Consider the following 46105-nt stretch of genomic DNA (forward strand, 5'->3'; position numbering starts at 1 on the left):
GCGCTGAGCGGCCTGGCCAAGGCGGTCGGCGAGGCCCTGCCGGCCGGGCCGGCGCCGGTCGCCGAGGCGCCGGCGGCGCCCGCCGAGATCGACATGCGCGCCGGCGACACGCGCTACAAGGGCCTGTTCGTGCGCGAGGCGGGCCAGGTGCTCAGCGGCACCGGCCGGGTCGAATGGAGCAACGGCGATGCCTATGTCGGCCAGCTGCTGCGCAGCAAGCGCCATGGCCAGGGCGAGTTCATCTGGGCCGGCGGCCAGCGCTACCAGGGCGAATGGCTGGACGACGAGCCGAGCGGCCGCGGCAACGTGCAGTTCGCCAACGGCAACCGCTGGGAGGGCCAGGTGCTGAAGGGCGTGCCCAACGGCGAGGGCCGCATGCGCTACGCCTCGGGCGACCAGTACCAGGGCGGCATGCGGGCCGGCATCGCGCATGGGCTGGGGCTGTACACCTGGGCCAGCGGCCAGCGCATCAACGGCAACTGGGTGGACGGCGAGGCGCGCGGCCGGGCGGTCATGCGCTTCAGCAATGGCAACGAATACGAGGGGCCGCTGCTGAACGGCGCGCCGGAGGGCGAGGGCCGCATGGTCTATGCCTCCGGCGATGTCTACCAGGGCGGCTTCGTGCAGGGCGTGCCGCATGGCCAGGGGGCCTACCAATGGAGCAACGGGCAGCGCTACGAGGGGCAGTGGCAGCAGGGCCGCAAGCAGGGCCAGGGCCTGTTCCGCTGGGCCAACGGCGACCGCTTCGAGGGCCCGTTCCAGGACGACCTGCCGGATCAGGAGCGCGGCAAGCTGACCCGCGCCGCGCCGTGAAGGCCGCCGGCTCCGCAGCAACAAGGCTGGATGACGACATGACGACGACCGATCGCCGCTCCCTCCCTGCGTCCCCCGATGCCGCGCGCGCGGCGCGGCGGCGCGGCCTGCGCTGGGCCTGTGCCTGCGCGAGCGGCTGGCTGCTCGGCGGCGCGGCCCTCGCGCAGCGTCCGCTGGAGCCGGCGCGCGGCAGCGGCCCGCGCGTCGACCCCTGGGAGCTGGTGCAGCCCCATATGTCGAAGGCGCGCGGCATGGCGAACGACGTCATCGGCACGCTGGACGGCCTGAGCCAGGCCACGGCGCGCGCGCTGGAGGCCACGGACAAGCTGAGCGAGAAGATGCGCGACCTGACGGCCGAGCTGTCCGACCTGCGGCGCAAGAAGGACGAGCTGCTGGACGAGTACCGGCGCGGCCTGTTCTGCAGCGGCTGCGGCAAGACCAAGTCGCAGATCCTGGCCCGCGGCGAGAACTTCCCCCATCCGGGCCAGACCATCATCCGTCCGACGCCGCAGCAGATCGCCGCCAAGGAGCGCGAGCTGCAGGCGCCGATCGACGCCACCGGCAAGAAGATCGACAGCACCGACGCCGAGCTGCAGGACAACCGCACCAAGATCGACCAGGGGCTCGAGCAGATCCGCCTGGGCATCAATCTCTGGCAGGCCGCGATCGGCTACTGGGGCAGCGCCCTGAGCCGCGGCGCGGTGGAGCTGAACGACAAGGCCAAGGCCGACAAGACCGAGCTGCAGGGCAAGCTGGACGGCGCCGAGCGGCTGGTGCGCCAGGCCAGGACGAAGAACGAGGCCGAGCTGGCCCAGTCCGAGGCCGGCAGCTGGCGCCGGCTGCTGGACCTGCAGCAGCGCCAGGCGGCCGAGCAGGGCGCCACGACCGCGCGCGCCAGCGGCGACTTCAACGAGCAGCGCAACACGCAGCGCGGCCGCATCAACGACTTCGTGACCCGCGGCAAGCTGTTCGCGCGCGTCGGCGGCACCTCCGGCGTGCCGCTGGGGCCCCATGAGGCACCCACCGTGCTGGGCTACCACTACCTGCTGGGCAAGGTGCCGGCGCGCGGCGCGCATGGCGAGACGCATCCGCGCGTGACCCAGTTCATCGCCGACTACAAGGCCGCCGGCTTTCAGATGAACGCCGTGCTGGCGGAGGCCGGCGTGGCGACCGGCGGTCCCGGCCAGCCGGCGGCCCCGCGCCCGCTGGCCCCGCCCGCCAAGGGCAACAACAAGCTGCTGGACGCGCTGCCCTGAGCGGCGCCGCCCTTTCGGCAAGACCTGACCCCAGCGCCGCCCAGGCGGCCCGAACCGAACGAGGACCTTTCCATGCCCCGCACCCATCTGTTGGCCGCCGCGCTGCTGTTCGCTGCCGCCGCCCCCGCGCCGGCCCAGCAGAAGGCGAACGCGCCCGCGCCGGCCCCGAAGGCCGTCGCCGCCAAGCCGGCCGCCGAGCGCTACGCCGGGCTGATCGAGAGCGTGCGCCAGGACCTGCAGGCCGGCCAGTTCACCCAGGCGCTGGCGAACGCCCAGCAGGCGGCGCGCGCCAACCCGAGCGACTACAAGGCGCCCTACTACATCGCCTATGCGCTGATGAGCCTGGGCGACTTCGAGGGCGCCGGCGAGGCCCAGCAGCGCAGCCTGGGGCTGGCCGGCGACCAGGCGCAGGCCATCGTCACCGAGCTGGGGCAGACCATCAAGGCGCGCCGCGAGGTCGGCGAGGCCGATGCGGCGCTGGCCGAGGGCCTGTTCGCCAAGGCGGCGCGCCTCTACATGGCGGCCTGGGATGCGGGCGTGCCCCAGGGCGAGGTGGCGTTGAAGGCGGCCCAGCTGCTGGAGCAGCGCCTGGGCGATGCCGGCACGGCCGGCCGGCTCTATCGCGAGCTCGTCACCCGCCTGCCCGGCACGCCGGCGGCCGACAAGGCCGCGACCGAGCTGCAGCGCCTCAAGCCCATGCTGGCCGGCCAGGGACGGGCCAAGCTGCTGGCCGCGCTGCAGCAGCCGGCGGGCCAGCGCCGCGCGGCGCTGGAGGCCGCGCTGGCCGCCGACCCCGACAGCCGCGAACTGCAGGTGCTGCTGGCCAACGAGGCCGCACGCGCGCGCGACTGGGGCGCGCTGCAGGCGCAGCTCAAGCGCCTGTCGCAGCGCGGCTGGGCCGAGGACGCGCTGCGCATGCGCCATGTCGACCTGGGCGGCTGGGAGGGCGACCTGCGCCTGCGCACCTTGCTGGAGGACACCTGGGGCCCCGAGCGGGGGCGCCAGCTGCTGCTGACGCGCGGCTTTCGCGACTGCGCCGAGGCCTATTGCCCCGACCTGGTCGGCATCCCGGCCGGCGCCTTTCTGATGGGTTCGCCGGCCGACGAGCCGGGCCGCAAGGCCGACGAGGGCCCGCAGCATCCGGTGGGCCTGGCCGGCTTCGCGATGAGCCGCACCGAGGTGACGCAGAAGCAATGGCGCGCGCTGATGGGCAGCAACCCCAGCGCCTTCCCCGGCTGCAGCGGCAACGGCGACGACTGTCCGGTCGAGCAGGTCAGCTGGACCGAGGCCCAGGCCTTCGTGCGCAAGCTGTCCGAGAGCACCGGCAAGACCTACCGCCTGCCCAGCGAGGCCGAATGGGAATACGCCGCGCGCGCCGGCAGCACCACGCCCTTCGTCAGCGGCACGAGCATCAGCGCGCTGCAGGCCAATTTCGACGATTCCGCCGTCACCCGCGAGGGCCAGCCCGGCAGGAAGCTGGAGCGCACCACCGCGGTGGCCAGCTACGGCGCCAACGGCTTCGGCCTGTTCGACATGGCCGGCAATGTCTGGGAATGGACCGAGGACTGCTGGCACCCGAACTACGAAGGCGCGCCGCAGGACGGCAGCGCCTGGACCAGCGGCGGCAACTGCGCGGCGCGGGTGGCGCGCGGCGGCGGCTGGCACAACGCCGGCGCCGGCCTGCGCAGCGCGCTGCGCAGCGAGACCAAGAGCGGCGAGAAGCTGCGCGCGGTGGGCTTCCGCGTGCTGCGGGTGCCGCAGCCCTGAGCGGGCGTCGGACCTCGTTGCGCTCCGGCGTGGCGTGCTCGTGGAACAGCACCGCCAGGTAATGCGCCAGCTCCTGCTCGGGGATGTCCGTGGGGATCACGAAGTCGGCGTCGCGGCGCTTGCCCTCGTTGCCGAGGTAGTACGGTTTCCACCCGTCATGGCGCCATTCGACGCCGACCAGGGTTCCGAAGACCTTGAAGCGGATCATCTGCACCGCCGGGCCGGGGATGGGCGGCCCAGTCTCGCAGCGCAGGCGGGTGCGGGCAAGCCGGTCCCCTGCGCTCAGCTCCTGCGCTGATCGTTGTCCTTGTGCCCGATCAGCCTTACCAGCGTCGCGCGCAGGCGCGGCGCGTCGATCGGCTTGGTGAGGAACTCGTTCATGCCGGCCGCCAGCGCCTCGTCGCGCTCCGACAGCAGGGCGGCGGCGGTCAGCGCGACGATCGGCAGCGCCTCGGCATTGAAGCGCCGGCGCACCTGGCGCGTCGCCTCGTGGCCGCTCATCACCGGCATCTGCACATCCATCAGCACCGCATCGAAGGGCTTGCCCATGCTGGCCTGGGCGTTGATGGCCTCGACCGCCTGGCTGCCGTCGCTGGCCTGCGAGACCTCCAGGCCCCATTGCTCCAGCAGCGCCACCGCGATCATCATGTTGACCGGGTTGTCCTCCACCATCAGCACGCGCAGGCCCTGCAGGTCCTGGTTGTCGCGCGCCTCGCGCAGATGGGTGCTGATCGGCGTGGGCGCACCGGTCAGCGGCAGCTCGGCCCAGAAGGTCGAGCCCCGGCCGGGTGCGCTGTTCACGCCCACCTGGCCGCCCATCAGGGTGGCCAGCTCGCGGCAGATCGACAGGCCAAGGCCGGTGCCGCCATAGCGTCGCGTGGTCGATTCGTCGGCCTGGGTGAAGGGCTGGAACAGGCGTTCGTGCAGCGCCGGCTCGATGCCTGGGCCGGTGTCGCTCACCTCGATGCGCAGACGCTCCGCGTCGAGCTTGAGCACGCGCACCGCCACCGAGCCGCTCTGCGTGAACTTCAGCGCATTGGTCAGGTAGTTCGACAGGATCTGACGCGTGCGCACCGGGTCGCCCACCACCCAGGCCGGCACGTCCTCGGCCACGTCGATCTGGAAGGCCAGGCCGCGCGCTTGCGCCAGGGTCAGGTAGGCCATGCGCATGGTGCCCAGCATGTCGCGCAGCGCGAAGGGCAGCGATTCCAGGGTCAGGCGACCGGCCTCGATCTTGGAGAGGTCGAGGATGTCGGAGATCAGGCCCGACAGGCTCTCGGCGCTGTCCAGCATCTGATCCAGGTACTGGCGGCGCGTGCCGTCCTCCAGATCGGGCTGCTGCAGCATGCGGGCCAGGCCCAGCAGGCCGTTGAGCGGGGTGCGGATCTCGTGGCTGGTATTGGCCAGGAAGGCGCTCTTGGCGCGGTTGGCGGCCTGGGCCTCGTCCTTGGCCTGGGCCAGCGCGGCCTCGACGCGGCGCTTCTCGGTCACGTCCTCCATGATCCAGATCGTGCCGCCCTGGCTCGGGTGGTGCGGGTCCACGGCCTTGGCCAGCAGGCGGCACAGGAAGGTGCTGCCGTCGCGGCGGCGCATCGGGCGCTCGATCTCGACCTGCTCGCCGGCGGCCAGGCGGCCGCCGATCTCGTCGCCGACGGCGACATAGGCTTCGGGCCCGGGCCAGACCACGCTGCCATGCTGGCCGATCAGGCCGCCGGGTGGCCAGCCGAACATCTCCTCGATCAGCGGATTGGCCTGCACGAAATGCTGGTCGCGCGTCAGCGTGATGCCGATCGAGGCGTTCTGCAGGATGGCGGCGTGCACGAGGCGGGTGCGCTCGCTCTCGGTGACGTCGCGTGCATTGATCACCAGATAGGCCTGGCCGTCCATATTGAAGGGTGCGGCCGACAGCACCATCGAGATCACCGCGCCGCTCTTGGAGACGAAGTCGACCGGCAGTTCGCTGACCCGGCCATGCTGACGCACGCCCTGCACCACCAGCTCGCGCTCGGTGCTGTTCCGCCAGATGCCGATCTCGTCGGAGGTGCGGCCCAGCACCTCCTCGGCGCTGTAGCCCGACAGGGTCTCGAAGGTCTTGTTGACCATCGCGTAGCGGCCCGAGCTCAGCTCGGTCAGCGTGATCACGTCGGGGCTGGTGGCCACCAGATGCGACAGCAGGCCCTCCGAGCGGCGCAGCGCGTCCTGCGCATGCGAGGCCTCGGTCTGGTCGATGAAGAAGGACAGGGTGGCCGGGCCGCTGGCGGCGTCCACGCGCACGCTGGTGGCCTGCACCAGGCGACGCCGGCGCGACAGGGTGCGCAGCCGGAACTCGGCCATCGGCAGCATGCCGCCCACCGGCATGGTCTCGATCTTGGCGGCGCGCTGGCGGGCGCGTTCGTCGTCGCCCGGCTCGTAATGGGCGAACAGGTCCTGGCCGATCATGCTGGCGCGTTGGGTATAGCCGAACATGGCCATCGCGGCCGGGTTGGCGTCCAGCACCCGGCCCCAGCGGTGCAGCACCAGGGGCGAGGGCGAGCGGCGGAACAGCTCGCGGTAGCGCGTCTCGGTGGCGGCCACGGCCTGCTCGGCCTGCACCTCGTGGGTCACGTCGCGGCCCACGCCCCAGTAGCCGCGAAAGCTGCCCTGGGCGTCGAAGCGCGGCTCGCCGCTGATCGAGACGAAGCGGGTGCTGCCGTCGGCGGCGCGACGCCGCGCCATCACGCCGTGGAAGGCGCGGTGCGATTCGAGGTCGGCGCGGTGCGCGTCCAGTTCCTCGTCCGACAGGCCCATGCCGTCGATCTCCCAGGGCGTCTTGCCGAGCCGGGTGTTCAGGTCCACGCCGGAGCTGCCGGGACGGTCCTCGGCCAGGTGGGTGAAGCGGAACTCGCGGTCCATCTCCCAGTACCAGTCGGCCGCCATCGACAGCAGATGGCGGAAGCGCGCGTTGCGCTCGCTGGCCTCCAGGATCGAGCGCTGCAGCATGCGCTGGCAGCTCAGGCCGATGATTAGGGCGGCGCTCAGCAGCAGCAGATGAGTCCAGACGCGGGCCGCCAGGCCGGCGCCGGCGGGGGCATTCCAGCCGCTCAGCTCGGCCCAGCCGAGGCCGACGATGCTCACGAGGCCCAGGCCGAAGATGAAGAGCCCGGAGCGCAGGCCCTGCAGGACGGTGGCCAGCACCAGCATCAGGCCCATCGCGCCCAGCGAGATGGTGGCCAGCCCGAGCTGACGCGACAGCGCCAGCGCCACCGGCAGCAGCATCACCAGGCTCATCATCAGCAGCGCAAAGGTGCCGTTGCGCCGCTGCGGCGGGCGCCAGAGGCCATAGGCGCCCAGCGCGGCCGTGCCCCAGCTCAGCAGGGGCGGCAGCAGGCCATCCCAGGGTTCCTGAGGGCGGCGGCCGAACCATTGCAGCAGGCCCGCCAGCAGGCACATGGCGGCGCAGGCGCCCAGCAGCAGGCGCAGCGAATGGCGCTGCACGCGCTGCTCCAGCCGGGTCTGGGGCGGGCCCGGGTCGGAGTCCTGCCCGACCAGGCTGCTCAAATCGTCCAGAGGATGCTTGCTCACGATGCCGGCCGTTCCATGGCGCTCAACGCTCCATCAATCTCGCTTGGAAGGGCCGGAGTCTCCGCTAGAAATGCAAGGTCGATGCGCGCAACAGCCCCCCCAAAGCCGGGGCAAATCGCAGCCGTTCGGCCGGTGTGAGCATTAGTTCTCGGCCGCTCAGGCCTTGGCGGCCGCCCGCCTCAGCTGGTCGCGGGTCTGCAGGGCTGCCCGGCGGGCGGCGGCAGCGAAATCGTCCAGGCCGGCGCCGGCATAGAGCACGGCACGCGAACTGTTGACGATGATGGGGCCGCCCTCGCGCCGGCCGGCCTTCACGGTGGCGTCGGCATCGCCGCCCTGGGCGCCGACGCCGGGGATCAGCAGCGGCAGGCTGGGTGCGAGCTCGCGCACGCGGGCGATCTCCTGCGGGTAGGTGGCGCCCACCACCAGGCCCAGCTGGCCGTTCTTGTTCCAGTCCGTCTGCGCCAGATGGGCCAGATGCTCGAACAGGCGCGGCTGGCCCGGCACGTCGGCCAGGCGCTGCATCTGCCAGTCGTTGCCGCCGGCGTTGGAGGTGCGGCACAACACGATCACGCCCTTGTCCGGGTAGCGCAGATAGGGTTCGATGGAGTCGAAGCCCATGAAGGGCGAGACGGTCACGGCGTCGGCCTGGTAGCGCTCGAAGGCCTCCTTGGCGTACTGCTCGGCGGTGGAGCCGATGTCGCCGCGCTTGGCGTCCAGGATCACCGGCACGGCCGGGGCCACGCGCTTGATATGGGCCATCAGGCGCTCCAGCTGGTCCTCGGCGCGGTGCGCGGCGAAGTAGGCGATCTGGGGCTTGAAGGCGCTGACCAGGTCCTTGGTGGCGTCGACGATGGCCGAGCAGAAGTCGTAGATGCGCGCGGCATCGCCCTTCCAGGCGCCGGGAAACTTGCCCGGCTCAGGATCCAGCCCCACGCAAAGCATCGAGTCGTTCAGCTGTTCGGCTTGGCGGAGTTGCTGGATGAAATTCATGAGCGGGTGCTGACCGAAGTCAGGGCGGGTTGAGGTGGCGTATTGTCCCGCTTTTAACGCGGGAGACTTCATTCATGCGGGTGCTGCAGACCGAGCGGCTGAACGTTCGCCATTTCGAGCGCCGCGATGCGGCCTTCATCCTGGAGCTGCTCAACGAGCCCTCCTGGATCGCCAATATCGGCGAACGCGGCGTGCGCGACCTGGCCCAGGCCGAGGCCTGGATCGAGGACAAGCTGATCGCCACCTATGCCCGTCTGGGCTTCGGCTTCTGGGCCGTGGAGCGGCGCGAAGACGGGGCCCTGCTGGGCATGTGCGGCCTGGTCAGGCGCGACAGCCTGCCCGAGGTGGACCTGGGCTACGCCTTCGTGCCGCGCGCCTGGGGGCAGGGCTATGCGCGCGAGGCGGCGGCGGCCTGCCTGCGCCATGCCCACGAGGCGCTGGGGATGGACCGCCTGCTGGCGATCACCGGGCCGGACAACCTGGCCTCGCAGCGCGTGCTGGCCGACCTGGGCTTTGCGCTCCAGGAGACCCGCGTGCTGGCGGGCGAGACGCGCCAGACCCAGGTCTGGCGCTGGCCCGCGCCCTGATCCGGGCGCTCAGATCTTGCGGGCCAGCTCGGCGGCCTTGCCGGTGTAGTTGCCGGGCGTCAGCGCCAGCAGGCGCTGCTTCTCGGCCTCGGGCAGCTCCAGCGTGTGGATGAAGGCCTGGATCGACTCGCGCGTGATCGCCTTGCCGCGGGTCAGCTCCTTCAGGCGCTCGTAGGGGTTGGGCAGGGCGTAGCGGCGCATCACGGTCTGGATCGGCTCGGCCAGCACCTCCCAGGCGCTGTCCAGGTCGGCGGCCAGCGCGGTCTCGCTGACCTCCAGCTTGTCCAGACCCTTCAGCAGGGACTCGTAGCCCAGCACCGCATAGCCCAGGGCCACGCCCATATTGCGCAGCACCGTGGAGTCGGTCAGGTCGCGCTGCCAGCGGCTGATCGGCAGCTTCTGGCTGAGGTGGGTCAGGAGGGCGCTGGCCAGGCCGAAATTGCCCTCGGCGTTCTCGAAGTCGATCGGGTTGACCTTGTGCGGCATGGTCGAGGAACCGATCTCGCCGGCCACCGTGCGCTGCTTGAAATAGCCCACCGAGATGTAGCCCCAGACATCGCGCGACCAGTCGATCAGGATGGTGTTGACCCGGGTCACCGCGTCGAACAGCTCGGCCATGTAGTCGTGCGGCTCGATCTGGATCGTGTAGGGGTTGAAGGTCAGGCCCAGTTGATCCTCGATCACGCGCTGGCTGAAGTTTTCCCAGTCATGCGCGGGCCAGGCGCTCAGATGCGCGTTGTAGTTGCCCACCGCGCCGTTCATCTTGGCCAGCAGCTTGACGTCGGCGATGCGCGCACGGGCATTGCGCAGGCGCGCCACCACGTTGGCGATCTCCTTGCCCACGGTGGTCGGGCTGGCGGTCTGGCCATGGGTGCGGCTGAGCATCGGCGTGGCGGCCAGCGCATGCGCCATCCCGGTCAGCTTGGCAATGATGCGGTCGACGGTGGGCAGCAGCACCTCGGCGCGCGCGGCCTTCAGCATCAGGCCATGGCTGGTGTTGTTGATGTCCTCGCTGGTGCAGGCGAAGTGCACGAACTCGCCGGCCGCCTTCAGTTCGGCGTTCGACTCGAAGCGCGACTTCAGCCAGTACTCCACCGCCTTGACGTCGTGGTTGGTGGTCTTCTCGATGTCCTTGATGGCCTGGGCGTCGGCCTCGGAGAAGCGCGCCACCAGGCTGCGCAGCAGGCCGCGCGCGGCCTCGCTCAGCGGTTTGAATTCCTCGAAGCCGGCGTCCGACAGCGCGATGAACCATTCCACCTCGACCTGCACGCGGCGGTGCATCAGGCCGAACTCGGACAGCAGCGGACGCAGCGCGGCCACGCGCGAGGCGTAGCGGCCGTCCAGGGGCGAGAGGGCGCTGATACTGGAAAAGGCGGAGAGGTTCATGGCGGGGGCACGGCGCGGGCCGCGAGAGCTGAGGGCAAACCCTGGGATTTTATCCGGCCCGGCTCTTGCTTAATCGACGCAGCCTCCGGACGCCCCGCGCACCCGCTTGGGCCGTATGGCCGCCGGCCCGCGCTAGAGTTCCCCACCCATCCTCAAAGGAGCCCCTCCATGCGTCCTGCAGCCCCGACCTCCGCCCTGCGCCGGCTCGCCCTCGGCCTGGCCGCCGCCAGTCTGGCCGCCCTGACCCTGCCCGGGGTGTCCGTGGCGCAGGCCCAGGCCAAGCTCAAGGTGGCCGGCATCTACACGGTGCCGGTCGAGCAGCAATGGGTCAGCCGCATCAACAAGGCGCTGAAGGCCGCCGAGGCACGCGGCGAGATCGAGTACGCCTTCTCCGAGAACGTCACGAATGCCGACTACGAACGCGTGATGCGCCAGTACGCCGAGAAGGGCTTTGGCCTCGTGGTCGGCGAGGCCTTCGCGGTGGAGGCGGCGGCGCGCAAGGTGGCCAAGGACTATCCGAAGACCGCCTTCCTGATGGGCAGCAGCGGCAAGCCGCAGGCGCCCAACTTCGCGGTGTTCGACAACTACATCCAGGAGCCGGCCTATCTCACCGGCATGATCGCCGGCGGCATCAGCAAGAGCGGCAGGATCGGCCTGGTCGGCGGCTTCCCGATTCCCGAGGTGAACCGCCTGATGAACGCCTTCATGGCGGGCGCCAAGGAGGTCAACCCGAAGGCCGAGTTCACGGTCAGCTTCATCAACAGCTGGTTCGACCCGCCCAAGGCCAAGGAGGCCGCCTTCGCGATGATCGACAAGGGCGCCGACGTGATGTACGCGGAGCGCTTCGGCGTCAGCGACGCGGCCAAGGAGCGCAAGGTGCTGGCGATCGGCAATGTGATCGACACCCAGGCCCAGTACCCCGACACGGTGGTGGCCTCGGCCCTGTGGCATATGGAGCCCAGCATCGACGCCGCGATCAAGGCGGTCAAGGCCAATGCCTTCAAGGCCGAGGACTACGGCCCCTATTCGACGATGAAGCACAAGGGCGGTTCGCTCAGCGCCCTGGGTACGTTCGCGGCTAAGGTGCCGGCCGATCTGCAGGCCAAGGTCAAGGCCAGGGAGAAGGCCATCCTTGACGGCAGCTTCGCCGTCAAGGTGGACGACGGCCAGCCCAGGTCCAGCGCCAAGTAAATAAGTGACGGCAAGCGGCAAGACGTGACCCTGGCGCTGGAACTGAAGGGCATCAGCAAGCGCTTCGGCGCGTTGCTGGCCAACGATGCCATCTCGCTGCGGCTGGAGCGGGGCCAGGTGCTGGCCCTCTTGGGCGAGAACGGCGCGGGCAAGAGCACCCTGGTCTCGATCCTGTTCGGCCATTACGTCGCCGACGCGGGCGAGATCACGGTGTTCGGCCAAGCGCTGCCGCCGGGCCAGCCCAGGGCGGCCCTGGCCGCCGGCATCGGCATGGTGCACCAGCATTTCGCCCTGGCCGAGCGCCTCTCGGTGCTGGACAACGTGATGCTGGGCCTGGAGCCGCTGTGGCAGCCCTTTGCGCGCCGGCGCGCGCAGCGCGCGCTGCTCGTCGAGACCGCGCAGCGCTTCGGCCTGCAGGTCGATCCCGAGGCCCTGGTGGCCGAGCTGTCGGTGGGCGAGCGCCAGCGCGTCGAAATCCTGAAGGCCCTGGTGCGCGGCGCCCGCATCCTGATCCTGGACGAGCCCACCGCGGTGCTGACGCCGCAGGAAAGCGAGTCGCTGTTCGCCTCGCTGAAGGCCCTGGTCGCCACCGGGCTGTCCATCATCTTCATCAGCCACAAGCTCGACGAGGTGCTGGCCGTCTCGGACCGCATCGCGGTGCTGCGCGCCGGCAGGCTGGTGGCCGAGCTGCCTAATGTTCCTGGGGAGCCGGGCCTCTCGAAGGCCGACCTGGCCGAGGCCATGGTCGGCCGCGCGGTGCAGCCGCCGCGGCGCAGCGGGGCCTCGGCGCCGGGCGAGCCGGTCTGCACCCTGCGCGGCGCGGTCGTCGCCGGCAAGCCGGGGCTGCGCGGCGTCGATCTGGCGCTGCATGCCGGCGAGGTGCTGGCGGTGGCCGGCGTGGCCGGCAATGGCCAGCAGGCGCTGGCCGAGCTGCTGCATGGCCTGCATGGGCTGCAGGCGGGGCAGCTGCGGGTGCTGGGGCAAGACCTGCCCCCCCGGCCCCGGGCCTGGCTGCAGGCCGGCGTGGCGCGCATCCCCGAGGACCGCCACGCGGCGGGCGTGGTGGGCGACCTGCCGCTGTGGGAGAACGCCCTGCTGGAGCAGTACCGCAGCAGGACCTTCGCGCGCTGGGGGCTGCTCAGGCGTGCCCGCGCGCGCGCCCATGCCCAGGATCTGGTGCAGCGCTTCGATGTGCGCGGCCTCGAGGACCGGGGCCTGGACACCGTGACCCGCAGCCTGTCGGGCGGCAATATGCAGAAACTGATACTGGGCCGCGCCCTCACCGGCGACCCCGAGGCCGCCGGCGGGCCGCGGCTGATCGTCGCCAACCAGCCCACCTGGGGCCTGGACGTGGGCGCGGTGGCCTATGTGCACCAGCAGCTGCTGGACGCCTGCGCGGCCGGCGCGGCGGTGCTGCTGATCTCCGAGGACCTGGACGAGATCTTCGCGATCGCCGACCGCATCGCGGTGATGCACGCCGGGCGTCTGAGCGAGGCCCGGCCGCGCGCCGAATGGACCCTGGCCAGCATCGGCCTGGCGATGGCGGGCAGCGACGAGGCGGCTCATCATGCGGCTTGAGAAACGCGCCAGCCCCTCGCAGGCCTGGCGCCTGGCCGCGCCGCTGCTGGCGCTGGGCATCACCTTGATCGTCGGCTCGCTGCTGGTGGCCTGGGCCGGCGCGCCGGTCGGCCGGGCCTATGCGCTGCTGCTGGAGGGCGGCTTCGGCTCGCGCTTCGCCTGGAGCGAGACCCTGACCCGCGCCACGCCGCTGATCCTGACCGGGCTGGCCGCGGCGGTGGCGTTCAAGGCGCGGCTCTACAACATCGGGGCCGAGGGCCAGCTCTATCTGGGCGCGCTCGCGGCGGTGGCGGTGGGCGGCCTGCACGGTGGCACGGGTTTCGAGTTCTCGCCCTGGCTGCTGTTCCCGCTGATGATGGCGGCGGCCGCGCTGGCCGGGGCCCTGCTGCTCCTGGCGCCGGCGCTGCTGAAGAGCCGCCTGGGCGTGGACGAGGTGGTGACCACCCTGCTCTTGAACTTCATCGTGCTGCTGTTCGTCTCCTGGATGCTGGACGGGCCGATGAAGGATCCGCTGGCCATGGGCTGGCCGCAGAGCGTGGGCCTGCAGGACATGCTTTCCCTCAGCAAGCTGGTCGAGCGCAGCCGCGTGCACATGGGCCTGGTCTGGGCGATCGGCGCGGCCCTGCTGCTGTGGGCCCTGTTCAAGTACAGCGCCACCGGCTTCGAGATCCGCGCGGTGGGCGCCAGCGCCACAGCCGCCGCCTTTGCCGGCATGCCGGTGGCCCGGGTGACGGTCAAGGTGGCGCTGCTGTCGGGCGCGCTGGCCGGCCTGGCCGGCGCGATCGAGGTGGCCGGCCGCACCGGCTATGTCACCCTGGACATGAGCCCGGGCTACGGCTACAGCGGCATCGTGATCGCGATGCTGGCCGGCCTGCACCCGCTCTCCGTGCTGGCCTCGGCGGTGTTCGTCGCCGGCCTCTTGGTCGGCGCCGACAGCATGAGCCGCGCGGTGGGCGTGCCGACCTATATCGCCGACGTGATCGTCGCCACCGCGCTGATCGCGATGCTCGTCAGCAGCCTGCTGGTCAACTACCGGATCCGCTGGAGGGTGCGTCGCGATGGGCGCTGAATTCCTGGACCTGCTGTCGGGCAGCGCCTTCTGGATCGCGGTGCTGCGCATCGCGACGCCGTTGATCCTCGGCACGCTGGGCGTGCTGTTGTGCGAGCGCGCCGGCGTCCTGAACCTGGGCATCGAGGGCATCATGGTGGCGGGCGCCTTCGCCGGCTGGCTGACCGTCTACCAGGGCGGCGGGCTGTGGACCGGCGTGCTGGTGGCGGCGCTGGCCGGCGCGGCCTTGGGGCTCTTGCACGGTTGGCTGACCGTCGGCCTGAGCCTGTCCCAGCATGTGTCGGGGCTGGGCATCACCCTGCTCGCGACCAGCCTGGCCAGCTATGCCTACCGCGTCAGCTTCCCCAAGGTCGAGAGCCCGCCGACCATCCAGCCCTTCGCGGCGATGGACTGGCTGCCCCTGCCCGTCCTCAACGCCCAGACCCCGCTGACCCTGCTGGCCCTGCTGCTGGTGCCGCTGCTGGCCTATGGCCTGAACCGCACGCCGCTGGGGCTGGCCGTGCGCATGGTGGGCGAGAGCCCGGCGGCGGCCGAGGGGCAGGGCCTGTCGGTCCTCGGGCTGCGGCTCGGCGCCATCATGGCCGGCTCGGCCCTGATGGGCGTGGCCGGCGCCTTCCTGACCCTGGCGGCCTTCAACGCCTTCTACTTCAACATGGTCAACGGGCGCGGCTGGGTCTGCGTCGCGCTGGTCGTGTTCGCCTCCTGGCGGCCCGGCAAGGCGCTGCTGGGCGCGCTGCTGTTCGCCTTCTTCGACGCCCTGCAGCTGCGCCTGCAGCAGGCCGGCGGCGGCGCAGCGCTGCCCTACCAGGTCTATCTGATGCTGCCCTACCTGCTGTCGATCGCGGCCCTGATCGTGATGGCGCGCAAGGCCGCCTATCCGCAGGCGCTGATGAAGCCCTACCGCAAGGGCGAGCGCTGAGGAGCAAGGGGCGCGGCTGCCGCCTTGCCACCCAGTAGACCGCACCGGCCGGCCCGTAGCGCTCGGCGTGCGGCACGCCGATCTAGCGGAATCCCGCTGCCGGGCCCGGCCTGTCGGCGCAGCCCGACAGGCCGGCGCGCGCTTGTCCGACGCCGGACGCCGCCGCCGAAGCGGAGGATGGCGACTGACAAGCCCTGGAGAACCGCCATGCCGACACCGCGCCCCCCACGCCGCCCGCCCGACGACCCGGTAGAGGATGTATCGCCGGACTTCGACATCGACGCACCGGCCCTGCCCGACGACGGCGTCGTGCCGCCGCGCATCGACGACGACCCCGAGCAGGAACGGGTGCTGGAGCCCGATAGCTGAGCGCCGCCGCGCGGGGTCGCGATGAACGCCTCGATCGCCCGGCGCCGCGGCGCAGCCGTTCACGACCGGCGGCGGCCGAGCGCGGTGGTAGGCTGAGGCCGAAACCACGCCTGCCTGTCGCCCATGCTGATCCGCAACATCTCCCTTCCCGACGGACGCCGAGGCCAGGACCTGCTGGTGCGGGACGGCCGCATCGCCGCCATCGGCCCGAGCCTGCCGGCGCCCGCGGGCGTCGAAACCATCGATGGCCAGGGCTGGCTGCTGAGCCCGCCCTTCGTCGACGCCCATTTCCACATGGACGCGACGCTCAGCTACGGCATGCCGCGGGTCAATGCCAGCGGCACCCTGCTGGAGGGCATCGCGCTGTGGGGCGAACTGAAGCCGCAGCTGACCCAGGAGGCCCTGGTCGAGCGCGCGCTGGCCTATTGCGACTGGGCGGTGGCCAAGGGCCTGCTGGCGATCCGCTCGCATGTGGATGTCTGCGATCCGCGCCTGCTGGCGGTCGAGGCGCTGCTGCATGTGCGCGAGCGCGTGAAACCCTATCTGGACCTGCAGCTGGTGGCCTTTCCGCAGGACGGCGTGCTGCGCGCGCCCGGCGCCTTCGAGAACCTGAAGCGCGCGCTGGACATGGGCGTCGACGTGGTCGGCGGCATCCCGCATTTCGAGCGGACTTCCGAGCAGGGCGCGGCCAGCGTGAAGCTCTTGTGCGAGCTGGCCGCCGAGCGCGGCCTGATGGTGGACCTGCATTGCGACGAGAGCGACGACCCGCTGTCGCGCCATGTCGAGACCCTGGCGTTCGAGACCCAGCGCCTCGGGCTGCAGGGCCGCGTCACCGGCTCGCACCTGACGTCCATGCATTCGATGGACAACTACTACGTCTCCAAGCTGATCCCGCTGATGGCCGAGGCCCGGCTCAATGCGGTGGCGAATCCGCTGATCAACATCACCCTGCAGGGGCGCCACGACAGCTACCCGAAGCGCCGCGGCATGACCCGCGTGCCCGAGCTGCTGGCGGCCGGCGTCAATGTGGGCTTCGGCCATGACTGCGTGATGGACCCCTGGTACTCGCTGGGCAGCGGCGACATGCTGGAAGTGGCGGGCATGGGCCTGCATGTGGCGCAGATGACGTCGCAGGCCGGCATGCGCGCCTGTTTCGAGGCGGTGACCGTCAACAGTGCGCGCATCCTGGGCCTGCCGGACTACGGGCTGGAGGTCGGCAGGCGCGCCGACTTCGTGCTGCTGCAGGCGCAGGATCCCATCGAGGCGATCCGGCTGCGCGCCCAGCGCCTCATGGTGGTGCGCGAGGGGCGGGTGCTGAGCCGCGGCGCCCCGGCCGTCGCCGCGCTGAGCCTGCCGGGCCGGCCGGCGAGCGTGGACTGGACCTGGCGCCCACCCAAGAGCTAGGGGTGGCGGGGGCGGGGCAGCGGAGTAAAACCCGACGCATCACAGGCGCCAGCGCCGTTGGCGCCTCTCGCAGGAGGTCCCTTATGCGCATCCAAGCCGCCCTCGCCGCCGCCCTCATGGCCGCGCCGTTCCTGACCCATGCCGTGGTCCACCAGTTCAACGCCTCGCTCAACAGTGCCAACGAGGTCAACAGCACGTCCGCCGAGACCGCCACCGGCATCGCCTCGCTGTCCTATGACGACAAGGGCACGCTGTCGTTCGCGGACGACACCTACGGCTTCACGATGTTCGTCGCCGGCCTGAGCGGTAACGCCACCGCCTTCCATATCCATGGGGCGGCGACCACCGCCGAGAATGCGCCGGTGCGCGTCAGCCTCGACGCCGCTCCCTTCCTGTCGCTGAACAGCGGCGGCAATCTGCTGGTCGGCGGCAGCGGCATCGCCGCGCCGTCGATTGCCGCGACCGCGCCCAGCGGGACGAATGCCGGCCATCCGGCCATGTCCTTCCTGGACCTGCTGCAGGGCGGGCTGGCCTATGTGAACGTGCACACCGCGCTCAATCCCGGCGGCGCGGTGCGCGGCCAGCTGATGGAGGTGGCGGTGGTGCCGGAACCCGCCAGCGCCGCGCTGCTGCTGGTCGGCATCGGGGCGGTCGGCCTGATCGTGCGGCGCCGTCGGCATTGAGTGGCGCTGCCGGCCGATGCCAGCAAGCCCGCCGCGCGCGGGCTTTTTCTTGCCCCTCTCGCCGGGCGTGTGGCCGGCAGCGGCGCCCAAGAGGGATGCTCCGCACCCGGGCCGCCTGCCTGAGCGTCGGCCATTTGTCCAGGTCCACGCGCCACAAGTGCTTCGCTAGAATCTTTCGCAACAGGACAGTCCGTCCATCACAAGTCCGACATGAAACTCATCGGTTCACTCTCCAGCCCCTATGTCCGCAAGGTCCGCGTCGTGATGGCGGAGAAGAAGCTCGACTACCAGTTCGTGCTGGAAGACGTCTGGGGCAACGAAAACATCCTGAAGATGAATCCGCTGGGCAAGGTGCCCTGCCTGGTGATGGAGGGCCAGGACTCCATCTCCGGTGCGGTGTTCGATTCGCGCGTGATCTGCGAATACGTGGACACGCTCTCGCCGGTGGGCAAGCTGATTCCCGAACGCGGCCGCGAGCGCACCGAGGTGCGCACCTGGGAAGCGCTGGGCGACGGCCTGATGGATGCCGCGATTGCCGTGCGCCTGGAGCAGACCTGGGCCGGCCGCAGCGCCGAGCAGCGCAGCCCCGCCTGGGTCGAGCGCCAGATGGGCAAGGTGCATGCGGCGCTGCAGGCCATGAGCCAGGGCCTGGGCGAGAAGCCCTGGTGCTCGGGCAACCATTTCACGCTGGCCGACATCGCGGTCGGCTGCTCGCTGGCCTATCTGGACTTCCGCTTCCCGGCCATCGACTGGCGCACGACCTACCCGAACCTGGGCCGCCTGCTGGAGAAGCTGGCCGGCCGTCAGAGCTTCATCGACACGGCGCCGCCCAGCGCCTGAGCCATGTTCAGGGCCGCGTAGACCGTGGCCAGGCGCCGGCCGATCTCGTCGGCGCCCATCTGCCAGCAATGCGCGATCTCGCCTTCCAGCAGGCCCTGGGCCACCAGGGTGAGCAGGTGCTGGTCGCTGCGGCTCAGGCCCGCGCCGGCCGGGGCCGTGTCTTGCGCGGCCGCGGCGTTCTGCGCCGCCAGCGGCTCGCTGCGCGGCAGCCCCATGCGCTGCAGCACCTGGCGCGCCAGCGCCGGCGACATCGGGGCGCGCCCGTGCCGGCAGGCGTGCAACGCCGTCACCAGCCCGAGCTTGGGGTTGCCGTCGAGCCAGTAGGACTGCGCGCCGGCCGCCAGCGCATCCAGCAGCAGCGGATCCTCGGCCTCCGCGCTGAGCAGCAGCAGGCGCGGCCGGGACCGGCCCAGCCGGCGCAGCAGCAGCAGGGCATGGCCGTCCAGCAGGCGCAGATCGCTGGCGATCACGTCCGGCCGCAGCGCGGCAATCTGCGGCACCGCATCGTGCAGCCGATGGCTGGCGCCGACGCAGACCCAGCGCTCGCCGGCGATGGACTTCCCTTCGAAAAGGGCTCGTTGCGCGGCCAGCAGGGCGCGGTTGGTGCGGCGTAGCAGGAAGACGGACGGCATCGGTGGCGGGGGCAAAAGCGCAGCCGATTGTCCCGTCCTCAGGGGGCGTGACAACCCCGCGTCCCGGTGTCCGGGCCGGCCCGCCGCAGCGCTGCGAGCGCGCTCAGCGCGCCCGCGTCAGCAGCCGCAGCGTGAGCGCGCAGATCGCACCGGCGAGCGCGCCGCTCAGATGCGCGGCGGGCGCGATCGCGATGTCCCAGCCGGCCACGGTCTGCAGCGCGGGCCCCCAGGGCCGTTCCAGCGCCAGCTTCAGCAGCAGGCCGGCGGCAATGGCGGCGCCGATCGCGCGCTCCTGCCCGCGCCGGCCCAGCAGTTCGAGCGCCAGCACCGCCGCGCCGGCATGCAGCACGCCCGAGAGCCCGCCGTAATGCAGCAGGTCCGGCCGCCACAGCAGCCCGGCCTGGGTCAGCGGCCAGGCCAGCAGCCAGGCCAGCGTCGCGCGCCGGGGCAGGCGCGCCGCCAGCCCGACCCAGGCCAGCACCGCGCAGCCGGCCAGATTGGCCAGCAGATGCTGCAGGCTCCAGTGCACGGCGGCGGCGCTCAAGAAGCGCCAAGGCTGGTCGGCGGCGAGCGTGGGTTGCCAGTCCAGCGGCGTGGTGGACAGCGGCCAGGCCAGCAGCGCCAGCGCGCCCAGCAGCGCGGCCAGCGCGGGCCAGGGGCTCAATCGAAGACGGCCCGCCACAGCGCCAGCACGGCGTCGCGGTGCCGCGCCAGGTCCAGCTCGGCCAGGCGCTCCTCGGCCAGCGCGGTGGGCTGCTCGTCCAGGCGTGCACGGTGCTGGGCGCGGCGCAGCTCGCGGTAGGCATCGGCCGCGGCCTGGCCGACATGGGCCGGCAGCAGGCCGGCGGCCTCGCAGCGCTGCAGCAGCGCGATGGTGCCGGCATTGTCCAGCAGCTCGGGGTGCGCGGCGGCATGGGCCAGCAGCAGGAATTGCAGCGCGAACTCGGCGTCCATCATGCCGCCGGGGCTGTGCTTGACATCGAACTGGCCCGGTTTGACCGGTCTTGCGCCGCGCACCTTCTCGCGCATCGCCTGCACCTCCTGGCGCAGTGCGACCTGGTCGCGCGGCGCGGTCAGCACGGCGCGGCGCACTTCCTCGAAGCGCGGCTGCAGCTCGGCATCGCCGGCGCAGAAGCGCGCCCGCGTGATGGCCTGGTGTTCCCAGGTCCAGGCGGTGTTGGAGCCGCGCCCGGTCTGGTAGTCGGCGAAGGATTGCAGCGAGGTCACCAGCAGGCCCGAATTGCCGTTGGGGCGCAGCGCGGTGTCGATGTCGAACAGCTCGCCGGCCGCGGTGCGCAGGGTCAGCCAGGTGATCAGCTTGCGCACGAAGGCGGCGTAGATCTCGTGGGCGCTGGTGTTGTCGTCCGGGTCCGGGTCATCGAACAGGAACACCACATCCAGGTCGCCGCCGTAGCCCAGCTCCTTGCCGCCCAGCTTGCCATAGGCGATCACGGCGAAGCGCGGCGCCGGGCGGTGCGCCTGCTTCAGGCGTGCCCAGGCCCAGTCGATCGCGCATTGCAGCGTGGCATCGGCCAGCGCCGACAGCTCGTCGGCCACCTGCTCGACGCTGATGCGCGCCTCGACGTCGCGCACCAGGGTGCGGAACACCTCGGCATGGTGGGCGCGCCGCAGCGTGTCGAGCAGGGCCTCCTCGTCGGCCTCGCCGCTGCGTTCCCAGGCGGCGTGGCGGTCCTGCAGGTCCCGGATGAAGGCGGCGCCGTCGAAGCGCTCGCCCAGCAGGCGCTGGTCGGCCAGTTCGTCGATCACGCCCGGGTGCTGCATCAGGTAGCGCATCGGCCAGCGCGCCAGGCCCAGCAGGCGCAAGAGGCGCTGCTGCACCGCGGGCCGCTCGACCAGCAGGGCCAGATAGCTCTCGCGCCGCAGCAGCGGTTCGATCCAGTCGACGAAGCGCAGCGCGCCGGCCAGCGCGCATTGCTCGCCGCGTACCGCCTGCGCGGCGCGGCCCACCAGCTTGGCCAGGCGCAGGCGCGATTCCTCGCGCAGGGCCTGCACGCGCGGCGTCTCGGCCCAGCGGCGCACCGCCTGGCCCAGCTCGGGCGGCAGCTGTTCGAGAAACTCCTCGGCGTCGATGGGCAGGGCCGGCCCGCCGCAGCCGCCGTTCTTGCAGCCGCCGTGCTTGGGCGCCTGGCCGTCGTGCAACAGGGCGTCGAACTCGGTGGCCACCGTCTCGCGCACCTCGCAGAGCCTGTCCATCAGTTCGCAGACGCCCGGCGCGCAGCCGGTGCGTTGCGACCCGGGCGTCAGGCCCAGGCTGCGCGCGATCCAGCCCAGGTCCTGATCGTCGCAGGGCAGGCAATGGGTCTGCTGGTCGTCGAGGAACTGGATGCGGTGCTCGACGCGGCGCAGCAGCACATAGGCCTGGATCAGCTGCTCGGCCGTGGCCGGCTTCATCAGCCCGCGCGCGGCGACGCGCTGCAGCGCCTTCACCGTCGAGCGCGTGCGGATCTCGGGGAACTGGCCGCCGCGCACCACCTGCAGCAGCTGCACGGTGAACTCGATCTCGCGGATGCCGCCCCGCGACAGCTTGACGTCGTTGGCGCGCTCGGGCCGGCCGGCGGCGCGCTTCTGGGCCTCGTCGCGGATCTTGCGGTGCAGCTGGCGCAGGCCCTCGAACACGCCGTAGTCCAGGTAGCGGCGGTAGACGAAGGGCGTCACGAGATCGCGCAGCGCCAGCGCGCGCTGCTTGGCCGCCGGGTCCAGCGGTGCGACGACGCGGCTCTTCAGCCAGGCGAAGCGCTCCCATTCGCGGCCCTGCACCAGGAAATACTCCTCCAGCATCGCCAGGCTGACGACCGGCGGGCCGGAATTGCCATTGGGGCGCAGCGCCAGGTCGACGCGGAACACCTGGCCGTCCTCGGTCACCTCGCCGATCAATGCGTAGAGGCGCCGCGCCACCAGCGAGAAATACTCGTGCGCGCTGATCGACTTGGCGCCGTCGGTCTGGCCCTCGTCGTCGTAGACATAGATCAGGTCGATGTCGGACGAGACATTGAGCTCGCGCGCCCCCAGCTTGCCCATGCCCACGACCCAGAAGTCGATCACGGCCCCCGCGGCGTTGCGCGGCTGGCCGTGGATGGCGTCCTGCGCGGCGCGCGCCTCGGTCAGCGCCAGGTCCAGCGTCGCCTCGGCCAGCTGGGTCATGGCCAGCGTGATGTCGGCCATCGAGGCGTCCTGCTCGATATCCAGCACCGCCAGCCGCTCCAGCACCAGCTGGCGCGCCACCCGCAGCGCCGCCGGCAGCGGCCGGCCGCCGGCCTGCAGCGCGGCCACCAGGGCCTGGACGGTGGCCAGATCGGGGCGGCCGGGCGGCAGCAGGGACAGTTCCGCGGCATAGCGGCGGCGGATGCGCTGCACGTAGCGGCTGTAATCCGCGCTGGCCCGGATCGGGCCTGTTTCAGTCTGCAAAGAAAGCTCTGACGGAATCATCTCAAACGGCACGCTGTGCCAGAATCTTGCACACCCCAGGCGCGCCGGGCTGCGTTGCTGGCATGGACACGCCGCTCCCTGGGGGGTGCTCCGGTGTGTTCCATTTCAGCTGCATGGCAGCGCCGCTCCCTGTCCATGTCGTTCATCGCAACCTTCTCAGCCGCCCTGCAGCGTTTGGTCCCGCGCCTCGCACGGCGGCCGGCCCGCTGGCTGCTGAACTGCGGGCGCTGGGCCCTCGCTCTGGCGCTGCTGGCCTGGGCCCTGCTGCTGACGGCCTGGCTGGTGTTGCACTGGGCGATTCTGCCGCACATCAATGAATGGCGCCCGCAGCTGGAACGCTTGGCCTCGCAAAACCTGGGGGTTCGGCTCAGCATCGGTGCCATCGAGGCGCGCTCCAGCGGCTGGATCCCGGCGATGGAGCTGCGCGACGTGCGCTTTCTCGATCCCGCCGGCCGCGAGGCCCTGCATCTGCCGCGGGTCGTGGCGGCGCTGTCGGCGCGCTCGCTGTGGGCGCTGGAGCTGCGCTTCGAGCAGCTGCTGATCGACCGTCCCGAGCTGGAAGTGCGGCGCGACGCACAGGGCCGCATCTTCGTGGCCGGGCTCAGCGTGGAGGGCGCCGAGGGCCCGTCCAGCAAGGCCGGCGATGCGCTGGCCGACTGGTTCTTCGCGCAGCGCGAATTCGTGATCCTGCAGGGCCGCGTGCGCTGGATCGACGAGCAGCGCGCCGCGCCGCCGCTGGAGCTCAGCGGCGTGGACCTGCTGGTCAAGAACGGCCTGCGCCGCCACGAGCTGCGCCTGGACGCCACGCCGCCGGCCGACTGGGGCGAGCGCTTCGGCCTGCGCGGCCGTTTCACGCAGTCGCTGCTGAAGCGGCCGGGCGAGCTGATGCACTGGAGCGGCCAGCTCTATGCCGATCTGCCGCGCGCCGATGTGCGCCAGCTGCGCCGCCATCTGGACCTGCCCTTCGAACTCGACGAGGGCGACGGTGCCCTGCGCGCCTGGGCCGACATCCGCGATGGGCAGGCCCAGGGTCTGACCCTGGACATGGGTCTGCGCGCGGTGCAGCTGCGCCTGGGCGCCGGGATCGAAGCGCTGCAGCTCACCAAGGTCGCGGGCCGGCTGGCCCTGGCGCGCACGCCGCAGGGCTTCAGCCTGACGGCCACGCAGCTGGGCTTCGAGGGCGCCGACGGCCTGGTCTGGCCGCGTTCCGACTGGCGCTTCGGCCTGCGCCGTGCCGCGCCCAAGTCCGGCCTGACCGCGGCCACGCCGGGCGGGGGCGAACTGAATGCCCAGCATCTGGACCTGGCGCTGATGACCCAGATCGCCACCCGGCTGCCGCTGAGCCCGGCGCAGCGGCGCTGGCTCGCGGAGCTGGCGCCGCAGGGCCAGGTGGATGCCTTGCAGGCCAGCTGGGAGGGCGAGCTGGCCGCGCCGCACAGCTACCGCGTCAAGGCCGGCGTCAAGAATCTGAGTCTGATGGCCCGGCCCGCCGAGCAGGAGCGCCATCTGGGGCGCCCCGGTCTTGCCGGTGCCCGCCTGCAGCTGGAGGCCAGCGAGCGCGGTGGCCAGGCGCATCTGGTGCTGCAGGACGGCCGCATGGAGTTTCCGGGCCTGTTCGAGGAGCCGGTGCTGCCGCTCCAGCAGTTCGACGCGCAGCTGGACTGGCGCATCGATCCCCGCCCGGCCGGGCCCCCGGCGCTGGAGCTGCGGGTCTCGGATCTGCGCATCGCCAACGAGGATCTGCGCGGCGAGTTGGCCCTGGTCTGGAAGACCGGTGCCGGCGATGGCGGGCGCGGGCGCGGCGCGCGCTTCCCCGGCCATCTGGACCTGAACGGCCGCCTCGACCAGGCCCAGGCCGCGCGCGTGGCGCGCTACCTGCCGCTGGGCCTGGGCGCGCAGGCGCGCGACTATGTGCGCGACGCGGTGCGCGGCGGCAGCGCGCGCAATGTGCAGTTCCGCGTGCGCGGCGATCTCTGGGACTTCCCCTTCGACAAGCAGCCGCAGGGCCAGTTCCGCATCAGCACCCAGGCCCAGGACGTGCAGCTGGCCTATGTGCCCGCCCACAACGGGGCCGAGCCGCTGTGGCCGGCGATGGACAAGGTCAATGCCGAACTGGTGTTCGAGCGCGGCAGCATGCAGATCAGGAACGGCCGTGCGCAGGTGCTGGGCTATGAGCTCAGCGGCATCAACGGCGGCTTCAAGGACCTGATGCACCGGCAGACCCTGGAGCTGGAGGGCCAGGGCCGCGGACCGATGGGCGAGCTGCTGCGCTACCTCAAGCTCTCGCCGGTGGGCGACTGGATCGGCGGCGCGCTGAAGGACGCCAGCGCCACCGGTCCGGCCGGCCTGCGCCTGGCCCTGGCGCTGCCGCTGGCCGATCTGGACCAGTCGACGGTCAAGGGCCAGGTGACGCTGCTGGGCAACGATGTGCGGCTGCGCCCCGACGTGCCGCTGCTGGCCAATGCGCGGGCGCGCGTCGACTTCGACCGCAAGGGCGTCGCCATCCAGGGCGGGGCGGCGCGCGTGCTGGGCGGCGATGCCACGTTCGAGGGCGGCAGCCAGCGCGATGGCAGCCTGCGTTTCACGGGCCAGGGCATCACCACGGCCGAGGCCTTGCGGCGCGCGCCCGAACTGGGCCTGGTGGCGCGGCTGGCGCAGTCGCTCAACGGCCAGGCGGGCTACAAGCTGCAGCTGGGCTTCAAGGAGGGCGCCACCGAGCTCAATCTCACGAGCAATCTGCAGGGCCTGGGGGCCGAGCTGCCGGCGCCGCTGAACAAGGCGGCCGAGACGGTGCTGCCGCTGCGCATCCAGACCAGCCTGGTGGGCAACGGCCGCGACGAGCTGCGGCTGGAGCTGGGCCAGCTCGTGCAGGCCCATTACCTGCGCGACATCCGTGCCGAGCCGGCGCGCGTGCTGGCCGGCAGCCTGGCGCTGCAGGACGCCTTGCCCGGCCTGCCGGCCCAGGGCGTGCTGCTGCAGGCCAATCTGGGCCAGGTCAATCTGGACGCCTGGCAGACGCTGGCGCAGCGCGGGCTGGGTATCGGTGGCGGCGCGGGCGGCGGCACGGAGACGCTGGACGGTGGCTATGCGCCCACCCAGATCGCGCTGCGCGCCCAGGGGCTGCAGATCGCCGGGCGGCCGCTGAGCAAGGTGGTGGCCGGCGTCTCGCGCCTGCCGGAGCCGGGAGCCTGGCAGCTCAATCTCAATGCCGAGCAGCTGAACGGCTATCTGGAATGGCGGCCGGCGCGCGGCGCCAGCCAGGCCGGGCGCGTGCATGCGCGGCTGGCGCGGCTGTCCCTGCCCAAGAGCGAGGCCGAGGGCGTCAGCAATCTGCTCGACCAGCAGCCCGGCACGGTGCCGGCGCTGGACATCGTGATCGAGGACTTCGAGCTGCGCGGCAAGCGCCTGGGCCGGCTGGAGGTGCAGGCCCAGCAGCAGGGCGCGCAGCGCGACTGGAAGCTGACGCGCTTGCAGCTCAAGCATCCCGATGCGCTGCTCAATGCCACCGGCCAATGGGCGGCCGAGCCCGGCCGGCCGCAGCGCCGCATGGTGCTGGACTGGAAGCTGGACGTGGCCGATGCCGGCAATCTGCTGGAGCGTCTGGGGCAGGGGCGGGTGTTGCGCGGCGGCAAGGGTCAGGTCTCGGGCGAGCTGAGCTGGCAGGGCTCGCCGCTGGCGCTGGAATATCCCGGCATGAACGGCACGCTGCATGTGGAACTGGACGCCGGCCAGTTCCTGCAGGCCGAGCCGGGGGTGGGGCGGCTGCTGGGCATCCTGAGCCTGCAGTCGCTGCCGCGCCGCCTGGCGCTGGACTTCCGCGATGTGTTCAGCGAGGGCTTCGCCTTCGACGGCTTCACCGGCGACGTGCAGATCGAGCGCGGCGTGGCCAGCAGCCAGAACCTGCGCATGACCAGCGTGCAGGCGGTCGTGGCGATGGAGGGGCAGGCCGACCTGGCCCGCGAGACCCAGGACCTGCGCGTGGTGGTGGTGCCCGAGATCAATGCCGGCGGCGCCGCGCTGGCCTATGCGGCGATCAACCCCGCGGTGGGCCTGGGCGCCTTCCTGGCCCAGTTGGTGCTGCGCCGGCCGATGATGGCGGCCAGCACGCGCGAGTTCCACGTGACCGGAACCTGGGATGATCCCAAGGTCGAGAAGGTCGAGCGGCGCGCCGATGTGGTGCCGCCGCCCGCATCCGTTCCGAGGAGTAGCCCATGAAGATCGCCGCGATCCAGATGGTGTCCGGTCCCGATGTCGCGCAGAACCTGGCGCGGGCCCGCCATTGGCTGGCCCAGGCCGCCGCGCAGGGCGCGCAGCTGGCCGCGCTGCCCGAGTATTTCTGCCTGATGGGCCGGCGCGACGAGGACAAGCTGGCGCTGGCCGAGGTCCCGGGCCGCGGGCCGATCCAGCAGATGCTGGCCGGGGCGGCGCGCGAGTTCGGGCTCTGGATCATCGGCGGCACCCTGCCGCTCGCGACGCCCGATCCGGCCCGGGTGCGCAACAGCTGCCTGGTGTTCGCGCCCGATGGCACGCTGGCCGCACGCTACGACAAGCTGCACCTGTTCCGCTACGACAACGGCCGCGAGCGCTACGACGAGGCGCGCGTGCTGGAGGCCGGCGAGGCGCCGGTGGCGGTGCGGGTGGGGGCCGGGGCGACGGGGGGGCTGCGCGTGGGTCTGTCGATCTGCTATGACCTGCGCTTTCCGGAGCTCTATCGCGCGCTGGGCCAGATGCCGGATGAAGGGCCGCTGGACCTGATCAGCGTGCCCTCGGCCTTCACCCACACCACCGGCCAGGCCCATTGGGAGCTGCTGCTGCGCGCGCGCGCGGTCGAAAACAGCGCCTATCTCATCGCACCGGCCCAGGGCGGCACGCATGAGAATGGACGCCGCACCTGGGGCCACACGATGATCGTCGACCCCTGGGGCGAGGTGCTGGGATGCCTGCCGGAAGGCGAGGGCCTGGTGACGGCCGAGCTGGATGTCGCGCGCATCGCGCAGGTGCGCCGGCAACTGCCGGCCCTGCAACACCGTCGTCTATGAATAGCCAAGCGATCACAACGATCCTGCTGTGCGCGGCCGGCCTGCTGGCGGGCTGCGGCGCGCCCTCGCAGTCGCTGCGCATGAGCGTGCCGCCCGGCGATGCCTTGCAGCTGCGCGGCTTCATGCCGGCGGCGCTGCAGGGCCAGGTGGCGCTGGAGGCGGTGGACGGCGGTGCCGAGACCGGCCTCTGGTGGGGCTCCAAGGTCAGCAGCCTGGCGCTGGAGCATGCGCTGGAGGATTCGCTGCGCGCCGTGGGCCTGTGGGCGATGCCGCCGCAGGGGGCGCGCTACCAGCTGAAGGCGCGGCTGCTCGGCCTTGACCAGCCCCTGGTGGCGCTGGACACGACGGTGAGTGCCACCGTGCATTACACCCTGATCGACAAGACCAGCGGCGCCACGCTCTACCAGCGCGACGTGCGCGCCGAGCACAAGACCGAGTTCGGCGAGGCCATCGTCTCGCCGCCCGAGCGGCTGAGGCTGGCCAACGAGGGGGCGATCCGGCGCACCGTCGAGCTCATGCTGCGCGACCTGCCCAATCTGCGGCCTTAGGGCGTTTGCCGGTGAGCTTGCGCTCACGCCGCATTTGCTTATTACCAATCGGACCTTGTGGGAGATTAGGGTTTTCACTAGCATGGCGGGCTGATTCTCGCGGGGCCGTCCCAGGCCCCACAGTCCCCGGTGATAGAACTCCAACAAGTCCACAAGAGCTACCCGCTCGGCACCCGGCGCGTGCCGGCCCTGCGCGGCATCGATCTGCGTATCGAGCCCGGCGAAGTGTTCGGCATCATCGGCGCCTCGGGCGCCGGCAAGAGCACTCTGCTGCGCCTGATCAATCTGCTGGAGCGGCCCGACAGCGGTCGCGTGCTGGTCGCCGGCGCGGATCTGCTGGCTCTGGACGAGCCGGCCTTGCGCGGCGCGCGCCAGCGCATCGGCATGATCTTCCAGCACTTCAATCTGCTGGCCAGCAAGACGGTGGCCGAGAACGTGGCCTGGCCGCTGCGGATCGCCGGCCGCGCGCCGGCCGAGATCGCGCCGCGCGTGGCCGCGCTGCTGGCCCGCGTCGGTCTGGCCGACCAGGCGCAGAAATACCCGGCCCAGCTGTCCGGCGGGCAGAAGCAGCGCGTCGGCATCGCGCGCGCGCTGGCCACCGAGCCGCGCGTGCTGCTGTGCGACGAGGCCACCAGCGCGCTGGACCCGCAGACCACCCGTTCCATCCTCGAGCTGCTGGCCCAGATCAACCGCGAGCTGGGCCTGACCATCGTGCTGATCACGCACGAGATGGACGTGGTGCGGCGCGTCTGCGACCGCGTCGCGGTGCTGGACGGCGGCCTGGTCGTCGAGCAGGGCCCGGTGGCCGAGGTCTTTCTGCATCCGCGCCATGCGGTGACGCGGCGCTTCGTGCTGGAGGCCGAGCATGTGGACGAGGGCCAACTGCTGGACGACTACGCCCATGTGCCGGGCCGGCTGGTGCGGCTGACCTTCCGCGGCGCGCGCAGCTACGAGCCGCTGCTGGGCGAGGTGGCGCGCCGCACCGGGCTGGACTTCGGCATCCTGGCCGGCCGTATCGACCGCATCAAGCAGGAGCCCTATGGCCAGCTGACCATCTCGATCGCCGGCGGCGACCTGGATGCGGCGCGCGCGATCCTGCATGAGCGCGGCGTGCGCGTGGAGCTGCTGCGCTGATGGATGCCCTGCTCGCTATCGACTGGGCCGAGATCGGCCTGGCCTCCTGGGACACCCTCTTGATGCTGGGCGGTTCCCTGGTCTTCACCGTGCTGCTGGGCCTGCCGCTCGGGGTGCTGCTGTTCCTGTTCGACCGCGGCCAGTTGCTGGCCGCGCCGCGCCTGCATGGGCTGCTGTCCCTGGTGGTGAACATGCTGCGCTCGCTGCCCTTCGTGATCCTGCTGATCGTGCTGATCCCGTTCACCTTGCTGGTGGCCGGCACCTCGCTGGGCGTGGCCGGCGCGATCCCGCCGCTGGTGGTGGGGGCGACGCCCTTCTTCGCCCGTCTGGTGGAGGGCGCGCTGCGCGGCGTGGACCGCGGCATCGTCGAGGCCGGCCTGGCGATGGGCGCCAGCACGCGCCAGATCGTCTGGCAGGCCCTCTTGCCCGAGGCGCGGCCGGCCATCCTGTCGGCCGCCACCGTCACCGCGATCACGCTGGTGGGCTACACCGCGATGTCCGGCGTGATCGGCGGCGGCGGCCTGGGCGACCTGGCGATCCGCTTCGGCTACCAGCGCTTCCAGACCGAGGTGATGGTGGTGACCGTCGCGCTGCTGCTGCTGCTGGTGCAGGGGCTGCAGATGCTGGGCGATGCCTTGGTCCGGCGCTTCAGCCGCCGTTGAGTTTTTTTGTCGTACCGAGAGGAGTAGTTCGAATGAAGAAGATTGTTCTGACCCTGGCCGCCCTGGCCCTGAGCGGCGTGGCCGCCGCCGAGAAGCTGAGCGTGGCCGCCACCGCCGTGCCGCATGCCGAGATCCTGGAGTTCATCAAGCCGGCCCTGGCCAAGCAGGGCGTGGAGCTGGAGATCAAGGTCTTCACCGACTATGTGCAGCCCAATGTGCAGGTGGCCGAGAAGCGCCTGGACGCCAATTTCTTCCAGCACAAGCCCTATCTGAGCGAGTTCAACAAGGGCAAGGGCACGAGCCTGGTGGCCGTCACGGCCGTGCATGTCGAGCCCTTCGGCGCCTATTCGGGCAAGCACAAGAGCCTGGCCGCGCTGCCCAGCGGCGGCACCGTCGCGATCCCGAACGATCCCAGCAATGCCGGCCGCGCCCTGCTGCTGCTGGATCGCGCCGGCGTCATCAAGCTGAAGAGCCTGGAGAACATCCTGGCCACGCCGCGCGACATCGCCGAGAACCCGAAGCAGCTGAAGTTCCGCGAGATCGAGGCCGCCACCCTGCCGCGCATCCTGCCGCAGGTGGATCTGGCCCTGATCAACACCAACTACGCGCTGGAAGCCAAGCTGAATCCGGTGAAGAACGCGCTGGCCATCGAGGACGCGCGCTCGCCCTATGCCAACTGGCTGGTGGCCCGTCCCGACAACCAGGACTCGGCCGCGCTGAAGAAGCTGGCCGCCGCGCTGAACGGCCCGGAGCTGAAGAAATTCATCCAGGGCAAGTACAAGGGCGCGGTGGTGCCGGCCTTCTGAGCGGCCGCCGCGGCCGCCCGCACGCAGCAAGCCCGGCCCTGCCGGGCTTTGTTTTGGGCGACCGACGGCGCGCCTGTCACCAGCGACGGCGACAAGCGCAGCGCGTTTGCGTGCCGAAGCGTCCCACCCGCGGACGGGATTTATGGCATCGTCTGCCCGTTATGGAAACAGCGAGCGGAAGAACCGTCCCACCGTCCCGATGAGCGAAGTGCGAACCCTGCTGCTGACCGACGTGGTCGACAGCACCCATCTGTCGACCCTGCTGGGCGATGCCGAGATGGCGCAGCTCTGGGCTGCGCATGACCGCGTGGCGCGCGATCTGCTGCCGCGGCATGGCGGGCGCGAGATCGACAAGACCGACGGCATGCTGCTGCTGTTCGATCAGGCCGAGCAGGCGCTGCGCTATGCGCGGGCCTACCACGCGGCGCTGGCGGGCCTGCATGTGCCGCTGCGCGCGCGCGCCGGCCTGCATGTGGGGCCGGTGATCCTGCGCGAGAACAGCGCGACCGACGTTGCGCGCGGCGCCAAGCCGCTGGAGGTGGACGGCCTGGCCAAGCCGGTGGCGGCGCGCGTGATGGCGCTGGCGCGCGGCGGCCAGACCCTGCTCAGCGCGGCGGCGCGCCAGACCCTGGGCGAGGGCGCGCCGCATCTGCAGTCGCATGGCCATTGGCTGCTCAAGGGCATGGACGAGCCGCTGGAGCTGTTCGAGGCCGGCGAAGAGCCGCTGGGGGCCCCGCCCGATGGCGAGAAGAGCTACCGCGTCGCCCGGGTCGGCGAGCGCTGGCTGCCGCTGAAGGCCGTGCCGAACAACCTGCCGCAGCAGGCCACGGCCTTTCTCGGCCGCGAGCGCGAGATCGACGAGGTCAAGCGCCTGCTGGAGCAGTCGCGCCTGGTGAGCCTGCTGGGCATGGGCGGCCTGGGCAAGACGCGGCTTTCGCTGCAGGTGGCGGCCGAGCTGCTGGCGGAGTTTCCCGATGGCGCCTGGTTCCTCGATCTGGCGCCGATCCGCGATCCGTCCCTGGTGCTGGGCGAGACCGCGCGCCTGCTGCAGGTGCAGGAGGAGCCCGGCCAGCCCCTGCTGCAGACCCTGTGCAAGCTGCAGCAGGGCCGCCGCCTGCTGCTGGTGATGGACAACTGCGAGCACCTGGTCGAGGCCGTGGCGGAGCTGGTGCATGCGCTGATGCGCGCGGCCCCGCAGGTGCGCGTGCTGGCTTCCAGCCGCGCGGCCCTGCATGTGCCGGGCGAGCAGGCCTATCCGGTGCTGCCGCTGCCGCTGCCGCAACGCGGCCAGGACGCGGCGGCGCTGGCGCGGCTGACCGCGGTGCGCCTGTTCGTCGAACGGGCCCGCACGCACAAGCCCGACTTCGAACTCAACGAGCGCGAGGCGCCCGCGGTGGCCGAGCTGGTGGCGCGGCTGGAGGGCATCCCGCTGGCGCTGGAGCTGGCCGCGGCGCGCGTGCGCGTGCTCAGCGTGGCCGACATCAACAAACGCCTGCAGGACCGCTACAAGCTGCTGACCGGTGGCAGCCGCCAGCTGCAGGAGCGCCAGCAGACCCTGCGCGCCCTGGTGGACTGGTCCTACGAGCTGCTGCAGCCGGCGGAACAGCTGCTGCTGCAGCGCCTGGGCCTGTTCGTCGGCGGCTTCGATCTGGCCGCGGCCGAGGCCGTCTGCGGCGACGCGCAGCTGGATGCGCTCGATGTGCTGGACCTGCTGGGCTCGCTGGTCGAGAAGTCGCTGGTGATGGTGGATGAGACGCCCGAGGGCGGCACGCGCTACCGCATGCTGGAGACCCTGCGCGAGTACGCGCGCGACAAGCTGGGCGCGGCCGCGGGCGCGACGGCATGCCGTCATCTGGACCATTTCTTTGCGCTGGCCAAGCAGGTGCGCGACGGGCTGCAGGGGGCGCAGCAGGCCGAATGGGTGGCGCGGGCCGAGGCCGATCTGGACAATCTGCGCGCCGCGCTGCTGCATGCGCGCAGCGGCGCCGCGGACGTCGATCCCTTCCTGGCGGTCAAGCTACCGGTGGCCCTGCAGGGCTTCTGGGTCATGCGCGGCTATCTGACCGAGGGCCGCGAGGCGGTGCGCGCCGCGCTGGCCCTGCCGGCCGTGCAGGCCGCGGACATGGCCCATGCTCATGCGCTCTATGTGGGGGCCGTGATGGCCATCGCGCAGGGCGACCCGGCCGAGGCGCGCGACATGCTGGAAGCCTGCCTGCTGCTGCGCCGCCGCCTGCGGGATGAAGCCGGCGTGGCTGCCACCTTGTCGACCCTGTCGATGACCCTTCTGTCGGCCGGTGATGCGACAGCGGCGCGGAGGGCGGAGCAGGAGGCATTGACACTGTTCGGTCAACTTGAGCACCGCGTGGGTGAGGCCATCGGGCTGCTGCATCTGGGCTACATCGAGCGCCATATCGGCGACGAGGAAACGGCCCGGACGAGGCTTCAACAGGGCCTAAGCCTGGCGCGGGTGATCGGACACCAGGAGGTAGAAGGCGAGTGCGAACTGGTGCTTGGCGAGATCGCTCTAGAGACTGGCGATCCGACGCTGGCGCGCCAATGCGCGCAGCGGTCTTTGCTGATCTGCCGCGAGGCCGGTGACAAGCATGGTCAAGCCAAGGCCATCGCGGTACTTGGGCGCTGCGATTTGCGTGAGGGCCGGATTGATCTTGCCCGAGCAAAACTGGCCGAAGCGCAACTGACGTTCCGGGCTTTCGAGATGCGCGAGGAGTTGCTGCAAGGCCTTGAGGACCATGCCGGCTTGGCCGAGGCTTTGGGCCAGGCCGCCGAGGCTCTGCGCTTGCTCAGTGCGGCCGAGCAGGCCCGCGGGCGGGCAGGCTTATCGCGCTGGCCGCAGGCCCGGGCAGGCGATCAAGCCCGGCTTGATCGCCTGGCCGAACGGCTCGGCCCCTTGGCGGCCGAGCAGGCCGTGATCCAGGGCCAGGCCTGGGCCTGGAGCGAGGCTTTGGACCGGGCCCAGTCCCTGTCGGCAATATAAGAAAGCCGAGCGCTGGCGGATCAGCGTCGCTGGCGGCGCGCGACTCCGGCAGCGGCCAGCGCCAGCAGCAGCAGTGCCGCGGAGGCGGGCTCGGGCACGGTCCGCAGCGCCACCATGGCGCGCCGGGCCGGATCGCTGTTGTCGTTCCAGCCATTGATCCAGGGATGGAGGGAGTCGAAATAGCCGAGTCGCGCCTCGGTGCTGCCGCCCAGAAAGCTAAAGGCCAGGCCGAAATAGGTCGGATGGCCGTTGTGCAAGGTGGCTTCGGCGATCAAGCCGGCCTGCGGCAGCCAGGTGAAGGCGGAGATGCCATCGATCACGCCGCTCGCATCGAAATGGACCGCGCTCATCAGCATGGCATTGCCGAAGTCCAGGGTCTGCAGCGTGACAGCGGGCGCGCCGAGGTTGTAAAGCTCCACCCTGGCACTCTGCACGCTCATGCTGCCCAGGCCGCACTGCAAGTGGGTCAGCGCGGCCGAACTGGTGCTGCAACCGTCGGCGATATAGAAGACGGCCTCGCCGCGCCAGCCAAGTTCGGGAAAAGGCGCACCAAAGGGCGGATCCCAACTGCCGACGACAAATGCGGCATGAGCGGGGCTGATCGCTGACAAAAACGCAGCCAAGCCCCAAGACATGAATGTGATCGCCTTTTTGCGAATGCTTGCTCCCCACATGACGCCCCCCCGAGTGCAAAGTTGCCATACCGCAAGAAGCGCGCCACGCCCCGACGGCAGGCTGTAACACCTTGAATTCATTGAGCAATCCCTAGGATGGACGGGCAGCCGGACGGTTGGTGCCCGCTTAGGTGTAAGGCAGGCCGACATGAGATCGGCGCGGCAAGCTGGTCTTGAGCTGCGGAAAGCCCTGCCTCGAGCCCGAAGCGGGGCGTTTCCCGAGTCGCGATGTCAGGGCTGCTCATCCGAGGTCTTCGACCATCCTCAGTGACGGATTGCGACCGGCGTCGGCTCGCCGCCGCGGGGGCCGGCATCCCAGGTGCCGACGACCAAGGTACCTCCCGCCACAGGTTGCAACGCATCCGGCGAGAGTTCGCGGATGTTCTCTTGCGCCTGGTTCGCCGCGGCGAAAGATCCGGAATGCTGTTGCCGGTTCACTTGAGTCCTCTCCTGTTGCGCGAGGAATCATGGCTTGAACGCCATCGTGGGCATGCGACGGGCGCTTGTCAGCATCAGCATCCCAGGGGATACCCGGGGCTCACCCCGTGCCTGGGCGCTACGCTCCAGGCCCCTCGGACAGTTCAGAACAGCGCCGTCACCCTGACCGTGCCGTCCAGCGACTCGGTCTTTACCTGTGCCGAGCCCCGCTTGGCGAGCCGGATCATCTGTTCGTTGGTCGGCAGGATCTCGGCCACGAAGCCGCGCACGCCGGCCGCCTGGGCATGCGCGGCCAGTTGGCGCTGCAGCTGCGCGCCGAGGCCGCTGCCCTGCCAGTCGGGGTGCACGATGAAGGCGGTTTCGGCCAGGTTGGTGGACGGGTCCAGCACATACAGCGCATGGGCGACGATCTGCGGATCCTCGCGCGTGCCGGTGACGGCGACCAGGGCGACCTCGGTCTCGCCGTTGACATTGCACAGGCGCTGCACGTCGGCGATCGAGAGTCCGCGGATCTTGCGGAAGAAGCGCGTGTAGACATCGCGCTCGGGCATGCGGTGGAACAGCTCGCGGATCGCGTCGCCGTCGGGCGCGCCGGCCGGGCGCAGCAGGACCTGGCGCTTGTCCTTCAGCGCCAGCCGCAGCTCCTGCTCGACCGCGTAGGCGCGCAGATTGCGCAGCTGCTGCTCGGCCGGCAGGTAGCCCAGGGCCTTGGCCTCATCCAGCAGGGCCGGCCGATGCTCGGGATGGGCGATCTGGATCAGCGCGATCGCGCGCTCGCGGATGCTCTTGCCGAACAGGTAGGCGATGCCGTACTCGGTGATGACGTAATGCACCTCGCTGCGGGCGATGCCCACGCCCTCGCCGGCCTGCAGCACCGGCCGGATGCGCGAGCTGCCCGCGCCGTCCGCGCCATCGGTCGAGGCCAGGCAGATGATGGCCTTGCCGCCCGGCGAGCGCGACGCGCCCTGCAGGAAATCGCTCTGCGCGACCAGCCCGCCGTAGAAGTCGCCGCCGAACTGGTCGACGCAGACCTGGCCGGTCAGGTCCACCGCGAAGGCCTGGGTGACCGACACCATCTTGTGCTGCTGGGCGATGGTCCAGGCGTCGCACACCGACTCGATCGGCTGGAAGCTGAACAGCGGGTTGCGGTCGATCAGCTCATAGAGGCGCTGCGTGCCCATCGCGAAGCTGCAGACGATCTTGCCGGCCTGGCCGCTCTTTCTCTTGCCGGTCAGGATGCCGCGCTCCAGCAGCGGGATGATGGCGTCGGTGATCACGTCCGAATGGATGCCCAGGTCGCGGCGCTCGCCGAGATGCTTCAGCGCCTCGTTGGCGAAGCGCCCCAGGCCGATCTGCAGCGTGGCGCCGTCCTCGATCACGCTGCCGATATAGCGCGCGATGCTTTCCACCACCGGGCCCGGCTGGGCCGCGTGACGGTATTCGATCACCGGCGTGTCGACTGGCACCAGGTGGTCGATCTCGCCGATGTGCAGCATCGAGTCGCCCATGGTGCGCGGCATCTGCGGGTTGACCTCGGCGATCACCAGGCGCGCCTTGGCCACCGCAGCGGGAATCATGTCGACCGACAGGCCGAGGCTGACATAGCCGAACTCGTCGGGCATCGAGACCTGGATCAGGGCCGCGTCCACCGGGATGCGGCCGATCGCGATCATGCGGGGCACGCGCGCCAGCGAGATCGGCACATAGTCGGCCAGGCCCTGGCGCACCGCGGCGCGCATGTCCTGGCCGACGAAGAAGCTGCGGTGCCGGAAGCGCGTCTGCGGCCGGCCCTCGGCGTCATGCGGCAGCGCCTGGTCGGTCAGGAAGTGCAGCAGCTCGACGTCGGCCGGCGTGGGGCGCAGCGCTTCCAGCGCGGCCACCAGGCTGCGCGGCGTGGCGCAGGCGCTGCCGACGAAGACATGCTCGCCGGCCTTGATCCGGGCCACCGCCTGCGCGGCGCTGCAGATCTTGTCGGCGCAGGCCGTCAGCCGCGGATCCAGGGCCTCGGCCTGCGTCTCGGCGCCGCGGCCTGCGCTCCAGCGCGCCACCAGGCGGTTCAGCAGGGCGGTCGCTTGGTTCATCGTGCTCTCCCTTCAGTTCGCGGCGGTCGCGTTGCGGCTGCCGTCCAGCACCTCGCAGGCATGGGCATAGCCCTGTGCGACGATCTGATCGAAACGGTTCCACTGCAGCATGCCGACACGGTCCAGCGGCGGATTCATGTAGACGTCGGTCAGCTTGCGCGACTGGCGCTGGCGCGACACGCTGTAGAGCACGGTCACGTTCATCAGATAGGCCGCCAGCGAAGGCAGCCGGTAGCGGCGCTGCGCGCGCGGGCGCAGCCGGTCGCGCAGCAGGGCCCAGGTGCCGGGCACGTCGGCGTGCGGAATGCGGCGCGGCTTTCTGAAGCCGAAGCTCAGGTCCACGCCGATCACCCGGCCGACGCCGCGCATGCCGCGCATCACGTCGACGGGGAAGTTGTTGAAGGTGCCGCCGTCGCACATCAGGTCGCCGTCGATGATCATCGGCGGCAACGCCCCGGGGATGGCCAGGCTGGCCAGGATGGCGTTGCGCACCGAGCCGCTGCGCACGATGTGCTCGCTGGCCTGCGAGTAGTTGGTGGCGACGCAGTAGTAGCTCTTCCAGAGATCCTCGACCTGCACGTCGTCGTGGCCGGTCAGCTCCTTCAGCGCGCTCTCGACCAGCCTGCTCAGGCGCAGGCCCTTGATCAGCGACAGCAGCGGGATCAGATTGAAGTCGCCGGTGGGCTTGGAGGAGAACACCTTGCGGGCGTTGGCCAGCACCGTCTCGAAACCCTGGTCGGTGGCCACATAGCCGGCCATCACCGAGCCGATGCTGGTGCCGCCGACCACGTCGATCTCGATGCCGCGCTCCTGCAGCGCCTTGTAGACGCCGATATGCGCGATGCCGCGCGCGCCGCCGCCGGCCAGCACCAGCCCGACGGCGGTGCGGCTGATCAGGCGCGCCAGCCGCGCCATGTCGCGCGGCAGCGCGGGGCGGATGTGCAGATGGTCGGACAGCGGGCGGCGCGCCAGCCAGGCCGCCGTGCCCCGCGGTGCGTGGCGCTCGGCCGGATGCAGCAGCACCAGGATCTCGGCCGCGTCGGTGCGCGGCGGGCGGCGCACCAGGCATTCGTCCTCGATCGGGTGCAGCAGGGGCGGTGCATCGGCGTCGGCCAGCAGGTAGAGCTCGTCGCAGTGGCGGCTGCAGCGATGGGTCCACTCGGTGGGGGTGGGGTCGCTGAGCAGCAGCACGAAGTCATGCTCGGCCTCGATCTCGTCCAGCCGCACCGCGATGCTGCGGTTGGCGGCGGCATCGCTCTGGTCGCGGTGGGTGATGCCGGGCGCGCCCAGGCCGGCATCCAGCTGGCTGGCGGCGATCACCGCGACGCGGCCCAGCGGCCGCAGCTGCTCGGCCAGCGCGGCTGCGAAGCCGTCCAGATCGACGCCCGGGCTGACCGGCAGCAGGCCGATCGTGACCGGCCGGTCCATCGAGGAGCGTGCGCTCTCGGTCTGCAGACGCTTGATGATCTGGCGCGTCAGCGCGATCGAGACCTGGCTGCTCATGGTCAGCAGCTGCATGAACTCGGCCTTGCCCAGGCGCACCAGCACGGTGTCGCGGATCGCCACCAGGGTGGCCGAGCGCGGCTCGTCGGTGTAGAGGCTCATCTCGCCGACCATCTGGCCGCGCGTGATCTCGCGCACCATGCGCTGGCGGCCGTCATCGTCGGTGATGTAGGTGCGCAGCCGGCCGCTGACGGTCAGGTACATCGCGTCGCCGGGATCGCCCTGCTGCATCAGGGTCTGGCCGCCGGCCAGTTCCACCCATTGCAGATGCTCCAGCAGCAGTTCCAGGGCCCCGGGCTCCACGTCTCCGAGGAAGCTGCGCAGCTGGCGCATCAGCAGCGCGTCGAAATACTGCGTGCGTACGAAATCCTGGTCCATACGTCCTGAGCCGATCTTGTTATGAGGGGTTCGCCGGGGCAATGTACCCGAGAGCGGCGCCGGCCGTGCTGGTGCTGGCCCTGATCGGCAGGGGCCCGGCCTGTCGCGCGCGGGACAGGCGCAGGGAGTCGCCGCAGGCATCACTCGGAGTTATCGAGGCCCGCCGAGTCGGCATGAGAGCGCCGGCGCCGGGCCGCGGGCAGCCGGAATAATGGGCGCCTTCTCAAGGACCTCAGCCCATGGTGCTCAACTACATCTGGATCGGCTTCTTCCTGATCGGCTTCGGCGTCGCGCTGGCCCGGCTGATCGGCGGCGACCTGGGCATCTTCGCCCAGGTGCTGGGCGGCATCTTCGACACCGCCAAGACCGGCTTCGACATCTCGCTGGGCCTGGTGGGCGTGATGAGCCTGTGGCTGGGGATCATGAAGATCGGCGAGAACGCCGGCGTGATCCAGATCTTCGCTCGCGCGATGGCGCCGTTCTTCGCGAAGGTCTTCCCCGAGGTGCCCAAGGGCCACCCGGCCGGCGGCTCGATGGTGATGAACTTCTCGGCCAATATGCTGGGCCTGGACAACGCGGCCACGCCGCTGGGCCTGAAGGCGATGAAGGAGCTGCAGGAGCTGAATCCGCAGCAGGACCAGGCCAGCAACGCGATGATCATGTTCCTGGTGCTGAACACCGCGGGCATCACCTTGATCCCGACCTCGGTGATCGCGATCCGCCAGGCCATCGCGGTGGACCAGGGCCTGGCCGGCTTCAATGCCGCCGACATCTTCCTGCCCACCCTGATCGGCACCTTCATCTCCTTCGCGGCCGGCCTGGTGGCGGTGGCGGCCTACCAGCGCATCAAGCTGTTCAGCCTGCCGGTGCTGGCCTTCTTCGGCGGCTTCATCGCGATCATGGCCGGTTTGTTCGGCTGGCTGCACCAGTACCCGCCCGAGCTGATGGCCAGGTATGTCGGCCTGCTGGGCAGTCTGGTGATCCTGTCCATCATCGTGATGTTCATCGCGGTGGGGGCCTGGCGACGCATCAATGTCTACGAGAGCTTCGTCGAGGGCGCCAAGGAAGGCTTCGGCGTCGCGATCACCATCATTCCCTATCTGGTGGCGATCCTGGTGGCGATCTCGGTGTTCCGCACGACCGGCTGCATGGACTATGTCGTGGGCGGCATCGCCTGGGGCGTGGCGGCCGTCGGCCTGCCGACCGACTTCGTGCCGGCCCTGCCGGTGGGGCTGATGAAGACCCTGTCGGGCAGCGGCGCGCGCGGCCTGATGGTGGACGTGATGAAGACCTACGGCGTCGACAGCTTCCAGGGCAAGCTGGCCGCCATCATCCAGGGCTCGACCGAGACCACCTTCTATGTGCTCGCGGTCTACTTCGGCAGCGTCAACATCAAGAAGACCCGCTACGCGCTGACCTGCGGCCTGATCGCCGATTTCGTCGGCCTGGTCGGCACGATCTGCGTGGGCTACTGGTTCTTCAAGTGAGGCGCCCCGTTCAGGCGTCGGCCTCGACGCGGTCGCGGCCGGCCGCCTTGGCGCGGTAGAGCGCCGCGTCGGCGCGCGCCAGCAGCTCATCCAGGCCGCGGTCGCCGGGGCGGCAACTGGCCAGGCCGATGCTGGTGGTGCAGGCCGGCAGGCCCGCCGCCGACGCCTGCCGGGCGACGGCCTGGCGCATGCGTTCGGCCGTCGCGCGCGCCGCGGCGGCCTCGGTCTCGGGCAGCAGCACGATGAACTCCTCGCCGCCGAAACGGCCCAGGCGGTCGGCCTGGCGCAGGGTCCGGCCCAGCAGCGCGACGAAGTCGCAGAGCACCCGGTCGCCGACCAGATGGCCGTGGCGGTCGTTGATCTGCTTGAAATGGTCGATGTCCAGCAGCAGCAGGGACAGCGGCCGGCCGTAGCGCAGCCAGCGCCCCATCTCGCGCTCGCCGGCCTCCAGCAGCGCGCGGCGGGTCAGGGCGCCGGTCAGGGAGTCATGGCTGGCGATCTGCTCGAACACCGCGCGCAGGCGTTCGCTGGCCATCAGCAGCAGGCCGATGCTGATCAGCAGCACCGAGAAGCTGTAGACCGCGATATAGCCGGTCTGGATCGCGGTCGGCGCGAAGCGGTTGCTCTGCGCCGTGTCGATCCAGGGGGCCGCGGCGCCGCGCGCCAGCAGCACCAGGGCCTGCAGCGCCAGCACCGCCGCGGTGAAGCGCGGCGCGAAGCCGCGGCCATTGCGCAGCAGCAGGCGCAGATGGGCCAGCACCAGCAGGGCCATGGTGCCGGTGAACAGCATCACGCGGATGCGGTAGTCCGGCTGCACCCACAGGAACCAGCTCAGCGCCGCCAGGCAGGCCAGGCCCAGGCCGGCCCAGAAGCGCCAGGTGGGCGGCAGGCCGTAGAAGCGCCGGCTGCCGACATAGAACAGGCCGCAGCCGAGCAGCAGCAGCACATTGCCGCCCTGGGCCACCAGGGCGGGCGGCGCCATGCCGTCCAGGCCGTAGATGCCCGCGGCCGCCGCGCACAGCAGGGGCGCCAGGCTCCAGGGCAGCAGGCCCAGGATGCTGGGCGGGTAGCTGCGCCGCAGGCCCAGCAGCACCAGACCCATCAGTGCGCCCATCAGCAGGGCCATGAAGGTCAGGGAGCGTGGGTCAAGGGCGGTCATTGGTGGTCATGGGCGGGCGATCACGGGGGACGAAGGGGGGCGGGACGACCGGGCAGTGTACGAAGCCCTGGCGACGCGGGCTCAGCCTCCGGCGGCGTCCAGCCATTGGCGTGGCGACTGCCCCAGGCGCTGGCTGAACAGGCGCGACAGCGCCGAGGCGCTGGCATAGCCCAGCTCGTCGGCGATCAGCTTGACCGGCCGGCCCTGGCGCAGCCTGGCCTGGGCCAGGGTCAGGCGCCAGTCGGCCAGATAGCCGGCCGGCGTCTGTGCCAGCACGGCCTTGAAATGCGCCGCGAAGGCGCTGCGCGACATGCCGGCGCAGCGCGCCATGCGCTCCAGGCTCCAGGGCTGGCCGGGGGCCTCGTGCACGGCCACCAGGGCGCGCGCCAGGCGCTCGTCCGACAGCCCGGTGATCAGGCCCGGCGGCACGCCGGCATCGAGCGGGTGATCGATCAGCCAGCGCAGCAGCTGGATCAGCACCACCTCGAACAGCCGGTCGGCCAGCAGGCGCTGGCCGCAGCGCAGCCGCTCGGTTTCGCCGAACAGCAGCGCCAGCGCCGGTGCCAGCCCCTCGACCCGGGCCAGCGGCAGGACGATCAGGGGCGGCAGCGCGCGCACCAGCGGATTGAGTTCGCCGCCGTCGAATTCCAGCTCCGCGCAGGCGAAGTCCGCACCGTCCTCGGGCGGGTTGCGGAACTGATGCGCCAGCGGCCGCGGGTAGAACAGCAGGGTCGGCTCGGTCAGGTGCAGGCGCCGCGGCAGTCCGGTCTGCGCGCCATGGCCGAGCTCCAGCTCGCCGCGCCGCATCACATGCAGGAAGCCGCGTCCCGGCTCGGCCGGGAAGCGGCTGATGCCGCACAGCGGGCCGTTGTGGAACAGGCGCGCCCGCACCTTGAAACGCTCCAGCAGGCTGGACAGCCGGTCTATCGGATCTGCAGACATGTGGTGGACGAATAGGTATGCCGTTTGGACGATAGGGTGCCAATGGTACGGCCTGGTGGCAGACACTGTCGTTCAGCAGCTGCCCGGTCATTCATCGACAGACATCTTCCACCGAAAGGAATCCCATCATGTCCCGCGTTCAACTGATCAACCCCGCCCAGTCCACCGGCGAGCGCAAGCTCGTGCTCGACCAGATCCAAGGCGCCTTCGGCGCCACGCCGGCGATGTTCCGCGCCGTCGCCAACTCCACGGCCGCGCTGAAAAGCCTGTGGGGCAGCTTCGGCGCCCTGGGTGGCGGCGTGATCCCGGCCAAGCTGGGCGAACAGATCGCCGTGGCCGTGGCCGACCGCAACGGCTGCGAGTACTGCCTGGCCGCCCACACCGCGCTGGGCCGCAAGGCCGGTGCCACCGCCGAGGAGATGGCCGCCGCCCAGCAGGGCGAGGCCACCGACCCCCGGACCGCCGCCGCGCTGCGCTTCGCGCTGAAGCTGGTCAACGAGCGCGGCCAGGTCAATGACGCCGATGTGCAGGACCTGCGCGCCGTCGGTTTCGACGACGAGCAGATCGTCGAGATCCTGGCCCATGTGGCGCTGAACCTGTTCACCAACTACGTCAACGTGGCCTTCCAGGTGCCGGTCGACTTTCCGGCCGTCAAGCTGCGCCGCCAGGCCGCCTGAGGCCCAGGCCGCCGCGGTGGCCTGGTGCCGCCGCGGCCCTTTCCGGAAGGCCCCAGGAGACTTCATCACCATGTTCAAGACGCCTCCCTCGCTCGAGCATCCGCAGGCCCCGCCGCTGCAGGTCGAGCAATGGTTCAACACGCCCGGCCCCATCGCGCTGGAAGCGCTGCGCGGCCGCGTCGTCGCGCTGCACGCCTTCCAGATGCTGTGCCCCGGCTGCGTCGCCCATGGCCTACCGCAGGCCGCGCGCATGCACGAACTCTTCCCCCGGGAGCAGTTCGCCGTGATCGGCCTGCACTCGGTGTTCGAGCACCATGCGGTGATGGAGCGGCCCGAGGCCTTGCGGGCCTTCATCCACGAATACCGCCTGACCTTCCCGATCGCCGCCGATCGGCCCGACCCCGGGGCCGGCGTGCCGCTGACCATGCAGGCCCTGGGCCTGCGCGGCACGCCCAGCCTGCTGCTGCTGGACAAGCAGGGGCGCATCCGCCTGCATCACTTCGGCCGCATCGACGACCTGCGCGTCGGTGCGCTGATCGGCCAGCTGATCGCCGAGCCGGCCGACGCGGCTCCGCTCTGCGACGATCAGGGCTGCCGCCTGCCCGAAACCCGCCTGCCCGCCGACCGCCCATGAGCAAGACCGTCCTGGCCCTGCGCCACCTCGCCTTCGAAGACCTCGGCCAGCTGGAGCCGCTGCTGCGCGAGCGCGGCTATGCACGCATCGAGTACCGCGAGGCCGGCGTCGATGGTGAGCTGGCCGGCATCGATCTCGAGGCGGTCGACCTGCTCGTGGTGCTGGGCGGCCCGATCGGCGCCGAGGACGAGGCCCTCTATCCCTTCCTGAGCGAGGAGCTGCGCCTGATCGGGCGGCGCCTGGCCAGCCGCCGGCCCATCCTCGGCATCTGCCTGGGGGCGCAGCTGATGGCCCGGGCGCTGGGCGCGCGCGTGCGGCCGATGCCGCAGGGTCGCAAGGAGATCGGTTTCGCGCCGCTGCGGCTGACGCCGGCCGGCCTGGCCTCGCCGCTGGCCGCGCTGCAGGGCCAGCCGGTGCTGCACTGGCATGGCGACCAGTTCGCGCTGCCGGATGGGCTGGCGAGCCTGGCCGAGACGCCGCTGTGCCCGCACCAGGCCTTCCTGCTGGAGCACCACGCCTTTGCCTGGCAGTTCCATCTGGAGGCCGACCCGCGCCGCATCGAGCAATGGCTGATCGGCCATGCGGCCGAGCTCGGCCAGGCCGGCATCGACATCGCGGCGCTGCGCCGCGACGCCGCCCTGCACGGGCCGGGCCTGACGGCCGCGCTGGCGCGCGTGCTCGATGCCTGGCTGGCGGGGTTCGACGCATGAGCGACGGCGGCGTCGTGATCGGCCGGCTGCGAGCCGTGCTGACCGGCAAGACCCGACCCTATGCCAGAGCGGGCAGCCGCAGCGCGATCGCCAAATGCGAGCGCTCCGGTGCGGTGCTCGCCGGAGCGCTGGGCCTGGATGGCGATGAGCAGGGCGATCCGCGCGTGCATGGCGGGCCCGACAAGGCCGTGCATTGCTACCCCTGGGCGCATTACGAGACCTGGCGGCCCGAGCTGCCCGCTGCCCAGGCGCTGCTGCGGCAGCCCGGAGCCTTCGGCGAGAACTTCAGCGTCGACGGCCTGGACGAGGGCGATGTCTGCCTGGCCGACCGCTGGCAGATCGGCGACGACGCGCTGTTCGAGGTGAGCCAGGGCCGCCAGCCCTGCTGGAAGCTCAACGAGCGCTTCGGCCAGCCCGATATGGCGCGGCGCGTGCAGCAGAGCCTGCGCGCCGGCTGGTATCTGCGCGTGCTGAGTCCGGGCCCGGTGCGCGCGGGCGATGCGATCCGGCTGCGGGCCCGGCCTCACCCCGACTGGCCGCTGGCGCGCCTGCTGCGCGCGATCGCCGAGCGCGAGCGCGATCCGGCCACACTGACGCAGATCCTGGCGCTGCCGCTGCCGGCCTCCTGGCTCAAGCTGTTCCGCGGCCGGCTGGAGAGCGGGCGGATCGAGTCCTGGAGCCGGCGCATGGAGGGGGGCGACGCCTAGCGGTCGACGGCGAGCGGGCCGGCCCATCCCGGGCCGCGCGCGGTTCGGGCGGCCGCCGCCGAGGCTCCGCGGAGGAGCCGCGGAAGGCTTGAATATCCTGCATGATTCGAGCACGCAGCGTCACGGGAGCCCCAAGATGTCGAGCCTGCTCAAGTTCCTGCGCCTCCATGCGGACGCGGCCGGCGTCTCGCATTTCGCGCCCATGGAGGTCGAAGTCGTCGCGCGCGAGTTTGCGCCGCCGGCGCCGCCGTTCAACGTCTCGGCACTGGAGCCGGCCTCTCGGCATGGCTTCCTGTGCGTACCCGCGGGCTGGGTCGGCGAGCTGCATCCCGCGCCGATCCGCATGTGGATCACCATGGTCGCGGGCGAGATGGAGTTCGAGGCGGGCGACGGCGAACGCCAGAGCCTTGCTCCCGGCAGCACCCTGCTGCTTGAGGACACGACCGGCCTTGGGCATCGCAGCCGCGTGCAGGGATCCATGGATGCCGTACTCTCGGTGGTGCATGTCTAGTTCGGAAGCCTGCCGCTCATTCGAGCCGCCGCCCCGCTAACATGATCGTCACCAGTCCTTCGGGAGAGTCCGAATGTCCATCACTCTGAAAGGCAGCTGCCACTGCGGCCGGGTCGCCTTCGAGGTCGATGCCGATGCCGCACCCGACAGCGCGCTGTCCTGCAACTGCTCGATCTGCCAGCGCAAGGGATCGCTCTTGTGGTTCCTGCCGCGCGCGCGGCTGCGCCTGCTGACACCGGACGAGAACGCCGGCACCTACCTGTTCAACAAGCATGTGATCAAGCACCGCTTCTGCCCGGTGTGCGGCATCCATCCCTATGGCGAGGGCCAGGACCCGAAAGGCAATGCGGTGGCGGCGGTCAATATCCGCTGCCTGGAAGACTTCGATCTGGACAGCGTGCCGGTGATCCAGTTCGACGGCCGTTCGCTCTGAGCATATTGATTGAGAGTTCCTAATCTTACTGTGTCACAAATTGAGTCTTTCGCTTGCCCGGCCGCAGCAGGGGCACTGCCCGAGACGGGCGATCA

General features: G+C 71.0%; 38 protein-coding genes and 1 pseudogene. 26 read left to right on the top strand and 13 right to left on the bottom strand.

Annotated features, from left to right (window positions below; genetic code table 11):
- From AC07OQ_RS22100 to AC07OQ_RS22110, 3 genes are all read left to right on the top strand, one after another.
- Positions 1-813, top strand: an 813-nt coding sequence (locus AC07OQ_RS22100; RefSeq protein WP_495055295.1) for a hypothetical protein, incomplete at its 5' end; no start/stop codon positions are given.
- 38 nt (positions 814-851) lie between these two features.
- Complete coding sequence (locus AC07OQ_RS22105) at positions 852-2069, top strand: hypothetical protein (protein ID WP_495055296.1); 1218 nt, start codon at positions 852-854, stop codon at positions 2067-2069.
- Between the two features lie 72 nt (positions 2070-2141).
- Positions 2142-3836, top strand: a complete 1695-nt coding sequence (locus AC07OQ_RS22110) for an SUMF1/EgtB/PvdO family nonheme iron enzyme (RefSeq protein WP_495055297.1) — start codon at positions 2142-2144, stop codon at positions 3834-3836.
- 16 nt (positions 3837-3852) lie between these two features.
- Here AC07OQ_RS22110 and AC07OQ_RS22115 read toward each other — a convergent pair.
- The 3 genes and pseudogenes from AC07OQ_RS22115 to pyrF all read right to left on the bottom strand — a co-directional run.
- Positions 3853-4044: pseudogene (locus AC07OQ_RS22115) on the bottom strand (DUF7661 family protein); the annotation flags it as partial.
- Between the two features lie 74 nt (positions 4045-4118).
- Positions 4119-7397, bottom strand: coding sequence for a PAS domain-containing hybrid sensor histidine kinase/response regulator (locus tag AC07OQ_RS22120; protein WP_495055298.1), 3279 nt, complete (start codon positions 7395-7397; stop codon positions 4119-4121).
- Positions 7398-7553: 156 nt separating this feature from the next.
- Positions 7554-8387: an orotidine-5'-phosphate decarboxylase gene (pyrF, locus tag AC07OQ_RS22125; protein WP_495055299.1), complete on the bottom strand. Its 834-nt coding sequence runs from the start codon at positions 8385-8387 to the stop codon at positions 7554-7556.
- A gap of 74 nt (positions 8388-8461) precedes the next feature.
- Between pyrF and AC07OQ_RS22130 the strand changes: the two genes are divergently transcribed.
- A complete protein-coding gene (locus AC07OQ_RS22130) occupies positions 8462-8974 on the top strand; it encodes a GNAT family N-acetyltransferase (RefSeq protein WP_495055300.1) in 513 nt (170 codons plus the stop codon).
- Between the two features lie 9 nt (positions 8975-8983).
- On the opposite strand, the gene purB is transcribed toward AC07OQ_RS22130, so the two are convergent.
- Entirely contained in the window at positions 8984-10360 is a 1377-nt protein-coding gene (gene purB, locus AC07OQ_RS22135) for an adenylosuccinate lyase (RefSeq protein ID WP_495055301.1), read from the bottom strand.
- A 168-nt stretch (positions 10361-10528) separates the two neighbouring features.
- Between purB and AC07OQ_RS22140 the strand changes: the two genes are divergently transcribed.
- The 8 genes from AC07OQ_RS22140 (at position 10529) to AC07OQ_RS22175 (ending at position 18413) form a co-directional block, all read left to right on the top strand.
- Entirely contained in the window at positions 10529-11551 is a 1023-nt protein-coding gene (locus tag AC07OQ_RS22140; protein ID WP_495055302.1) for a BMP family protein, read from the top strand.
- A 24-nt stretch (positions 11552-11575) separates the two neighbouring features.
- On the top strand, positions 11576-13129 hold the full coding sequence (locus tag AC07OQ_RS22145; RefSeq protein WP_495055303.1) for an ABC transporter ATP-binding protein: 1554 nt from the start codon (positions 11576-11578) through the stop codon (positions 13127-13129).
- The gene (locus tag AC07OQ_RS22150; RefSeq protein WP_495055304.1) at positions 13119-14198 is read left to right on the top strand and encodes an ABC transporter permease; all 1080 of its coding nucleotides are present in this window, start codon (positions 13119-13121) and stop codon (positions 14196-14198) included. Before AC07OQ_RS22145 ends, AC07OQ_RS22150 begins: the two co-directional genes overlap by 11 nt.
- Entirely contained in the window at positions 14188-15117 is a 930-nt protein-coding gene (locus AC07OQ_RS22155) for an ABC transporter permease (RefSeq protein ID WP_495055305.1), read from the top strand. The genes AC07OQ_RS22150 and AC07OQ_RS22155 overlap by 11 nt, the downstream gene beginning before the upstream one ends.
- 207 nt (positions 15118-15324) lie before the next feature.
- Positions 15325-15486 (top strand): hypothetical protein, encoded by a 162-nt coding sequence (locus tag AC07OQ_RS22160; protein ID WP_495055306.1) that lies wholly within the window; start codon positions 15325-15327, stop codon positions 15484-15486.
- Positions 15487-15609: 123 nt separating this feature from the next.
- Positions 15610-16890 carry an amidohydrolase family protein gene (locus AC07OQ_RS22165; RefSeq protein WP_495055307.1) on the top strand — a complete coding sequence of 427 codons (1281 nt, stop codon included), beginning with the start codon at positions 15610-15612 and terminating at the stop codon, positions 16888-16890.
- Positions 16891-16973: 83 nt separating this feature from the next.
- A complete protein-coding gene (locus AC07OQ_RS22170) occupies positions 16974-17573 on the top strand; it encodes a CHRD domain-containing protein (protein ID WP_495055308.1) in 600 nt (199 codons plus the stop codon).
- Between the two features lie 210 nt (positions 17574-17783).
- Positions 17784-18413 carry a glutathione S-transferase family protein gene (locus AC07OQ_RS22175; protein WP_495055309.1) on the top strand — a complete coding sequence of 210 codons (630 nt, stop codon included), beginning with the start codon at positions 17784-17786 and terminating at the stop codon, positions 18411-18413.
- On the opposite strand, the gene AC07OQ_RS22180 is transcribed toward AC07OQ_RS22175, so the two are convergent.
- From AC07OQ_RS22180 to glnE, 3 genes are all read right to left on the bottom strand, one after another.
- Complete coding sequence (locus tag AC07OQ_RS22180) at positions 18377-19045, bottom strand: hypothetical protein (protein WP_495055310.1); 669 nt, start codon at positions 19043-19045, stop codon at positions 18377-18379. The genes AC07OQ_RS22175 and AC07OQ_RS22180 overlap by 37 nt on opposite strands.
- 103 nt (positions 19046-19148) lie before the next feature.
- Entirely contained in the window at positions 19149-19709 is a 561-nt protein-coding gene (rrtA, locus tag AC07OQ_RS22185; protein ID WP_495055311.1) for a rhombosortase, read from the bottom strand.
- A complete protein-coding gene (gene glnE / locus AC07OQ_RS22190) occupies positions 19706-22492 on the bottom strand; it encodes a bifunctional [glutamate--ammonia ligase]-adenylyl-L-tyrosine phosphorylase/[glutamate--ammonia-ligase] adenylyltransferase (RefSeq protein ID WP_495055312.1) in 2787 nt (928 codons plus the stop codon). Before glnE ends, rrtA begins: the two co-directional genes overlap by 4 nt.
- Positions 22493-22627: 135 nt before the next feature.
- On the opposite strand from glnE, the gene AC07OQ_RS22195 reads away from it, so the two are divergent.
- The 7 genes from AC07OQ_RS22195 (at position 22628) to AC07OQ_RS22225 (ending at position 33676) form a co-directional block, all read left to right on the top strand.
- Entirely contained in the window at positions 22628-26707 is a 4080-nt protein-coding gene (locus tag AC07OQ_RS22195; RefSeq protein WP_495055313.1) for a YhdP family protein, read from the top strand.
- On the top strand, positions 26704-27531 hold the full coding sequence (locus tag AC07OQ_RS22200; RefSeq protein WP_495055314.1) for a carbon-nitrogen hydrolase family protein: 828 nt from the start codon (positions 26704-26706) through the stop codon (positions 27529-27531). The genes AC07OQ_RS22195 and AC07OQ_RS22200 overlap by 4 nt, the downstream gene beginning before the upstream one ends.
- Positions 27528-28079, top strand: coding sequence for a hypothetical protein (locus AC07OQ_RS22205; RefSeq protein ID WP_495055315.1), 552 nt, complete (start codon positions 27528-27530; stop codon positions 28077-28079). Before AC07OQ_RS22200 ends, AC07OQ_RS22205 begins: the two co-directional genes overlap by 4 nt.
- A 129-nt stretch (positions 28080-28208) precedes the next feature.
- Positions 28209-29213 (top strand): methionine ABC transporter ATP-binding protein, encoded by a 1005-nt coding sequence (locus tag AC07OQ_RS22210; protein WP_495055316.1) that lies wholly within the window; start codon positions 28209-28211, stop codon positions 29211-29213.
- Complete coding sequence (locus AC07OQ_RS22215) at positions 29213-29875, top strand: methionine ABC transporter permease (RefSeq protein ID WP_495055317.1); 663 nt, start codon at positions 29213-29215, stop codon at positions 29873-29875. The genes AC07OQ_RS22210 and AC07OQ_RS22215 overlap by 1 nt, the downstream gene beginning before the upstream one ends.
- A gap of 32 nt (positions 29876-29907) precedes the next feature.
- A complete protein-coding gene (locus AC07OQ_RS22220) occupies positions 29908-30681 on the top strand; it encodes a MetQ/NlpA family ABC transporter substrate-binding protein (RefSeq protein ID WP_495055318.1) in 774 nt (257 codons plus the stop codon).
- A 199-nt stretch (positions 30682-30880) separates the two neighbouring features.
- A complete protein-coding gene (locus AC07OQ_RS22225; RefSeq protein ID WP_495055319.1) occupies positions 30881-33676 on the top strand; it encodes an ATP-binding protein in 2796 nt (931 codons plus the stop codon).
- A 20-nt stretch (positions 33677-33696) separates the two neighbouring features.
- Here AC07OQ_RS22225 and AC07OQ_RS22230 read toward each other — a convergent pair whose 3' ends face one another.
- The 4 genes from AC07OQ_RS22230 to AC07OQ_RS22245 all read right to left on the bottom strand — a co-directional run bounded on the left by AC07OQ_RS22230 (position 33697) and on the right by AC07OQ_RS22245 (position 38750).
- Positions 33697-34350, bottom strand: coding sequence for a PEP-CTERM sorting domain-containing protein (locus AC07OQ_RS22230; protein ID WP_495055320.1), 654 nt, complete (start codon positions 34348-34350; stop codon positions 33697-33699).
- A 264-nt stretch (positions 34351-34614) separates the two neighbouring features.
- Positions 34615-34788: a hypothetical protein gene (locus AC07OQ_RS22235; RefSeq protein WP_495055321.1), complete on the bottom strand. Its 174-nt coding sequence runs from the start codon at positions 34786-34788 to the stop codon at positions 34615-34617.
- Positions 34789-34931: 143 nt separating this feature from the next.
- Positions 34932-36869 (bottom strand): GNAT family N-acetyltransferase, encoded by a 1938-nt coding sequence (locus AC07OQ_RS22240; RefSeq protein ID WP_495055322.1) that lies wholly within the window; start codon positions 36867-36869, stop codon positions 34932-34934.
- Between the two features lie 12 nt (positions 36870-36881).
- Positions 36882-38750, bottom strand: coding sequence for a patatin-like phospholipase family protein (locus AC07OQ_RS22245; RefSeq protein ID WP_495055323.1), 1869 nt, complete (start codon positions 38748-38750; stop codon positions 36882-36884).
- Between the two features lie 239 nt (positions 38751-38989).
- Between AC07OQ_RS22245 and AC07OQ_RS22250 the strand changes: the two genes are divergently transcribed.
- A complete protein-coding gene (locus AC07OQ_RS22250; RefSeq protein WP_495055324.1) occupies positions 38990-40237 on the top strand; it encodes a nucleoside recognition domain-containing protein in 1248 nt (415 codons plus the stop codon).
- Positions 40238-40247: 10 nt separating this feature from the next.
- Here the strand turns inward: AC07OQ_RS22250 and AC07OQ_RS22255 are convergent, their stop codons facing one another.
- A complete protein-coding gene (locus AC07OQ_RS22255) occupies positions 40248-41396 on the bottom strand; it encodes a GGDEF domain-containing protein (RefSeq protein ID WP_495055325.1) in 1149 nt (382 codons plus the stop codon).
- Between the two features lie 81 nt (positions 41397-41477).
- Positions 41478-42338, bottom strand: coding sequence for an AraC family transcriptional regulator (locus AC07OQ_RS22260; RefSeq protein ID WP_495055326.1), 861 nt, complete (start codon positions 42336-42338; stop codon positions 41478-41480).
- 128 nt (positions 42339-42466) lie between these two features.
- On the opposite strand from AC07OQ_RS22260, the gene AC07OQ_RS22265 reads away from it, so the two are divergent.
- The 6 genes from AC07OQ_RS22265 (at position 42467) to AC07OQ_RS22290 (ending at position 46010) form a co-directional block, all read left to right on the top strand.
- On the top strand, positions 42467-43015 hold the full coding sequence (locus AC07OQ_RS22265; protein ID WP_495055327.1) for a carboxymuconolactone decarboxylase family protein: 549 nt from the start codon (positions 42467-42469) through the stop codon (positions 43013-43015).
- A 70-nt stretch (positions 43016-43085) separates the two neighbouring features.
- Complete coding sequence (locus AC07OQ_RS22270; RefSeq protein ID WP_495055328.1) at positions 43086-43649, top strand: peroxiredoxin family protein; 564 nt, start codon at positions 43086-43088, stop codon at positions 43647-43649.
- Complete coding sequence (locus AC07OQ_RS22275) at positions 43646-44359, top strand: glutamine amidotransferase (protein ID WP_495055329.1); 714 nt, start codon at positions 43646-43648, stop codon at positions 44357-44359. The genes AC07OQ_RS22270 and AC07OQ_RS22275 overlap by 4 nt, the downstream gene beginning before the upstream one ends.
- Positions 44356-45066: an MOSC domain-containing protein gene (locus tag AC07OQ_RS22280; protein ID WP_495055330.1), complete on the top strand. Its 711-nt coding sequence runs from the start codon at positions 44356-44358 to the stop codon at positions 45064-45066. Before AC07OQ_RS22275 ends, AC07OQ_RS22280 begins: the two co-directional genes overlap by 4 nt.
- A 136-nt stretch (positions 45067-45202) precedes the next feature.
- On the top strand, positions 45203-45577 hold the full coding sequence (locus tag AC07OQ_RS22285) for a cupin domain-containing protein (protein WP_495055331.1): 375 nt from the start codon (positions 45203-45205) through the stop codon (positions 45575-45577).
- A gap of 79 nt (positions 45578-45656) precedes the next feature.
- Positions 45657-46010, top strand: coding sequence for a GFA family protein (locus tag AC07OQ_RS22290; protein WP_495055332.1), 354 nt, complete (start codon positions 45657-45659; stop codon positions 46008-46010).
- Positions 46011-46105: the final 95 nt, after the last annotated feature.

This window comes from Roseateles sp. GW821-FHT09B06, assembly GCF_059418245.1.

Bases quoted from the DNA above. Each gene is read 5' to 3' on its own strand.
- AC07OQ_RS22155 (WP_495055305.1), top strand. From the start codon at position 14,188: ATGGGCGCTGAATTCCTGGACCTGCTGTCGGGCAGCGCCTTCTGGATC.
- AC07OQ_RS22195 (WP_495055313.1), top strand. From the start codon at position 22,628: ATGTCGTTCATCGCAACCTTCTCAGCCGCCCTGCAGCGTTTGGTCCCG.
- AC07OQ_RS22160 (WP_495055306.1), top strand. From the start codon at position 15,325: ATGCCGACACCGCGCCCCCCACGCCGCCCGCCCGACGACCCGGTAGAG.
- AC07OQ_RS22245 (WP_495055323.1), bottom strand. From the start codon at position 38,750: ATGGACCAGGATTTCGTACGCACGCAGTATTTCGACGCGCTGCTGATG.
- purB (WP_495055301.1), bottom strand. From the start codon at position 10,360: ATGAACCTCTCCGCCTTTTCCAGTATCAGCGCCCTCTCGCCCCTGGAC.
- AC07OQ_RS22285 (WP_495055331.1), top strand. From the start codon at position 45,203: ATGTCGAGCCTGCTCAAGTTCCTGCGCCTCCATGCGGACGCGGCCGGC.
- AC07OQ_RS22175 (WP_495055309.1), top strand. From the start codon at position 17,784: ATGAAACTCATCGGTTCACTCTCCAGCCCCTATGTCCGCAAGGTCCGC.
- AC07OQ_RS22270 (WP_495055328.1), top strand. From the start codon at position 43,086: ATGTTCAAGACGCCTCCCTCGCTCGAGCATCCGCAGGCCCCGCCGCTG.
- AC07OQ_RS22200 (WP_495055314.1), top strand. From the start codon at position 26,704: ATGAAGATCGCCGCGATCCAGATGGTGTCCGGTCCCGATGTCGCGCAG.
- AC07OQ_RS22215 (WP_495055317.1), top strand. From the start codon at position 29,213: ATGGATGCCCTGCTCGCTATCGACTGGGCCGAGATCGGCCTGGCCTCC.
- AC07OQ_RS22140 (WP_495055302.1), top strand. From the start codon at position 10,529: ATGCGTCCTGCAGCCCCGACCTCCGCCCTGCGCCGGCTCGCCCTCGGC.
- glnE (WP_495055312.1), bottom strand. From the start codon at position 22,492: ATGATTCCGTCAGAGCTTTCTTTGCAGACTGAAACAGGCCCGATCCGG.
- AC07OQ_RS22110 (WP_495055297.1), top strand. From the start codon at position 2,142: ATGCCCCGCACCCATCTGTTGGCCGCCGCGCTGCTGTTCGCTGCCGCC.
- AC07OQ_RS22170 (WP_495055308.1), top strand. From the start codon at position 16,974: ATGCGCATCCAAGCCGCCCTCGCCGCCGCCCTCATGGCCGCGCCGTTC.
- AC07OQ_RS22265 (WP_495055327.1), top strand. From the start codon at position 42,467: ATGTCCCGCGTTCAACTGATCAACCCCGCCCAGTCCACCGGCGAGCGC.
- AC07OQ_RS22130 (WP_495055300.1), top strand. From the start codon at position 8,462: ATGCGGGTGCTGCAGACCGAGCGGCTGAACGTTCGCCATTTCGAGCGC.
- AC07OQ_RS22205 (WP_495055315.1), top strand. From the start codon at position 27,528: ATGAATAGCCAAGCGATCACAACGATCCTGCTGTGCGCGGCCGGCCTG.
- AC07OQ_RS22150 (WP_495055304.1), top strand. From the start codon at position 13,119: ATGCGGCTTGAGAAACGCGCCAGCCCCTCGCAGGCCTGGCGCCTGGCC.
- AC07OQ_RS22255 (WP_495055325.1), bottom strand. From the start codon at position 41,396: ATGACCGCCCTTGACCCACGCTCCCTGACCTTCATGGCCCTGCTGATG.
- pyrF (WP_495055299.1), bottom strand. From the start codon at position 8,387: ATGAATTTCATCCAGCAACTCCGCCAAGCCGAACAGCTGAACGACTCG.
- AC07OQ_RS22225 (WP_495055319.1), top strand. From the start codon at position 30,881: ATGAGCGAAGTGCGAACCCTGCTGCTGACCGACGTGGTCGACAGCACC.
- AC07OQ_RS22260 (WP_495055326.1), bottom strand. From the start codon at position 42,338: ATGTCTGCAGATCCGATAGACCGGCTGTCCAGCCTGCTGGAGCGTTTC.
- AC07OQ_RS22250 (WP_495055324.1), top strand. From the start codon at position 38,990: ATGGTGCTCAACTACATCTGGATCGGCTTCTTCCTGATCGGCTTCGGC.
- AC07OQ_RS22230 (WP_495055320.1), bottom strand. From the start codon at position 34,350: ATGTGGGGAGCAAGCATTCGCAAAAAGGCGATCACATTCATGTCTTGG.
- AC07OQ_RS22180 (WP_495055310.1), bottom strand. From the start codon at position 19,045: ATGCCGTCCGTCTTCCTGCTACGCCGCACCAACCGCGCCCTGCTGGCC.
- AC07OQ_RS22165 (WP_495055307.1), top strand. From the start codon at position 15,610: ATGCTGATCCGCAACATCTCCCTTCCCGACGGACGCCGAGGCCAGGAC.
- AC07OQ_RS22220 (WP_495055318.1), top strand. From the start codon at position 29,908: ATGAAGAAGATTGTTCTGACCCTGGCCGCCCTGGCCCTGAGCGGCGTG.
- AC07OQ_RS22240 (WP_495055322.1), bottom strand. From the start codon at position 36,869: ATGAACCAAGCGACCGCCCTGCTGAACCGCCTGGTGGCGCGCTGGAGC.
- AC07OQ_RS22105 (WP_495055296.1), top strand. From the start codon at position 852: ATGACGACGACCGATCGCCGCTCCCTCCCTGCGTCCCCCGATGCCGCG.
- AC07OQ_RS22275 (WP_495055329.1), top strand. From the start codon at position 43,646: ATGAGCAAGACCGTCCTGGCCCTGCGCCACCTCGCCTTCGAAGACCTC.
- AC07OQ_RS22280 (WP_495055330.1), top strand. From the start codon at position 44,356: ATGAGCGACGGCGGCGTCGTGATCGGCCGGCTGCGAGCCGTGCTGACC.